Genomic DNA, 57,671 nt, shown 5'->3' with positions numbered 1-57,671 from the left:
GCGCCGAAGCCGCGCTCGTACAGGTGGATTTGCGAGCCGCCGATCGCCTTTGCCGCCGTTTCGAAGGCCAGGATGACCGCTTGCGCATAACACATGCTGGCTTTCAGCCTGGATACCGTCAGAAACCTTTCCATCTCTCCATCGTCCAGGCTTTTTAGCGCTCGTTTGATGCTCGACAGGTAGGCAAACTCTTGTGTGCAGCCAACGATATGAGTCTCGAACTGATAACCGACGGCGGTTGCCGTGGGTGGAAAGGTCGCGAACTCGAAACTGTCGAACACGCATTCCAGGATTATGTTGTATTTGCCTGTAAACGCATGGGTAAAAATCTTCGTGCAGACTTCACGGACAAATGCTTCGGTATGCTCATAGGCATGCAAAACGCCGAGTTTGTTCATTTCTTCGTATTGGGGATGTTTTTTTCGGTATTCGGGCAAATACAGACGAACATAGTTGCCATAGCGTTTTGAGGGTAAGAGGCTTTTTTCCAGCAGGTAGGTTTTGCCTGCCCCCTCTATCCCGGCAACGACCAGTATTTTGGGAATTGTTTCGGCCTTGATGCCGCTGAACAGCGTCGCTTTTATTTCGTCAAACGCTGCCGTGACCTGTTCAGGGGTGTAGGTGTAGTTCGGTGCTAGTGACATACCTTGATTTCCTTATCAAAGATTCGATTGAAGTGATGACGGGCTCCATGACTAAAGCGCACATTCCTCGCTTGATCAAATGGTTGAGTATTTCAACGTATATCAATGTTTTTAAAGCGAAAATTCCTACTCGACAACGTGAAGATTCGTTGGCGCAACCGTCCACCAACTCGGCAGCAATTGCCTGACCTTGCTCTCGCCAAACCGGTCATCGATCAGCATGACGACCCCTTGATCCTGCTGGGTGCGAATGACCCGACCCGCCGCCTGAACCACTTTCTGCACCCCGGGGAACAGGTACGTGTAGTCATACCCGGCGCCGAAAATCGCGGCCATGCGATGCTTCAATTGCTCATTGACCGGGTTGAGTTGCGCCAGCCCGAGGGTGGCGATGAATGCACCGATCAGGCGCGCGCCGGGCAAGTCGATACCTTCGCCAAACGCCCCGCCCAGCACGGCGAAACCGATGCCCTGACTGTCGGCGGTGAACTGATCGAGAAAATCCTGGCGCTGCCTTTCCGCCATGCCCCGGGACTGCACCCACAGGTTGATATGGGGATGTCTTTGCGCCAACAACTGCGCCACTTGCTGCAAATAATCGAAGCTGCTGAAAAACGCCAGGTAGTTGCCGGGGCGCTGGCTGAACTGCCCGGCAATCAGTTCGACAATCGGTGCCAGGGACGACTGGCGATGAACGAAGCGGGTGGAGATCCGGCTGACGATGTGCACTTGCAACTGGTCGGCGTGAAAAGGTGATTCAACATCGATCCACACCGTGTTCGCCGGTGTGCCCAACAAATCGGCGTAGTAGTGCCGCGGGCTCAGGGTCGCGGAAAACAACACGCTGCTGCGCGCCGCCGTCAGGCGCGGGCGGATGAAGCTGGCGGGCACCACGTTGCGCAGGCACAACTGCGAAAGATTTTTCTTGCGCTCGAGGTCGCGCTTGCTGATGTCGAACAGGAACTGCTCATCGAACAGTTCGGCGACCCGGCAAAACTGCAGCATGTCGAAGTAAAAACCTTGCAAGGCGCTGTCCACGCCTTGAGGATGATCGTTCAGGTAATCGCCGATGCTCGCACTGCAGGAGGACAGGGCCTGCAGCAATTTTTCCGGTGCCTTGTCATACGCCTGATAGGCGCCAAGTTGCAGGTCATGCAGGGCATTCCACTGCCGGTTGACCCGCTGCAAGGCGGTCTTGAGCGCTGGCGGGGCGATTTTGCGCACCGCGTTGAGGGTCGATTGGTCGAGACTGGCACTGTACATTTGCCGCCCCCGCTCCACCAGGTTATGCGCTTCGTCCACCAGCACCGCGACTTTCCAGTTGTTGGCCTGGGCCAGCCCGAACAGCAGCGCGCTAAAATCGAAATAGTAGTTGTAGTCGGCGACCACCACATCGGCCCAGCGCGCCATTTCCTGGCTCAGGTAATACGGGCAAACGTCATGTTCCAGCGCCACCTCGCGCAAGGCACTCTGGTTCAGCAGGGTCAACTCGCTGGCGGCCTGGCGCGCAGCGGGCAATCGGTCATAGAACCCTTGGGCCAACGGGCAGGATTCACCGTGACAGGCTTTGTCCGGATGCTCGCAAGCCTTGTCCCGGGCAATCATTTCCAGCACCCGCAGGGGTGGCGCTTTGGCACTGTCGAGAATGACTTGCGCGGCGTCCAGCGCCAGCTTGCGTCCCGGGGTTTTCGCGGTCAGGAAGAACACCTTGTCCAGTTGCTGCGGCGCCAGGGCCTTGAGCATCGGAAACAAGGTGCCGACGGTCTTGCCGATCCCGGTGGGCGCCTGGGCCATCAGGCAGCGACCGGTACTGACCGCCTTGAACACCGATTCAGCCAGATGACGCTGCCCCGGACGAAAGTCGGCATGGGGAAACGCCAGTTGCTGCGCCCCGCGATTACGTGCTTCGCGGTGGGCCATTTCCTGCTCGGCCCAATGCAGGAACAGCCGGCAGTGGTGTTGGAAAAACATTTCCAGCTCCGGCGCGCCGAAGACCTCCACCAGGCAGGTTTCCTTTTCGCTGACGATGTCGAAGTACACCAGCGCCAGGTTAATCCCGGTCAAGTCCAGCTTCTGGCACATCAACCAGCCGTAGATCTTTGCCTGCGCCCAGTGCAGTTGACGGTGGTTGGCGGGCTGCTTGCTCAAATCGCCGCGATAGGTCTTGACCTCTTCGAGGCAATTTTGCCCAGGGTCGTAGCCATCCGCCCTGCCCTTTACCGTCAACGTTTGATACTGGCCTTCGAGCGCGACTTCACTCTGGTAACCCTCACTGCGCCGGGACGCCACGGTACGATGCCCGACGATGCCTTCCAGTGCCGTCGGCGATGGGGTGAAGCGCAGGTCGAGGTCGCCGACCTTGGCGGTGAACTCGCACAACGCACGCACCGCGATGCTGTAGCTCACGCGCTCTGCTCCGCCCATTGCACATAGCAGACAGCAATCGGCATCTGGTGCTCATGGCAGAATTCCAGCCAGCGCAACTGGTTGTCCTGCAGGCGATCGCCGGGGCCTTTGACTTCGATCATGCGGTAGGTCTTGTCTTGCGGCCAGAACTGGATCAGGTCCGGCATGCCCGCGCGGTTGGCCTTGATGTCCAGCAGCAAACGTTGGAACCAGTGCTTGAGGTGGTCGGCGGGCAGGCAATCGAGGGCCTGGTCGAGCAACTCCTCGCTCAATACGCCCCAGAACACGAACGGCGATTGCACGCCCCACTTGGCGGCATAACGGTCCCGGATGGTCTGGCGATAACGTCCGTCCTCGAGTTCGGCCAGGCAGGCCTGGAACAGGTCGGCCCGGCGCAGATGGAAATCTTCATTGAGCAGGTCCACCGGCCCCCGCTGGAACGGGTGAAAAAATGCTCCCGGCAAGGGCGCAAAGATCGCCGGCCAGCACAGCAGCCCGAACAGCGAGTTGATCAGGCTGTTCTCCACGTAATGCACCGGTGCCGACGCCTGTGCCAGGTGTGCCTGGACGTGATACTCCACCGACAACGCCGGATCGGTCCTGGGCAGTTGCAGGTCCAGGCGCAGCATGTCCCGGCGGGACGCACGTTTGATGGGCGGCCCGCCGAGCTTGCGCCTCAGGCGGGGCAATACCCGCAGCAAGTGCTGCTGTTCGGCGGCGCTTTGCGCGGATTGCCCGGCCTGGCTGGCCAGCTCCAGCGCCAGCTGATACTCGCCGCAGCGCTCCAGTACGCGGATCAGGCGCAACCGCGCGCCGGGCCAGGCGCATTCGCGGTAGATGCTCAGGGCCGTGGCGAAATCGGCGGTGCGTTCGCAATATTGACCCATCTTGAACAACAGTTTGTCGCGACGGCGTTGCAGCCAGGGATTGCCCAGCGCCAGTCCGTTGACCTGCTCGACAATGCCCGCCAACGCTTCGCCCGCTTCGAAACGCTGCTGACAGTCATGCAGGAACACGCAGGCGTTCACGTCCTCGCGGCTGCGCAAGCCTCGGGAGTCGGCGCAGAACTCGACTTTTTCGTAGGTAAAGATGCCCAGGTCAGCCAGCACGAACTCCGACCAGTCCTGGTAAAGATTGCCGAAGAACATCAGGCGCAGGCGATCGCATAGCCCCATGATGGTCAGGCTGAACAGTCGGTCATCCAATGGCACGCACCACCGGCTGAAACACCGGGATTCGGGAAACTGTTCGCTCAATGCCGGCAGCCAATCGGATTTCTTGCCCTTGGGCTGATCGATGGCCGTGCCAAGACACTGGAGGATTTCCGCTTTGAGCAACACCTCGAACAGATCTTCAATCGACAGCGGCGCGTGCTCGTCGATCCAGCCCAGCGCCAGCAACGGGCCGGCAGCGCTCGCGGTGTTGCCGATCTCGGCGTACTGCAGCTTGCTCGCCCGGAAATGTATGCCCCTGCGCATCACCATCCGCACCAGCAGCGCCCTGGATGGCCGGGGCAGCTGGTAAAAATCGCCGATGAACCGCTGCTCCTCTACACTCAACACATCGGCATAGCGATGCTCAAGCCAATCAAGCACTTGCATAAAGTTGTTCAGGTAGTAGAACGGGTCGTCGAGGGGATTTGCGGTCACAGGTAAAAAGGGCCATGGCGAGCGGGTACTGGTTATGCGTACAGATACCAGCTACGCCCTGTGCGGTGCAAATGGAAAAGGATAGGCGGCGGCCAATCGGACTGTTTTTTATGGTCGATCGAACTTTCTGCCAATCCATCGCACCAACCGCGTTAGAGGTACAGTGCCGATCAGGCTCGATCAAGATAGCCGCATTGTTTTTAAAGGATGGGAGGTGGGTATGAAGATGAAGACTCTGGGTTTGCCCTTGGCAGTGGTGGCCTTGCTGGCCACGGCCGGTTGCTCGACGCCAACGGTGGTGACCTTGCAGAACGGCACCCAGTATTTGACCAAGGACATGCCGGACACCAAGACCAAGGACGGTTTCTACGAGTTTGAAGATATCTCCGGGGCGAAGGTGAAGGTCAGGGCAGCTGAAGTGGCTAACGTGCGCAAGGAAGACTGAAGACCGCGTCATCGTTCTTCGCGAGCAAGCCCGCTCTCACACTGGATCGGGGTGTCCTGACATTTCGACGATGTGGCCGACAGGGGGGTATACAGCCCATACAGTGAGTTGGGACTCCATTTTTATCCCGCTTCCCGTACCACCCCTCGCTCTTCCAGCAGGCGCACGAACATGGTCAGGCTTTGCGACACGGTGCCCCGGCGCCACACCAGCCAGGTGCGCAGGAACCGGAACGATTCCGACAACGGCCAGACACTCACCGTGGCGCACCCCGGCATGCTCTCGAGCATGCTGCGGGGCATCAGCGCCAGGCCGGCTCCGGCGCTGACGCAAGCCAGCATCCCGTGATAGGACTCCATCTCGAAAATCCGCCCGGGCACCGCGGCGTCCCTGGCGAACCAGCTTTCGAAGTGATGCCGATAGGAACAGTTGGAGCGGAAGGCATAAATGCTCTCGCCATTGACGTCCTGTGCACGAAGAATGGGGCCATGGTTCAGCGGCGCGATAAGCACCATCTCTTCTTCGAACGCGGGCACCCCTTCCAGGGCCGGGTGCAACACCGGACCGTCGACAAAAGCGGCGGCCAGCCGGCCCGACAGCACGCCGTCGATCATGGTCCCGGAAGGTCCCGTGGACAGATCCAGCTCAACCTTGGCGTAGCGCTGGTTATAGGCGGCCAGTAACTCGGGAATGCGTACCGCGGCGGTGCTTTCCAGCGAACCCAGAGGGAACGAGCCTTGCGGCTCCTCGCCCGCCACGGTGGCACGGGCTTCCTGGACCAAATCAAGGATGCGCCGCGCGTAGTCGAGAAAACTCCACCCGGCTGGAGACAGTCGCAGACGGCTCTTCTCGCGGATAAACAGGTCCACGCCCAGGTCCAACTCCAGCTGCTTGATCCGCGTCGTCAGATTCGAAGGCACCCGGTGAATGTGCTGGGCGGCCACGCTGATACTGCCGTGCTCGGCCACGGCTTTGAAAATCTCGAGCTGTACCAGATCCAAGTCATTCTCCAAACGTGAACGATATGCTCAGTATTATTCAGTTTCCAGAATTGCGCCGCCACCTTAATCTGAGCTTATACCCACCCAGCAGGACGGTGCCATGACCCAGGTTTCCAGCGTCACCCATGCCATTTCGATCAACCCCGCCAACGGCGAGCGGATCGGCCAGTACCCGTTCGAATCCGCATCGGACCTGGACGCCGCCCTCGCCCGCGCCGCTGCCGGATTCTCGATCTGGCGCCGTACACCGGTCGAGCAACGTGCCCAGGCGCTGGTGGTACTCGCCCGGGCACTGCGCGACAACGCCGCCTCGATGGCGAACATGATCACCATGGAGATGGGCAAGCCCGTCACCCAGGCCCGCGGCGAAATCGAAAAGTGCGCACAGCTGTGTGAATGGTATGCCGAACACGGCCCGGCCATGCTGACCGCCGAGCCGACGCTGGTCGAAGGCGCAAAGGCGCGCATCGAGTATCGACCGCTGGGTCCGATTCTCGCAGTGATGCCGTGGAACTTCCCGATCTGGCAAGTGCTGCGCGGTGCGGTGCCAGCCTTGATCGCCGGCAACACCTACGTTCTCAAGCATGCGCCAAACGTAATGGGATCGGCCTACTTGCTGCATGATGTCTTGCAGCGCGCGAACTTCCCGGAAGGTGTGTTCGAGGTGATCAATGTCACGCCGGACGGTGTCTCCACGGCCATCGCCGACCCACGCATCGCCGCGGTGACCCTCACCGGCAGCGTGCGCGCCGGCATGGCCATCGGCGCCCAGTCCGGTGCAGCCATGAAGAAGTGCGTGCTGGAACTGGGCGGCTCGGATCCGTTCATCGTGCTCAACGACGCCGACCTGGACGAAGCAGTCAAAGCCGCCGTCATTGGCCGTTACCAGAATACCGGGCAAGTCTGCGCGGCAGCCAAGCGCCTGATCGTCGAGCAGGACATCGTCGAGGAGTTCACACGCAAGTTCGTCGAAGCCACCCGTCAGCTGGTCGTCGGCGATCCACTGGCCGCCGAAACCTATATCGGTCCCATGGCCCGTTTTGATCTGCGTGATGAACTGGATCAACAAGTCCGTGACACACTGGAAGACGGCGCGACCTTGCTGCTGGGCGGCAAGAAGGCCGAAGGTCCTGGCAACTTTTACGAGCCCACGGTACTCGCTGATGTCACCGACCAGATGACCTCGTTCAAGCAGGAACTGTTCGGCCCGGTCGCTTCGATCATCACCGCACGAGACGCCGCCCATGCCCTGGCGCTGGCCAACGACAGCGAGTTCGGACTGGCTTCGACCATCTACACGCGCAATGTCGAGTTGGCCCAGCAGATGGCCGGCGAACTGGAAACCGGCGGCGTGTTCATCAATGGCTACTGTGCCAGCGATCCGCGGGTGACCTTTGGCGGCGTGAAGAAAAGCGGCTTTGGCCGGGAGCTGTCACATTTCGGCGTCCGCGAGTTCTGCAATGCCCAGACGGTGTGGCTGGATCGGCGTTGATTGGGTCCCTTTAGGAGCGAGCTTGCTCGCGAAGAACCTGAGAACACCGCGGGGTGCCAGGCATCCAGCGTTATCGTTAACGTCCATCGCGAGCAAGCTCGCTCCTACACGATCAGCTGCGTACCGATGGCTTGTGGTCAACGCTGAACCCTGTAGGAGCCGGCTTGCCGGCGAAGGCTGTGCATCAGGCGACGTGTTCGTCAGCTCCCCGACCGGATCTTGTTCCACACCCGCGTGCGAACCCGGTCGACATTCAGCGGCATCGCCTCCAGCGCAAACAATTTCCCCATCATCTCCGGGCTCGGGTAGACCTTGGTGTCATTCTTGATAACCGGGTCGATCAGGCTGTCAGCCTGTCGGTTACCGTTGGCATAACGCACATGGTTACTGATGCCGGCCATGACGTCCGGCCGCAACAGGTAGTTCATGAAGGCATAACCGGCCTTTTCATCCGGAGCATCAACAGGCATGGCGACCATGTCGAACCAGATTGCGGAGCCTTCCTTGGGAATCGTTCGACACTGGTGGTCGAGGCCACCGCCACCGGTGTGCGCAATGGCACGGCGACCGGGTTCGACTCGTCCAGCTTCAGGGTTGCGGTGTTCTTGAATTGAGTAATGCCCATGGGGGTACCTGTCGATAAAGCCTATATAGATGAAGAGCGCGCGGTTTACTGCATGAAACCTTCCATGAAACCCGCCACGCCGCTGGCGAGCTTGCGCCGCCACGGCGCGGTGGCCGGGTTGGCCAGGGTCTGGTCTTCGTGGACGAAGCTGCGGATGATCGCGTTGTAACCGAGCCAGCGGCAGGGTTCCGGCTCCCAGGCCTTGAGCGCCTCGAGACCGCCCTGGGGGATGACCCACGGCTGGCGCACCAGTTCGCTGTCCCGTTGCAGAATCAGGTCGGCCAGCGTCCGCCCGCCAAGGTTGCTGGCACCCACCCCCTCCCCGCCGTAACCACCGGACAAGGCAACGCCGCTCGTGTGGTCACAGAGCATGTGCGGCTGGAAACGCCGGGACATGCCCAGATTGCCGCCCCAGGCATGGGTGATTCGCACGCTCTTGAGTTGAGGGAAGAGTTCGCCGAACAGATAGCGCCGTAACTCGACCTCGCTGTGGGTCAGGTCAAAGTCGTGGCGCAGTTTGCCGGCGAACTGATAACCGCCGCGCGCGCCGAACACCAGGCGGTTGTCTGCCGTGCGCTGGCCATAGGTGACCTGACGGCTGCTTTCGCTGAAGGCCTGGCCGCGACTCAGGCCGATTTCATCCCAGGTCGCCGCGCACAGCGGTTCAGTGGCGACGATCAAGCTTTGCACCGGCAACTGATAGCGTCCCAACGGCGGCAGCGTGACCGCGTAGCCTTCCACCGCCGGCACGATCCAATGGCAGCGAACCCCGGCTTTCGCCGTGCGCAGGCCACCTGACTGCCAGTGGGTGACCGGGCTGTTCTCGTAGATTGCCACGCCCATGCGCTCGACTGTCCGGGCCAGCCCCCGCACCAGCCTGGCCGGGTGAAGGGTCGCGACGTGCGGTGCGTAGATCCCCCCGTAAGGTTTGGCGATCCGGACCTGTTGCGCCAACTGCTCGGGGCTGAGCCAGCGATAATCGCTTTCGGTAAGACCCTGGCGGTACAGCCCGTCCAGATAATGGCGCAGGCTGGTTTCCTGCTCCGGATAACGGGCGGCACAATACAAGGCTCCGCCTTTACGGTAATCGCAGTCGATGCCTTCGCGTTCGAGGACAATCGCCACTTCTTCCGCGATGCCGTGCAACAGATCAAACGAGGCCCGGCGCTGTTCGGACGACAGGTCGGCCAGCAAGCGATCCTCGCCCAACAGGTTCCCCATCAACCAGCCGCCATTGCGGCCCGAGGCGCCAAAGCCGGCGGTCTGCGCTTCGACGATGGCAATGTTCAGCTCGGGCGCCTGGCGCTTGAGGTAATACGCGGTCCAGAGGCCGGTGTACCCCGCGCCAATGATCGCCACGTCGACGTCCAGATCCCGTTCCAGTGCCGGACGCGCCAACAAGGGCTCGTCGAGTTGATCCATCCACAAACTGATAGTGCGCCACGCCGACATGCCAGACTCCGCCACTCAAACTTCGATGGCGTCGATCCTATTGCGTGGAGCTAGAGGATGTCTTGCGCGCGTGCACGCAAAGAAATTTGTTTGGCATAGGCCTTGGGCGAGAGGCCGGTGTGCTGACGGAAGCATTTGTAGAACGCCGACAGTGAATTGAAGCCGGCGGCAAAGGCCAGTTCGTCGATGCGCAGCGGCGGCGTGGCGCCTGAAACAGCGCCATGACACCGTCCAGATCCCGGTGTTTCCAGCGCAGGTGGTAACGCATCACCGTCTCGCCCGTAGCCTGGGTTTGCAACGGACCATCATCATCGGCATGCATAAGCGACTCGAGGAAAAAAGCCGAGCTTGCCGAAATTCCACCTCGGCGACAATGACCAATCCATAGTGACCTTGACCGAAAAAACCAGCCAAGAGTGACTTGCGTCAAAAAAAACTGAACCAATCGCTAAACGGCCTGAGAAATCCACAGTATTTTCACATGCAGATGCTACTTTTAATGGCAGTCACCGGTTGAGCCAATGAAGGCTCTTCCCTCCTAACGTGAGCTAACGGAAGCGCTCGATGAAGAAGGCGGGCTACACATGAACAAAGGGTTTTATAACAAAGTCACCTTTCCAAATGCCTGCCAGCTGATGCGCTGGCATTTTCATCCCATGGGTTTCGAGGCGAGCATGGATGCGCCGGGCAGTATGATTGCCCGTCTGTTTGACCGTGCGAGTGGCGAAACCATGATCGCCATCGCCGGTATTCCCTGCGCGACGGTCATGAATGCGGCGGATGTAGAGCGAATTATCGAAGCGGTGGAGGATGAGCTCGAGGCTTTTATTCCACCGATGGCATTAAGGAGTTATGCCTGAAAGCTGACTAATCTACAAAAGCCCACATCATCATGTGGGCTTTTTTGTGGGGCAAGATCAAAAGATCGCAGCCTGCAGCAGCTACTACAGGGAAATACGCTCAACGAACTGGCTTGTCGGATCGCCGCCCGCAGCGAAGACTTTCGCAAGGCTGGCAGCAGCAACTCCTGTAGGAGCTGGCTTGCCAGCGAAGACGCCCGCACGGCCGATGATGAAGGCGCCTGACCTGACGCTTGCGCTGGCAAGCCAGCTCCAATTACAGGGGGTGCGTACACCTGGAGCTGCCGCTTTTGAGGTTCACGCCACCGTCTTGCCCTGCCGGTGATCGACGAAGAATGCCTTGCCCTTGCCGATCCGGTCGGAGGCCTTGGGCATGTTGGCCGCCTGGGTGTCCTGACCATCGACATACCAGTAACAATGACTCACCGCCCGAGTGATGCCGACATAAGCCAGGCGCAGGATTTCGTCTTTCTGCGCATTGTCATAGGCTTCACTGTCGCCTGCCTTGCCCAGACCCGCCATGCGATAGACCTGGTTCTTGTAGGGTGAACTGGTCAGGTGCTGACAATCTCCCAACAGAAACACCGCGTCCGCCTGCAGCCCCTTGGCACTATGGTAGGTCAATTGTTTCAGCCGCCGTGCTCCATAGGGCAAGCTGGAATCTACATTAACTATTGGCTGAATATGCTGTTCTATCAACGCCTTATCGCTGCTTTTTCGATAAAGCATTAAGATTGAATCACCCTGTTTATAGTGTTCCATCAAGCGTGCGGCCATCCCTTGATCATCCCGATCCAGCACATTGACCGGCAGCAATGCCTTCGGCTCGCCACTGGCCTTGGCCTTCTTGCCCGCGATCGCCGGCGCGGCCCGCACGATATGTTCGGCGGCATCGATGATGTGCTGGTGGCTGCGGTAGTTGTCGCTGAGCATGACCCTGGTCGTGTCCGGTGACGGGAATTGCTTGCTGAACTCCATGAAATAGGTCGGCGAACTGCCGCGCCAGCCATAGATGGACTGCCAGTCATCGCCGACACAGAGCAACGACGAACGTTGCGCACCACGTCCCACATGCATGGCTGGCCCGCGACTGCGAATTTCGGCCAGGCTGGCGCGAATCCAGGAGACGATTTGCGGCGAAACATCCTGGAATTCATCGATCATCAGGTGCGACATCGGCCGCAACAGCTCATCGCTCAACAGTTTCAGATTTTCCGGCGAATGCTCGCTGAACAAGGCGAACATCCGGTTGTAAGTCATCACCGGGGGTTTCTGGTCCAGGAGATGATCTTCCAGCGCTCGCCAGTACAGGCTCAAGGCCTCGAAGAAAAACCGGTCCGGATCGTCCTTGGGAAAACTCATCTGCCCCACGGCGCCGGGAACATCCAGGCCCAGATTCTCGATAAAACCCGCCGCCGCCACGAAACAGTCCAGCAAGGGTGCCGAAGCAAGCTCGCCCTTGACCTTGTAATCGAAGCCAGGCCCGGCGCTCGCATCCCCTGCAAGCGATGCCAACACACGTTTTGAAGACTCGTAACTATCAAGCCATATCAATGGCTTACGACAGAAAGCTTGAAACAGGGTGCGCTTTACCGCCCACTCCGCGCGCACGGAAAGCTTGGCGTTCGGACGGCTGACCTGGGGGTTTTCCCGTGGATCGAATCCCAGCACCACCCAGGCGTCCAGGCTTGGAATATAGCCGTGACAATGGAAGGTGGCGCCATTGATCTCGAACGTCTGGCGATTGGGCTCGATGCCCTTGATCGGCCAGGCACCGGCGCGAAACCATAAATCTTCGATCACGTCGCACAGCTCTTCATCACGCTTGGCCGCCAGTTCGGTCACGGCCATGCGTTTTTGCACGTCCGGGTGATCCCGTTCAAGTTCCTTGAGTTGCAAGGCGTGACGCGACAAAGGCTTGATCAGTTCACGAAAACGTTCATCGCGGGTATGCAGGCTGTGATAGCAGGCGTTGAGTTGCTGGCGCTGGGCGTCGTTGATGCGCAGGTCGAAAGGATTGCTGTCGACCTCCTCATCGCCCGTTTGTAAGCGGTGGCTGAGGTTTTCAAAGGCTTGCAGGCGCTCGAAACCCGGCAGGCTGCGAACCATTGGCAGGATGCGGGAGTGAAAAGTGCGCACCAGATCCCGCGCCTCCTTGAGACTCAGCGCCCGCCCCCAGAGCGCAAACAGTTCCACCAGCTTGTTGATGAAGTCCTTGCGCGACTCACGGGTAAAGGTCACCACCGTCATCGAGCTCAACTCGAAGCCCAGATAGTGGCTCAAAAGCAAAATCCGCAACACCAGCGTAGTCGACTTGCCCGCGCCCGCCCCGGCAACCACCGAGGTCGAGGGGGTGTCGCTGAAAATCATCTTCCACTGTGCGGTGCTGGGCTGGGCGTAAGGCGGCAACAGTCGGGCGACGTCAGCCTTCATGCGCTTCTTTAACTCGACACTCAACGGCAGGCGCCAGTCGTCGAACAGATTGTCATCGACAGCAGGTGGACGGTGCTCGGTGGAGCGTGAATCGCGGATCAGCAATACCTGGCGGCCCTCCTCGAGCCCTTCCAGCTTGCCTTCCTTATAGCCGTAATCGACGCCGGCGCTATGCCCGCTGCGAAAGCCGTCCGCCTGGCCATGCAGCCAGGAAGCGCGATGTTGCGCGCGCAGCCGGGTCAGGCCATGGCCGAAAAACCGCGCTGCCAGACGCTTGAGCAATGGCATCTCGGCCAGGGGAAGAAGTTCAGGAGGAAGATCGGGGGTGTGTTGCGGCACGCGGACTGACTCCAGGGTGTGAGGCTGTTGAGGACTATGGTGTCCGTATTTGCCCTTCAGTTCTAGTGAAATGCTTACAGGTCATCGGCTTATGCGCATAAGTGAAGGCTGGGTGAGAACGGGTAGACGCTTTTAATCATCGGCTAATTCGATTGTATTGAGGCAATTTTTACGCTTTTTATCGATCAGTCGCTGTCAGATGATGCTCGTCATCAACCACCCGTTACGGAGACGATCATGCTTGAACTCAGACCCTTCAACGCCCTGGGCGGCGCCCACCACGGCTGGTTGGATGCCCACCACCACTTTTCGTTCGCCGAGTACCACGATTCGAACCGCATGAACTGGGGCAACCTGCGGGTATGGAACGATGACGTGATTGCACCCGGTACGGGTTTCCCGCAACACCCGCACCGGGACATGGAGATCATCACCTATGTCCGTGAAGGTGCAATTACCCACCAGGACAATCTGGGCAACCAGGGTCGTACCGAAGCGGGCGACGTTCAGGTCATGAGCGCCGGTACCGGAATCGCCCACAGCGAGTACAACCTGGAAGCGAACGAGACCAGGATCTTCCAGATCTGGATCATTCCGAATGAGTCCGGACTGGCGCCTTCCTGGGGCGCCAAGCCGTTCCCGAAAGCTCAGCGCGAAGGTTTCGTGACCCTGGCCAGCGGCAAGTCCGGCGATGATCAGAGCCTGCGGATTCGAGCCGATGCCCGACTGGTGGCCGCCAACCTGAAGGCTGGCGAGTCCGCGGAATATCGTCTGGACAATGGCCGGCGCGCCTATCTGGTACCGGCGACTGGTGTCATTGAAATCAATGGTTTGCGTGCACAAGCTCGAGACGGGGTGGCGGTGAGTGATGAGCAGGTGTTGCGGGTGACAGCGATCGAGGACAGTGAAATCGTGTTGGTGGATCTGGCTTGATCGTGTAAATGCGGGGCAAGAAAAAGGGCGATCGTATTGGGTAATGCCAGTCAGTTAAGGAAACTGTAGGAGCAGCCGGTCGACGCTCGATTGCTCGCGATGGACGTTAACGATGACGCGTTTATTCTGGATAAACGTGTTGCCTTTGAGACCATCGCGAGCGAGCTCGCTCCTACAGGGAGCGAGCCCGGCTTGCCGGCGAAAGGCCTTCAATCACTTTGTGGAAATGGCGCCATCCACGAGGGTTTGGGCTTCGGCAACCAACTGCTTGAGGTGCTCGTCACTGACAAAGCTCTCGGCGTAAATCTTGTAGATGTCTTCCGTACCGGACGGCCGCGCCGCGAACCAGCCATTCTCGGTCATGACTTTCAAGCCACCGATGGCCTGGTCGTTGCCTGGCGCATGGCTGAGAATGCTCTGAATGGCTTCGCCCGCCAGCTGGGTCGAGGTGACCTGATCCGGCGACAACTTGCTCAGCAAGGCTTTCTGTTCCGGATTAGCCTTGGCATCGACCCGCACCGAGAACGGTTCGCCCAGTTCGTCGGTCAGGGCGCGATAGGCCTGGCTTGGGTCGCGACCGGTGCGGGCGGTCATTTCCGCCGCCAGCAAGGCCGGGATCAAACCGTCCTTGTCGGTACACCAGACGCTGCCATCCTTGCGCAGGAACGAAGCGCCGGCGCTTTCTTCGCCACCAAAGCCCAGTGAACCGTCGAACAGACCGTCGGCAAACCACTTGAAGCCGACCGGTACTTCATACAGGCGGCGGCCCAGGCGCCTGGCAACGCGGTCGATCAGGCCACTGCTGACCACGGTTTTGCCCACGGCGGCATCGGCGCGCCATTGCGGGCGATTCTGGAACAGGTAATCAATGGTGACGGCCAGGTAGTTGTTCGGCGCCAACAAACCACCGGACGGGGTCACGATGCCATGGCGGTCGTGATCCGGATCGCAGGCAAACGCCACGTCGAAGCGTTCTTTCAGGCCAATCAGGCCTTGCATCGCATAGGGGGACGATGGGTCCATGCGGATCTGGCCATCCCAATCGACCGTCATGAAACGGAAGGTAGGATCGACCTGTTTGTTCACCACTTCCAGATCCAGCTTGTAATGCTCCGCAATCGCCGACCAGTAGCGCACCCCTGCTCCGCCGAGCGGATCGACGCCCAAATGCAGCTTGGCATCGCGAATGGCATCGAAGTCGATCACGTTGATCAGGTCGGCGACATAGGTGTTGAGGTAATCGTGACGATGGGTGGTGCCCGCCTTCAGCGCCTGCTCGTAGCTGATGCGCTTGACGCCGGCCAGCTTGTTGCCGAGCAGTTCGTTGGCCTTGGCTTCGATCCACTTGGTGACGTGGGTATCGGCCGGGCCACCGTTGGTGGGGTTGTATTTGTAGCCACCGCTTTGCGGCGGGTTGTGGGACGGCGTGATCACGATGCCATCCGCCAGGCCCGAGGTGCGCCCGCGGTTGTAGCAGAGGATGGCATGGGAAATGGCCGGCGTCGGGGTGTATTCGTCACCTTCGGCGATCATCACCGTCACGCCGTTGGCCGCCAGCACTTCAAGGGCGCTGGCCCCCGCCGGCGTGGACAGCGCGTGGGTGTCGATGCCGACGAACAGCGGGCCATCGATACCCTGGGCTTCGCGGTACAGGCAAATGGCCTGGCTGATCGCCAGCACGTGCCATTCGTTGAAACTCAAGTCGAACGAGCTGCCTCGGTGCCCGGACGTGCCGAAGGCTACCCGCTGGGTGGAGATGGCGGCATCAGGCTGGCCGGTGTAATAGGCCGTTACCAGTCGCGGGATATCGACCAACAGTTCTGCCGGTGCCGGTTTGCCCGCAAAAGGACTGAGTGTCATTGCAAAACCTCGGGAATAGAGTGGCTCAGGAATAGGGACGCAGTTTACTGGCAGTTTGACCGCAGCGCGATATGAACGATCCCCGGAGCGACGCTATAAAACGCCACGGCTTCGCACAACGGATCAGTCGATCGCTTCCAGACGCAACGCATCCCCCAGCAGACCCAGTACGGCGGCGAGATCAGGGTCACCGCCGAACGTGTGACTCAAGCGCAGATGTTGCGAGTGCAAACCCTGAAGACTGAACAGCTCACCCGGTGCGATCACCACCTGGTGCTTGAGCAGACGCTGAAACACTCGATGCACATCGACCTGGCGCAGCGAACGGGCCCAGATCGTCGCACCGCCCTGGGGATCGACGAAGTGCAAGGCATCGCCCAGACGTTCCTGCAGCAACTGGGTCATCTGCACTTTGCGGTCCTTGAGCAACCGACGCAATACCTGGAGATGGTGGTCGATCCGGCCATTGCCGTACAAGCGGGCGATGGCTTTCTGACGAATCGGTGACAGGCGAAACGAGCGCAGCAAAAACTGTCGTTGCAGTTCAACCCTCAAATGGCGCGAAAGCAGGTAGCCATAGGGTGCCTCGGGCCCGATGACCTTTTCGAACGTGGAAAACACGATCAGCCGGTCAGGGTCCAGCAGGTCGCGAAACCGCAGGCCGTCCGGTTCGAATCCAAGTTCACCGTAGCAGTCGTTTTCCAGGACCCAACTCCCATGCTGCGCCAGCAACTGCGCGACGAGATGCCGGTTATCGTCGGGCGCCAGGCTGCCCCGTGGCATATTCACCGTGGACGACAGCATCACCAGACGTACCGGCCTGGTTTCCAGCAACTCCCTGAGCCGCTCGACGTCCAGACCGCCGCAGGCTTGCAGCGGCAACTCGATCACTTCCACGTCCGCAGCCTGCAGCAGGCGCAGAATCACCCAGTCGCAGGGCGACTCGACAACCACCGTGGCGTCCTTGAGGCCCAGCACGGCGATCAATATTTCCAACACCCCGCGCAGGTCCGCACCGATGTACACGTCTTCGGCGTGCCAGCAGCGCAGTGGCGACGAGGTATAGCGCGCGGCCAGCGCCGCACGCAGTTCCAGCTCGCCGCAAGGTTGCGAGGACGATTGCGGCTGGCGCGGATACTGGCGCAGCAGTTCCCTCTCCAGCAGCAGCAACGGCCGGTCCAGGGGTTGCAACAATGCCGGCTCATCGGCGCTCAAGACCAGCATGCCGGGACGCCTGGCATTGACGTAGACCGTTTCGAGCAGGTCATGACCACTGCCGGGCACCGTGATGGAAGACACGGGCAAGGCGTAATAACCTGACTTGGCAACCGAATAGACGCGCCCTTCTTTCTCCAGCAGCGAGTAAGCGTACTGGATCGTCGAGATCGACACACTCAGACGGTCCGCCAACTGGCGCAACGATGGCAGGCGTACCCGCGAATCGCTGGCCGGCTCTTCGATCAGGCTGGTCAGGTAACGGTACACCGCCTGATACGCGAAGTCGGTTTCTCTTGGTCCTTTCACTGTCCCGCCGACCATTCGCCCCCCACGGCGCAGTCGTCGTCATACAGGGTGGTCTGCATCGGCAGCGCCGGGTCAGGGACCGGGCCCATGCGATAAAGCGTGCCGATCAGACTGACAGGCAACCCGCTGACGTCGACCATCCATTGCGCGATCTGCTCCGGCACCGGATTGCCTTGCATGGCCCGGTGCAAGTCAGGCAACGCCACGAGCATGCCGGGATGGCACTGGCGCAAAAAGCGCTCAAGGGCTGCGCCGTGGTCGCCAAAAGGCGCGAACAGCAGACACACCAGTTGCGCCTCGCTCAAACCAAGGCTCTTCTGTACCTCGGCCCCTGCCCGTGTACGCTGCTCGGCCGAGGTCGCCGGGTTGCCAAACGCTGCCACCGCCTGCTCGCCCAATCGCTGGGGAAGTTGCTTGCGGCGCATCATCACCAAGGCCCATTGCAGGTAGTCGGCAACGCCTGCCTCGTAACTGTGACCGTGCACGTAACACGCTTGCAATCCCTGCAGGTGTGCGCAGATAGACAGGCTGACGTAATCGTTGTCACGCAGCTGAGCGGACAGCTCGTCCGGTTGAAATCCGAGAAATTCGGTCAATAGCGGCCAGCGCTCTTCCAGATTGCTGACCAGCAGGTCGTAAACGTCGATGTACGTCGTGCGCCGGCAGGCTTCAAAACGCTCGGCGGGACGCCATGCAGCACGGTCGTCTTCGGGAAACAACCGGCGATAGCTGTCGCTGCCCAGTTCATCGAGCAGTGTGAACAGCCCTTCGTAGCCGGGTTCATGATGATTGGAGTGTCTGAGCCCGGCCTTCGCCGCCGCACGCCTCAATCCCTGGATAAAGCGCTTTTGCTGGAGTGGGCTGTCGCTGCTGATCAACGCATCGACACCATTGTCCCACCGGGCGATCTGCCCATGGAACTCGCCGGTGGCCAGATACCCGTCGTCCCACAGATCGAGCGGCCCGTTCCAGCTTCTACGGTGCCCGACCATCAGCAGATTGAGCCGGTTGAATTCCTGGCCGGCCTCCGAGATCGGCGCCTGGTGATTGAACGGCAGGACCTCCCGATTATCGACCATCAGGACTTCGACCCGGGGATCGTCATAGAGGAACAATGCACTCTGGCTGCGGTGGATGTTTTCCAAAGCCACAGCGCTGGCGCCGTTCAAGCGCAGGGTGGCGACACGTAACCGGAAGGTCGCGGGCGACCGGCCGGCGATGCTCAATTGAGCAGCCCGCAGCAGCGCCAGGGTATAACAACTGTCCCGCGATCCGGACTGGATCGCCAGCACCTTGTAATCGCCAATTCGTTCCACCCCCCCCGCCGCCACCACCAGGCGCTGAATCAGCAGCTGCAATGCGGTGCGTTCGGCGCGAGAGAAGAAACTCAGCAATCGTTGCAGTACTTGTTGATAGACATAGGTCATCGCTTGATCATGGATATTGGTCATCTTCATTTACCTGGTACGCGTAGTTTCAACAGTGCACAAACACACATGGGCACCGTGCAATGGATCGCCAGCCCGTGCCTGAAGGGCCGGGCTTTATTGCAAAATGCTAACACTTAAATTTTTGGCAATTATTTGGATGGGGTCACGGCGGTCTGAGTATTGACCAAGGACTGGCTGCCGCGAAGCCCGCTAAACACGGTGCCATGCGGCGAAGCTGGAGGTCCTAGGAAATGTCCGACAGCGTCCCACAGACATTTAGTACAAGAAATAAAGAAGGAAGTTACCCATGATTTTTTGGCAACTGCGTTACGAGCCGTTAATGCTCGAACATACATCAATGAGGCGTATTGAAAAGTATAAGCCTGAGACCCGGCCATGACTCATTCCTTGAGATGAAAGTAATCATTCAATTATCAGGGCTTATAAGCTGATTAGAAGATACAGATTGAGAGCAAAAACCAGCTCAGTTGCTGAACTGACCCATCGACAGGGCAATGGGAGGTCTCATTCATGAGGGGTGTGGCAGAAACGACAAAGTCCGTGAGGGCACGGACTCTGTCAGGGGCGTTACGCAGGTTCGACCTGGAGGGCGACCCGTTCGCGGCATGGGCATTCGTCCATGTAACGGTGTGCTTCGACAAACTCGGCAAACGGGAAGACCCGGGTCTTGAGCGGCAGCAGCACACGGTCCGCGGTCAGCTGGTTGATATCGCGCAAGGCCCGTTGCAACGCAGCCTGGTCCTGGACGATGCCCAACTCCGGCTTGCCGGTGAAGTTGCCGATACAGTGCACAAAGAACTGGATGTTCTTCTGGAACGCTGCGCAGGCCGGGAACGGCGTCTGGTTACCGCCTTGCAGGCCGTATAGCACCAGGCTGCCACGAGGAGCGAGTACATCGCCCAGCAGCGACATCTGTGGGCCGCCGAGTCCGTCGAACACCACGTCCACGCCACGGTTATCGGTGATCTTGTTGATTTGCATCAGCAGATCCTGTTCCTCGGTGACGATGACTTTCTCGGCGCCGAGGGACAGCAGGTACTCACGTTCATCCGCCGTCTTGGTCGCGGCAATCACCCGCACACCCAGGGCTTTGCCCAACTGGACGAACGAAGGTCCGGCGCAGTGACTGGCGTCGGTGACCAGGGCGAATTGCCCGGGCTTGACCCGTGCCAGATCGGCGTAGGCGAAATAGGCGATCAACAGCGGCGTGTAATGCACACTGGCTTCGATCGGACTCAGGACGTCCGGGTAACGGGTCAGCGCCGAGCGCGGCAGCACGATCTGTTCACCGTAGACCGGATAGTCGTTGGGGCTCTCGGCCGGGAAGCTGGCGACCTTGTCACCGACTTCCAGATCATCGACACCCTCGCCGAGCGCCGTGACGACACCGGCCATTTCATGGCCAAGCCCTGAAGGCAGGCGAGCATGGGACGACGCCAGGTTCTGGCGCCAGAGAATGTCGTACCAACTGATGCCAATCGCCTCGACGCGCACCTGCACTTCGCCCGGAGCAGGCAGAGCGGCCGCATGCTCTTCGCATTTGAGCACCTCGGCCGGACCAAACTTGTGAAAACGGATCGTGCGTGACATCGCAAACCTCGTCAAAGAAACCTCTAATGCCCTGAACTCTATCCGGGCTTTGGACCCAAGACCATCAGTGGCTATTAATAGTCGACATGCCTGTCATTGATTCCGCACCATCGAAAGGATCAACGGTTGCCGGCTCCGTTCCAGCGAAACTGAATTATTCGGTGCAGAGTAGCAGTCTTTCCCCGTAATATTCATGCCGGTCATTGTTCTTAAATGGCCGCTCCCGTCAAGCCCGGACTCTGCCAGGACTCCAGATGAATCGTAATGACCTGCGTCGTGTCGACCTGAACCTGTTGATCGTATTCGAAACATTGATGCACGAACGCAGTGTGACCCGCGCTGCGGAGAAACTGTTCCTCGGCCAGCCGGCCATCAGTGCGGCGCTCTCGCGCCTGCGCGGACTGTTCGATGATCCATTGTTCGTGCGCACGGGCCGCAGCATGGAGCCCTCCGCTCGCGCCGTGGAAATCTTCGCCCTGCTCTCTCCGGCACTCGATTCGATATCCACTGCGGTCAGCCGTGCGGCGGAATTCGACCCGGCGACCAGCACGGCGGTGTTCCGCATCGGCCTGTCGGATGACGTTGAATTCGCCTTGCTGCCGATGCTGCTCAAGCGCCTGCGCGCCGAATCGCCGGGGATCGTGCTGGTGGTGCGGCGGGCCAATTACATCCTGATGCCGAGCCTGCTGGCCTCGGGCGAGATTTCAATCGGCGTCAGCTACACCGCGGACCTGCCGGCCAACGCCAAACGCAAGGTACTGCGCCGCAGCATGCCCAAGCTGCTGCGCGCCGACACCGTGCCGGGGCCGTTGAGCCTGGACGATTTCTGCGCTCGGCCCCATGCGCTGGTGTCGTTCGCCGGCGACCTGAGCGGCTTTATCGATGAGGAACTGGAAAAGCTCGGGCGCAAACGTCATGTGGTGCTCGCGGTACCGCAGTTCAACGGGCTGAGCACCTTGCTCAGCGGCACCGATATTGTCGCCACCGTGCCGGATTACACGGCTGAAGCACTGACGGCGGCGGGCGGTGTGCGGGCTGAAGACCCACCGTTACCAGTGCGCAGCTTTGAGTTGCATATGGCCTGGCGCGGGTCCCAGGACAATGATCCGGGGGAGCGGTGGTTGAGGTCGAGGATTCAGATGTTTTTCGGGGATCCGGATAGCCTCGAGCAACCGGGGCAGTAAGACCGGCACCACTACCCTGACATCGGGCGGGCCTATACTTCAAGAGTCGGGACACTCGATGTGACACGCAATTGTGTTTGATGCATGGGGTGACGCTTCGAGCGATCGTTCACGCAGGCCACGGCCTGCCTTCGTCGTAGGGAGGAACATATCATGGCGCGTAAATACATCGACTGCCGCGAGTTTCCGAGCGATTCCCAATGCTCAGTCGCACTGTCCGCAGACTCTGAAAGCGAACTGCTCGAGGCCGCCGCACAGCATGCAGTCAGTGTTCACAAGCACACCGACTCACCGCAACTGCGTGCTCAACTGAAGACGATGTTTCACGACGGTACCCCGCCTGTTGAAGCACCGCGTCCCGCTTAGTATTCAGGGGCACCTGGGGATCGGGTTGACATCCATGAGCCTCTGCGGAGCCCATTTCGATGAGCTCCGCGGGCTTGGCCATCGGCTACAGGATTGCAATCAACGAAGTACATGCCCGCGCTAAAAGGAATAACGCACAGCATTGACCCACCGGCTTTGCTCGTCAAAATAACCGAAGCTGCGCTGACTTCCCTCGAATACGTCTACACCCGTACGTAATTGCCAGTGAGCATCAACGTCGTACCTCATTTCCAGCGAAGCATATTGCGCATCCAGACGCAGGTCCTGCGCAACGTAAGCGGTGAGGTAAAGCCGGCCCTGCCAAAGCTCGCGGCGCACCGCCAAACTGATCATTTGCGTGCGATCTTGATCGACAGCGCGCGCCACGGCGTCCTTCCAGACATTGTAATACTGCATGCCGAAGAACCAGTCCCCGCTCAAGTAATCCACGCCCAGCAGCAATTGCTTTTGACGGATCTTCTCAAGTTCAACGATGCCCGTTTGTGCCTGGGAGTAGCGATAGGCATCAGGTACGAAGGCCGCTTCACCTTTGAATACCACCGGACCTATCGGCATCGCGAATGAGCCGCCAAACAGTGTGCGACGCTTCAGTGCTTCTCGATAGCTCAAACCAGCCTGTGTGAGCCTGGGGGAGTAAGTTTCTTCAGTCTGCCAGCCATGCCAGGCATTCAGGGAGTAGTCCACTCCTTGGACATTGCCGCTCCAACGCAAAGCGGGTGTCCAGTCGGCAGGTTTACGCCAATCCGGGCCATCCGCCTCGGACTGAGGGATATTTCCCAAATAATCGCTGACGCTGGTTTCAGCAAAACGGGCACCGCTATCGGGAAGAAGGTCCTTACGTGTCTGTGGGATTAACAGCATCTGTAAGGATTGATCCTGAAATACCGAGCATTCACTGTTCAGCATGGCCAATGGGCGGCGTTGCTGGACGTAGTCGCCGAAATAGCCTTCGCGACGATCAAACGGATGGATCACGTCCAGGACCCTGAGCCGGTCAGCGCTGCCCCAGACAACTTGTTGTATCCCCAGCGTTGAGGTACACCGCTCGCCTTGGTACTCAGCGAAGAATTCACGGGGCTCAACTTCCCGATAGTCGCCGTCGAGTTTATTTTCCTGCACCGCCCTGACTTCCAACTTGTAGCGCCAGCCCGATGCATCCTGCCAGCCACCACCCAACAATGCAGAATACTCGTTGAGTCCCCACTCGCCTTCACGGGTCAACGCTTGTCGTGTTTCCAGTCGACCGTTGAAATCGAGTGCGTCGAGAGCGTCGCCGTAACAGACATTACTCAGTATCGCCAATGCCAGGCCAGCCTTCACTGCAGGCACATTCATGCGCTCACCTGTGAGGCAAGCAAAGGGTCGATCTTGCGTTCTTCACCGGGCTGGGCGCAATCATGAATACCTGTGTCAATCGTTGCCCAGTCGCTTGAATAATTCATTTTCCTGACAGGTAAACGGGTTCTTTCCCACGCGTGCAACGCTCTCTCCAACCGATAGTCCACCCAACGACGACAGAATTCATCCAGCGGCTGCGACGAGAGCATCAACCAGGCAACACACTCCCCCAACCTGAGCGTACCCGCCGATAAACGGGGGACGGACACCTCTTCGGCGGTCCACTCCAGAATACGCGCTCGAATGATTTCGCCGTGGACTGTCTGGTCAAGGTAGGCGATGACAGTGCCGGGTTGTTCCAGCACCCTCTGGCCGATGAAGGCCGCCAGCGTTTCCGAAGGCCCTTCGAATAAACGCGTGATACGTGCATCGCGCCAGAGTTGTCCAATGGGATTGTTATCGCAATAGCCGCGGGCCCCCAGCATCTGCAGCGCGCTATCGCTGACCTCCCCAAGCACCTCGCTGGCCAACCATTTCGTCGCTGCCAGGACCTCGGGGGGAGCGTCAGGTAAGCCCTGATCCAGTCGTAGCGCCAGGTGGTCGACCCAACCGCCGATTGCAGTCGCCGCACAGAGCGCGTCGTCAACCACACGTTGGGTATGCTCATGATCCCAAAGATGGTGACCGCCCAGGCTACGTCGGGTGCTATAGCGGATCATCAATTGAACACACCGCCATAACCCGCCGACACAGGTAGCAGCAATTCCCAGCCGCCCGAAACCCATCGTGTCGCTGGCCACAGCCAGGCCCGCAAAGGCACTCCCGAGAACTCGGTCCTGGCTGACCAGGGCAGCGTCAAAATGCAGTTGGTTCTGCACCATGCCTTTGAGGCCAAGCGTCATCGCTTCGCTGCCCTGGTGCATGCCTTGTTGCTCTGCATCTACGCAAAGGCCCAAATAGCCCAGGTCGCGCCCTTGATCATCAATATGACGGGCGAATACCGAAATGACTCCCGCCCATGCAGCCGAACCTGACCAGGACTTAGTCCCATCAAGCCTGAACAAATCGCCTTCACGTTGCGCGCAGGCCGCCATACCCAACGGGTTGGAGCCCGCGGCCCGCTCAGTCAACGCAAACGCCGCGAGCATCCGGCCGCTCGCCAGTTGCGGCAGGTACCGCTCTTTGATGGCTGGCGCTGCGAAGCGTTGAATAGGACGTATGCCCAACCCATTGTTGAGACCGACAAAAAAAGCCAAGGTCAGGTCAATCGCGCCCAACTGACGCTGTACTCTCAACAATTCAAAGTTAGACAAGCACAACCGCCCGCCATAGGCCTCGGGCACTTGCATTCCCAGCAAGCCTCGGTTCCCGACTGCCAGCACCAAGTGCGGCGGCAGGCAACGGCGCTCATCCATGAGGCGAAAGTCCAGGCGTTTCGCCCAGTCCTGCAACCACGCATTCAACTCAGTCACAGCAGGTGTGTCCTCCCGTGCTTGAGGATCAAACATCATCCATGCATTCAACGACCAATCTCCTATCGACTCGTCAACCAGCTTGCGGCCTCATGGACCATATGCTCCAGTGATTGTGCAGGCGCGAAGCCTACGTGCTCGCGAGCTTTGTCACTTCGGTAATGAACCTGCCTGCCCAACAACGCAACGACATCGGCCGAGAGCCGAACGGGTATCTTTGCGAGCAATACATCCAACGGCCGCAACAGGGCGACGATCCACCCCAATGTGCGAGGCTGCCAACGCGGAGAGTCGACAGCCAGGGCAGCAGCCATGCAGGTGAATAATTCGAGATAGCTGACATTATGGGCATTGAGGATGTACCGCTCCCCGCTCTTGCCTCTGGCCATGACGGCCAGCAGCCCCCTCACCAGATCTTGCGCGCCGATGACCGCAATGCCCCCTGGCGGGATAAACGGCAGGCGTCGATTCTGCAGATCAAGCATGACCTTGCCCCATCCATGCAGCACATCACAGTTGGAGGCAATGACCGCAGAGGGACACGCAATAACAATATTCATGCCTGACTCACAGAAACGACGAACCTGGTCTTCTGCATCACGCTTGCTGTGCATATAAGCCAGGCGAAATGCATCGCCGTTATAGATCATCGACTCGTCCGCTTCCTGAGTCGGATAGCCAACGGCAGCGATGGACGATACGTGCAAGATACGCTCGACCCCGGCGTCACGAGCGGCACACAGCAAATTCACCGTACCCTGGACGTTGACCGCAAACATACGTTTGCGCTCGGATTCATAAGGCAGCGCCAAACCGGCGGCATGGTAGATCTGTGTGACGCCTTCAAGCGCATGCACCAGGCTTGCGGAATCAAGCAAATCGCCTTCGCGCCAGACCAAACGTTCTCGCAGGCTCTGCAGCGTTGAGGCGGGATCGTTTGGCAAGACCAGCACCGCCACGGTCTCACTCTGCTCCAGCAGCCCCCGCACAATATGGCTGCCCAGGCATCCACTGGCGCCGGTGACCAGAATCATTGAGCGCCCTGCGCAGACAGGGCCAAGGAAACATTAAGGCCACCAAACGCGAAGGAGTTTTTCAGCCACGCTTTCACATCTGCCTCTCGCGGACCTTCAGTCACGTAGTCCAAGTCGCACTCGGCGTCTTGCCCCAGGTAGTTGAGGGTTCCGGGAATCTGCTTGTGTATCGAGCTCATAAGACCAGCGATCAACTCGACCACTCCCGCAGCGCCCATCAAGTGACCTATCGACGACTTGACGGATGACACGCCAAGCGAAGGAGCATGAGCGCCGAATACTTGTTTGATAGCGGCCGTTTCACACCGGTCATTGAGCAAAGTGCCGGTGCCATGGGCGTTGATGTAACTGAATGCCTCGACGGGCAAGCGGCTGTCGGCAATGGCCTGGCGCATGGCCTGGGCAGGGCCTTCCACGGACGGCTTGAGCAAGTCGCCCGCGTCACTGTTGACCCCATACCCCAATACGCGAGCCAGTATCGGTGCGCCGCGAGCTTGGGCATGCGCCAGGGTCTCCATGACCAATACACCGCCCCCCTCGCCCAGCACCATGCCGCGACGGCCAGTGGAAAATGGCCGGCAGGTATCGGGCGCCATGGCTCGCAACGCCTCCCACGCCTTCCAGACCAGTGCGTTAAGACACGCGTCAGTACCGCCCGCCATCACCAGGTCTGCGTCACCGAATCGCAAGAGCCGATAAGCCTCGCCAATCGCCTGAGTGGAAGAGGCGCACGCTGTGCTGACGGTGAGCGCCGGGCCCTTGAAACCGTATTTCAAGCTTATGTGACTGGCTGCGGCATTCGCCATGACACGTGGCACCGTCCACGGTGCGAGCGTGGCGCTGCCGACCTGATAGAGGTCCAGATAGGCGCTGTGCAGCGACTCGCTGCCACCCGCGGCGGTCCCCATGTAGACCGCGCACCTGTAGGGGTCAACCGATGCCAGGTTTACACCGGCCATATCCAGCGCCTCTGCTGCCGACAGCAGTGCAAACTGACTCGCGCGGTCTAACAGTAACAACTCATTGGCCGTGAACACGCCATCAAGTGCATCCTCCGGCAACGCCCCCGCGTTACATGTCCCGCCGACAACGTCGATCAAACGAGGCACCGGTGCGATGGCACATTGTCCTTTAGCCAACCCCTCCCAAAGACGCTCTCGACCCACACCAAACGGTGACACACACCCCGCCCCGGTGATTACAACAGTGTTCATGAAACCGCTCGCTTGGAGGCCAGGCGTTCAGCGAGTATCTCCACCAAGCGAGACACAGAACTGATATCGGTATGACTGTAGGCTGATAAATTGACAGAAAATCGCTTTTCAATCGCGTAGGTGAGCTTCAGTACGTCCAGCGAGTCGAGACCCAGCTCTTCGATGCTCAGTTGCGCATCCAACTCAGCTATATCCAGTTCAAGGGTGCTGGCGAGCAGCTCCAGCACCAGGGTTTGCAGCGATTCAGTCGACATATGGGACTCTCGGGATCAGTGTTCGGTGCGCAGGGCACGTTGAGTGAATTCAGCATCCGAGATGCCAGGATTGATGTTCACTTTCTCGACAATCATCCGCGTACTCTTATTGGCCGCCAGATTGTGCATTGTCTGGGCCGTAGGCCTGCTGAATCCGCCAACCACTTGCAGGCCTTCGGTTTTAAGCTGTTTGACCAGCACCCCCTGGCGATCAAAGTAATCCACCTGCACCGGGTAACGGCTCTTCTCTTCCAGGTAGTAGACCTTGCGTGAATAGCCGGAAATATCCGCCTCTTCGCTACGCGCCTTCGCTTCAATCTGCCGGCACGCTGGCCAACTGAGGCAAGGCTGAGAGGCCGCGAGGCTGGTGAACGTATAGTTCAGCAGCTTGTAGTCCTCAAAGTCTTCATAGGTGAAGTCCGTACCCATAAACCAGTTCTGCTTTTGAGAACCAGCCAGTCGTCTCAGGCTTTTGGTCGAAGGGGTATAAGACCAGATATCGTTTGCGGCTTTGCCGCTGTCCTCGATTAACAGCGCAACATTCTTGACGGCAGCGGGTGCGGTGAACCGCACTAAGGTGCCCATGCGGTTGGCAATACGCTTATCCAAGCGACTCAGTTGGCGTGTAAAGGTCAACCGCTCGCCGTCAAACAGCTCCATGCGATAGTCGACTTTTTCGTCCTGTGCCTTCATACGTCGATCAGAATCCTGCATAACCGCCAGCGCATCGTCAGCGAAGGCTGGCCAGGTACAAAGCATCAACAGAGGCAGGGCAGTAAGCAGTTTGCTGTTCATCCAAAATTCCTGAGCTTGAGCGTGTCTACCGCGGGAATGCGGAATACGTGACGAATCGCAGGCATTGCTGCGAATGGAATAATCACCAAGGCTGGCAGGATGACTCTCCAGAAATCACTGAAGGCGGGATCGGTATTGATCTTGAACCAGACGTCCGTCAGGCGATGGTTGAGGACGGCGCCGAGAACATAGCCCAGCGGGATGGCCACCACGCCCGCAAGCAACGCAACGCTGAAGGTTTCGCAAAGCATAATGAGCGACACACTTCGATCGCTGAAACCCAGGATTCTCAAAACCCCATATTCGCCACGGCGCCCCACGATGCTAAAGTTCATGCTGGTCACCGCAAACAGCAGGGCAATAGCAATACTCATCAGCGCAGAGATGTGAATGATTACCCAGATATGCGAACTGATTTCCAGAATGGAGGCGACTATGTTCTGCTTGGACGTAACCCGTACCACGCCTGCCAACTCATAGATCCTCGCATCGTCCAGGCCACTGTTCCCCGCATCCACCAGGTACGCGCCGGTAAATTGCTCATCAAGTGACAGCATTTGCTGGGCGAAGCGTCGCGTGGTAATGACTTCACCCGGCAGCGCCCCGGAAAACACCCCGACGACCTTGGCCGGATAGATGTTTCCTCGCACTTTGAGATTCAATCGGTCACCCGGATGGACGTCATGGGCGATGGCGATGCGGCGTTCAATAACCAGGGCGTCAAGATCGCCGTCAAACAACATCCGGCCTTCCATCAGATTTACGTGTCGCACACTGTCTGCCGGCTCGATGCCCAGAAGGCTGGCGTTATCCAGATGCCCCTCGCCGACTACCTGTGCACCGCCCTTGACGAACGTCGACCAGCGACTGCCCGAGGCAAGGCCTTCGAGGCGGCCGATGTCTTCGTCCCACCAGGGCACATCCAGATCGACCACCCGGCTCCAGTTGTCGCGCTCCACGTTGCTGATAGCGGTTCGCTCCATGGACGTCAGGGAAATATAGAAGGCAATTGTGATTGCGACACTCGCCGCCATTGCCAGCACCGTGACCAGGCTGATGCGCCAACTGCGCAGCAAATTGCGCAGCGAATAACGAAACCAGAACGGACCGCCGATATGACGCAGGCATGCGACCATACGCAGCGCAAACGCTTGCTCCTGACCTGCGCCAACGTCGCGCAGGGCATCCATCGGAGTGATACGAACGATCGAGCGCATCGGCAAGTACATGCCCAGTGCGACGGTGCAGCACAGCAATAAACCGGCTCGCCATAGATAAGGCGGCTTGAACATCAATTGTGGCTCGGGCATGCCGATGGCGCGTGCATAGTTCCAGCCAAATGCATACATATCAAACAGCGCCAGGCCGCAACCCAGCACCAGAGCGAGCGCAATCAACATCAACGCAGGCAGGCTGTAAGCGCAGGCGACCTGTCGGCGCGTGTAGCCCAGCGTGAGAAACATCGCGATCAATGGGCGCTCTTCCTTGGCCCATTGGTACATGAGGAAAAACACCACCAGGGTAGATGACAGCGCAAAAACAAGAACGACCGTCGGCAGGAAAACCTTGAAGGTATTGAGGTCCAATTCGAGGAACTTTTGGCTGAACTGCTCCTGGCGCGGCAGCACGTAATCGACGGCCAGACGCGATTGCGCTCGCTCGGTAATACGCTGCTTGACCTCACTAATCGACGCCTGCGGCGATACGCTGAACAATAAGCTGTTGATGGCTGAAAACCCTAACTGCTGGTGCATGAGCCCCTGGTCAGCAAACAACACACACAGAGAGCCGTTGCTGGGCACATACACACTGGGGTTCAGCGGCGCAACCAGATACTCCGGACTTTCAACGATGCCGATAACCTCTACCGGATACCTGGCAGCGCCCGCAATAAAATCAAAACGGTCACCCACACCTTTCGCATGGAATTTCGCACAGTTACGCTCAAGGGCAATCCCTCTGACATCCGATGCATTCGGCAGGCGACCTTGCAAGACCTTCAGCCTGTTGACCGCTGAGAAATCCGCTGCGTCGGCACTCACCATCAATCCTGCGACCGGCTGAATACCACCCAACGGTGCCAATCCGGGCATCAGTAATCGGTGATGGGTCGCGGTTACGCCGGTAATGTCATCGAATGCCGGGAGGTTGATCAGATCGTCCGGCGCAAAGATGACCTCCAGGTCGGCCATCGATGCGTGGGACTGAATGTCCTCTACCGTATCGAACAGACTGTCAATCGCCGAGTAGGCACCTACCAGCACACCGAAGGTCGAGGCACAGATCAGTGCGATAGTCAGCAAGCGATAGCGAATGACCAGAACCGAACGAAGCACATGCCGCATCAGCATGTTCATGGTTCAGCCCTGTGCAGGTTGCCGGAACGCATCTCGTAGACGTCGTCAGCATGCTGTCCCAATGCGGGGTTATGCGTGACGATGACCACGGTGACCTGCTTCTCTTCCTGCATCTGACGCAGCAGTTCGAAAACAAGCATGCCAGTCTCTTCATCAAGACTGCCTGTGGGCTCGTCCGCGAGAATCAACTGAGGCTCCTTGATGAGCGCTCGCGCAATGGCTACCCGCTGCTGCTGGCCACCGGAAAGTTTTGAGGGGAATTTTTCGGCGTGCTCATGCAGTCCGACCTTGCGCAGGTACTCCTGCGCTCGTAAATGGTCTTGTGAAGTGACTGAGCGGATCGGCTCAAGCCCTGTCAGCACGTTTTCCTTCACAGTCAACGTCGGAATCAAATTGTGAAACTGGAATATGAACCCTACCCGCTGCGCCCTGAAACGCGTCAATGCCTTGAAGTCCATGGCGCTCAGGAGCGCGTCTCCCACCTGAACCTGCCCCTCATCCACACGATCCAATCCGCCCAGTACGTTGAGCAGCGTCGTTTTGCCCGAGCCTGACACACCTCTGATCACCGTCATGCTGGCGCGAGGTATCGTCAAGTTGATGTCATTGAGCACTAAACTGCGACCTTCGCCGCTGGGATAGAATTTCTTCAGCCCCACAAGAGAAATCAAGGGATTATCCATTTCGATTACAGCTCCTGGTCAAACCGGGGTTTGGTCTAAATTGAGTCCGAAAACACCGTAGCGCTTGGTCCGACGCATCCCGACATTGCGCGCCAGTACGTAGCTGGAAGGATTGCGGTCGTCGATCCACATTGTGTCGACACGCTGAAAGCGCGGTTCGGCGTAACGCACGATCTCATCGCCGATCAACCGGCCCAGACCACTTCCCTGGACAGATGGATCGGCGCCGATAAGTGCGATGACGCCACCGGTGACGCCGCGCTTGTAACGATTGAGCTTGAGCAGGTCGAACAGACCGAAATGCCCCTTGAGCCGACTCAATATCTGGTTGAGATCCGGCAAAATCAGGAAAAATGCTACGGCCCGACCGTCCAGTTCAATCAGCTTGATGCCTTCAAGATCGATAAACGTCTTCACACTATCAATCTGAAATTTGAAGCTGGCCTTGGAGATCGGCGCGACCTCGTAGTTCTCGGCAAACGCACTGTTGAACAAGCAGCGGATCTCCTCCAGATTCGACCGCAAGTCAGACCGCGTAGCACTGCGAACACTGAACCGGCTACCAGGCATCACTTTTTCACTGCGACTGGCCTTGCGCCGCGCGTGGTACTGCTCCACGTCCACTCCATACGTGCTGAAAGTGAAAGCCAGATGGAAACCCGCCTGTTTGAGAGCGTCGGCGTACCAAAGCGGATTATAAGTTTGCAGCAGCGTGGGAGGCCGGCCGTCTATGTTCTCGAGTAACAACGCGGCGTCCTGTGTCGATGTATAACTGTAAGGCCCCAGTAATCTCGACTTCCCACGCGCTCTCGCCCATTTGCTTACCGCATCGAATAATGCTCGCGTGACAGCGGGGTCTGGGGCGACTTCAAAGAAACCAAAAAAAACGTGTTCATCACCAAAACGCAGGTTGTATGCCGCGTGAATACACACACTGACACGGCCCTGAGCCTGACCTTGATCATCCAGCGCCAGAAAATGCTCGATCTGCGCTTCGCGAAAAAACGGGTTATGCTGCGGTGACAATATCCGTTTCATGTCGCTGCGTAATGGCGCAACCCACTGAGGGTCGTCGGCGTATAAACGAAAAGGCAGGTCGATAAACTGCTTTAATCGCTTCGCTGTATCCACTTTTTCGATAGCGATCATGAGAGGTCCAGAAGCTGTTGCATGTTGCGGTGACGTGCTTCAAATATCCGATCCATATAGGCGTCGACAAATAGCCACTCAAACAGCGCACCGCCTATTGCGTGATAAATCACTCGATCCGTATACAGCGTCCCCCCGGCTACGGATTCAACGCGATGCTCATGCCGGAACGCACTCAAGGGGCCCTTGATCATTTCATCGATGAAATACTCGTTGTCTTTGACTTCACGGATGCCAACGGTCCAATTGGCAGGGATAAATCCGAACATCCAATGCCGGAAGCGGAACTGACGCCCTTGCTCGATGCGAAGATCAGCAATATCTATGTTTCCAAGTGGGGTAACGCGTTCCGGGAAGATCTTGGGGAAGTTCACACCTTCCATGCAGAAGTCGAATACCTCGGCACAGCTACGTCCCTTGATGAGGGTGGTTTTTTCCAATATTGGCATGCGCGGCTCCTCTTTTAGATGGTTTCGACAGTGGTAGCGCTGCTGAAGCGTTCGGCATATCTGCGCCACTGAGCGGGATCGAGGGCTTTATCAAAACTGCGAAATCCGGCCAGCATGAAACCGTGGCGGACGGACAGCGCCTGAACCAATTCGAGATCATCATTGCTGAGATCCAGACCCAGACTCGTGTGACAGGAGATACCTTCGAGTGCGAGCATCATGGTCTCGGCCATACAGGCGTACGCCAGCTCGTCCGGGATACCGTAACGTGAACCCAAGCGTGCTTCCCCTGGCATTTCGACAATGCCACCGTCAAGCACCAGCACGTCCGGCCGGCGACTGGATATGTCCTGGCTGACATTGGCGGGTCGGGAGATATCACACAGGATGGCGCCTTCGGCGATGTCATCGGCGCTGATAAAACGTTTGGCGCTGTTAGTCGCGATCAGTACCAAGTCAGCGTCGGCCAACGAAAGTTTGATGTCGTTACTCCAGCGCAGCGCAATACGCTCACCGTTTTCAGCCAATAACAATGCTGCTAAATCCGCGCTTTCGTGTTCGTTCAAACGCTCAGCGATTCTGGCTAGCACGCTGCCGGGTGCCGGGACGGTCTGCGTGCTGAAGTTCACCAAATGGGTAATGACAGAAGCAAAGCGCGGCGTGTTGAACCGTGCGCTCATCGGGTTACCCACCAGGGTGACCTGTCCGGCCTGCATCGCAATCAACCGCGCGATGGCCGAGCCTATGCTTCCGGTGGCACCAATAACAGCAACGCGCATGTCTTGCATACGGCGTCCCGTCATTTCAACCGCGCGGCACGATGCCTCAACCGCTGTAAGCAGGGTGTAACTGTTACCCGTGGTCAGTGCCACGCCTTTATCCAACAGACGCAGGCCACCACCCGTCACGATTGAGGTATGCCCTCCAAGTCCTACCAACGTAGCACCGCGTTGCTTGGCCATGTCGATGGCTTGGCCGATCAGTTCACAGGACTCCTCCACGGGCATCGCAGCAAACTGCGCCGCGGAGCGTGGCACCATGATCAGATCACCGGTCACCCTGCGGCCCGTGGCAGGCGATGTAAGCTCGACCGTAGAAACGAAGAACGGCTCCATCAAGGGGTTCAAACGTTCTTCAAGCATGAGCAACGAATGTTGGGAATAATGACTCAGGCTTTCATCGAATTCGGCATAGTTCGAGAGTTCCAGAGGGTGCAGGACAAATGCAAAATGGTTATCAGGCACTGCCTCGGCAAAGCTCACCTGATGCAACGGCGCTTGCGATGGGCCCGACGAGCAGGGCTGAGCATCAAGCAGATGCGCAAGTAATGTGCCCGTGCGCCCCTCCTCCACCAATTGCAAGGTGCGAGCAAGCGCCTGGATGAACACCTCGCACTCGGCTCGCCCGGCAACAAGAGGAGGTTCGACACGCATCACATTCGCGCCGTTGAGGGTCGGTGCAACTCGTACGCCTTCGACATTGAGCAAGTAGCTGGCGAGAATGGGAACAAGGCTCTCCTGCTCCCCCATGATGCCGGTAAAGCCGCCGTAAAATTGAGAATAGTGACTACGGTCAAGATGAAACTCGATGCCGATCAGGTAGCCCGCGCCGCGTACTTCCTTGATGAACGAGGCGTGTCTTGCGGCCAGCCCATTTAGCTGTTCCAGCAGGTAGCGTCCGTTATCTCGCACACCGTCCAGAAGGTCTTGACGCTCGTGTAGAAGATCCAGCACTTTCAGCCCGATGCGGCAGGCCAGTGTATTCCCGCCGAAAGTGGACGAATGCTTGTTCTGGAAGTCCTCGCTGTACGCGTTCTCGCTGAGCAGGCAGGCACCGATCGGCATGACCCCGCCGCCAAGGGCTTTAGCCAGCAGCAAGCAGTCCGCTTGCACGCCAGCACTGGCAAACATCTTCCCTGTGCGACCCAGTCCGGTTTGAACCTCATCGATAATCAAGAGGGTGGCGCTGCGATCACAGGCAGCCCTGACTTGCTGCAGATAATCGGCAGGCGGCAGATTGATTCCGCCCTCCCCCTGTATCGGCTCGATGATCACCGCAGCATAGGCACCAGGGTGCCGCTGCAATTGATCTTCAAGGGCTTGAATGTCGCCATAGTCAACAAAATCAAAACCAGGCAACGGTGCCTGGAAACCATCCTGATATTTATCCGAGCCTGTAGCGGAGAGCGCCCCCAGAGTCTTGCCATGGAAGCTGTGATGGGTCGATAAAATGCGCTTGCGACCTGTCTTGATAAGGCAGGCTTTAAGTGCAGCCTCTACCGTTTCTGCGCCACTGTTTTGAAAGGTCACGCTTCGATAATCGCCAGGCGCGATTGCCAATAGACGTTGTGCCAGCAAACCACTTGCAGCCAGGGAGGATGGCTGAACAAAGATCGGTTCCCGACTCAGTTGAAAGCTGGCCAGCTCGGCTAGCAACTCGTCCGGGCTATGGCCGAATGGCAGTGCACCGTACGCGCCGAGAAAATCCAGGTAAGCCTGTCCTTCTGCGTCATAGAGGTAGCAGCCCTCGCCGCGAACAAAAGTTTTGTCGAGCCCTGCCCGACGAATCAGTTCGCCGATAGCAGGGTTCACATGTTGCTCAAATGGACTGACTTGCTGCCAACGGCTCATGAAAGGTTCTCTGTGATGTAGGGCGACGAAACGGGCGATAGCCGACCCGCTGTCTGTCGATAAAGATCCGCCGCCACACCCTCTGCCACCATGATTCGTTCATGGGCTGGCCGCAGAGAGTGATAGGGCAATGCCGGAAAAAGATGGTGCATGGCGTGATAGCGTTGACTCAGCGGCTCGAACAGTTCCAGCCAACTTCCTTGGCGATCATGGGTCGACGAATCGCCCAACTGCCATTGAAGTGATACCGGTTGACCGCTGGAGGCATATCGATGCGCCAGGCATGTGCGGAACATGTTGATGAACAACACACCATAAATGACGGCAAGGAACAGGCCGATCCGCGACCACGGCAACATCTCCGAGCCTGCCACAGCGATCAGCCCCCACGCGTACAGGCTGGTCACCACCTCCAGCAGGTGGTTATAGCCCCGTGCGCTGCGAAAACGCGTCGCAGTGTTTCGGTAGGCGGCATGTAAGGTGACAGCACTGTATCGCTCGATGACCAGCCGACGCAGCGGCGCAATGCACCAGGACATAGGGCCGAGCACTGCAAAACGCACCAGCAGCAATATCGGCGTGAAAAGCGTGCCGACCAATAAGGTGAGCACGCTGCGGCGAAACTGCTGCTCAAAGGGCAGGTACTCCGGATCTTGGCGAGTGCCGTATCGCGCCAGGGTATGGTGGTCGATATGACTCAAGTACAAAAACGATGGCAACAGCATCGGGATACCACACGCTAAGTTCCACATCAGATTGAACCCGGGGACAGCGCGGCGTGGCATATGGCTCAGTTCATGAATAAACATGGCCGACCGGTAAAGCGTGAACACTGCCGTGCCATACCATAACGGCCATGTCACGGAACTGGCGCTTTGCAGCATTGACAGTGCGACCCAGAAAAATCCGATGCTCAACCCGAAGTCCAGGCGATAGCGCCATGCGTGATGACGTCGTAAGTCCTCAATCAAGGGGCGCAACTCATCCACGAAGGTGCGCCCGTCCAGGTTTGCGACAGGCTTCACCGACGTTTCCAAATGACACCATCCAGGTAGAAGTGATGCAGAACGATGATCAGCGGTACCAGCCCTACGGATGGCATCTCCAGGCTGAGTACCAATAAGCTGGCCAGCCCCAAGGTACTGAACCATATCCACGGTTTAGCCCCCATCCGCTTGACCCAACCGTGCGCAACACCCAAGGCGCCTGTGACGGCTGGCTGGGTTGCAGATCGGCGCAGTCCAGCCATTACAGTAGAGGTGCACACCAGGTGGTATTGCAGCGCGTGAATACTGGTACCGATCAAAATCAACGCATACAGGTCGCTCACCAGCAGGTAAGCGGCGTTATAAAGGCTCAATGTAACCGCTAACATAATGAGCACGAACCGCGGCAAGCCTTCTTGATTACGCTGATGTCGCCACTCGGCAACCAGGAATTGAAGAGTCATGGCTGCGAATACAGCGTATGCCAACCAAGCCCAGAACGGCTCGAGTGCCAGCGTTGGAATTGAGATGTTCGCAAACGGAAGCGTCTGCCCAAACATTTCATAGTGCCCAAAATGAAAACCACCGTGAGTGATGCGATAACTCAACGGTGCAGCAAACCCGGCCAGTACCATGTTGCGAATAGGCAAGGTTGAATGTTTATACCCAGCCTTCTTTGCATAAATTGCCGCCACACCGAAATGCTGTTTACAGACATGATAGGGCTGCCAGTAAACCCAGATAGCCACAAGCCAAGGTAAAGCATTCATGCTGTAGAGGGCGACGCACAATACGCTAATAACAACCAATCCAGCCCAGAATTGCACTTTGTGCCGCTGGTACTCCAGCGGCTCAGCAAATAATCGAACATGCGTTTGAAGAACGTGGGGAATATCCAGGAACAGCGCAAATAACAACGCCCCCAAGAGAAATGCTGGCCCCTGCATAATAGCCAGTAACAGCGCGACCGAAATCAATGGTCCTCCGACCAAAATAGCCAGCGTGTCGATCCTGGCACTGACGAACCACGGCATTTTTACAGACGTATTAGTGGACATTGACCACCCCCTTTATACCGCCGTGGAGAACTCGAGCGTGTTCGCGCGCTCAAGTATCAGCGCCAACTCATGAAGCGTAGTCATCGCATCAACCTGGTCGGCAGGCAGGTTCACGGATAGACGACCTTTCAACTCGGAAAGCAGCGTCAACTGCCCCATTGAGTCCAGGCCCAAGTCCAACAGGGTATCGTTTGCCTTTATTACGGAACTGTTCAAATGAGCAGGTAGAATCCCCTGTATTGAAAGGCTTTTTATCGTCTGGCAAATAACATCAAACACAAGTGCTCCTTGCACGTATGCAATCCGTGCTGTTGTAAAAGAGGATTAAGCGGAAACGGGATCGGTATCGGCGGCCGCCGGACTCAAACGGTTACTCAAATACAGTCGACTTAATGCTTGTCGCTGGATTTTCCCACTCGTGGTTTTGGGGAAATCTGCGCGGCGGATCAGCACCAGATCATCAACCTGGACGCCCGCTTGGCGCGCAACGATCTGTGCAACTTCACGACGCAATTCCGGTAGTTCCCGAGTGCCCAGAGCATTGCTCGCCATCACCACTACGACGCGTTCCTTTGAACGGTGACTGTCGATACAGGAGAAGGCAGCGACAGAACCGGCCGCTAGATTGAATGCACTTTCCAGCGACCATTCAATGATGTGCGGATTGACGTTAACGCCTGCACGAGTAATCAAGTCCTTACTCCGCCCGGTAATGAACACTTCGTCGTCCAGAAGAAAGCCCAGATCGCCGGTGTCATACCAATCTTTTGCCTTTGGTCGCACCGGATCCATTTTCAAGTAACGACGAATGATACTGTCGCCCCTGATCTGAAGCCGGCCAAGCTGCCCCTCCGCCAAACGAATCTCTTGTTCATCTACGACTCGAAACTCGGTGTCACCGACCGCCGTGCCATTTCCTAGATAAGGTGCAGTGCCGGGAGTGCCTGGCGGTTGCTCTCTGACCAGCATTGAGCTATGCAGGCTCTGAGTATCCAACCAGCGAACGCGCAGACCTTGCCCCGGCGCGTTGAGTGAAACCGCAACCACGGCTTCCGCCATACCGTATGCGGGTTGCAGCACACCGACTTGCAGGCCATGAACTGCAAAAGCAATTTCAAATTGACGGAGGTGGTCATAGAACACTGGCTCGGCACCCACCCAGGCATAGCGCCAACGGGACAAGTCCAGGTCACCTTCGCGCACACGCCCTGCCAGACGGCTGAGCAAGGCAAACGCAGAGGTCGGCGCTGGCGACAAGGTACCTTTGAAACGAGAAAGCGCCTGCAGCCAAGCCATGGGCTGTCGAGAAAACTCGTGAGTCGGCATCAGCACCAGATCGATCGAACACCACCAGGCCAACGTCAACGCAGAAAGCCCCATATCGTGATGAAGCGGCAACCAACTGACCATTCGGTCCGTCGTGTCGACGTTCACACGCTCGGCGATCGCCTGACAATTTGAACTGAGCATCGACTGACTAATGCATACCGCTTTAGGCATTCCGGTACTGCCGGACGTGAATTGTAAAATCGCCAAGTCTTCCGGGCGGCTCAAAGCTGGCTCATCGACATAATCTACTACCGCATTCGTCAACTTGAGCAACTCGTCATCCGTCAGGGCGACGTCTGACCATGAGTCCGGCAACTGCGTCGCTATCCCCCCAGAAGCCAGTATCAACGCTGGATCAATCAATTCCAGCATTGCGGCCAACCCGCTGCTATCACGCATTGTCGTATGGTTTAAATCGTGCGGCAGGAGAGCGATTGCCAATCTTTCGGCCCACGCGGCGAGCACGACGACTAGCACCTCAATGCTGGAAGGCATGCAGACTGCCAAGACCTGACCCGGTTCGAGAGCGCGTTTGCGGAGTACTTGCCGCGCCTGATAAACCTTCGACTTGAGCTCCAGCTGCGTCAGGCAAACGGCAGAATCATGCCCAAGAACCGTAGTCAGGCGGTCCGGTGGGCACAACAAGAATTTTTCAATGAGGCACGGGCGGGCAGGTGCAACTAATCCATTAGTCATCGCGTTCAGTCCTTGAAACATTCAGCAAAGACTAAATATTGTCGAACAATCTGTCAATACAGAGAAATCAGTCCACGACCGTCCGTCCAGCTCAACTGGTTCCAGAGCTCAGGGGCATAATTGGCCGAGCAGAGCCACCAGCGCCCATGGCCATTGCCCGGCGCGTGCGCACCATCATCCGTGTCATCCCGGGCTTCCGAAGGGTGCGGCCGAGTGGAACGTAACGTGGGGCTCAGCACTATTCAGAAACAAACGAAAAGCCACGCCCAGTGGCAAATCGTTCGTACTTACGAAGGACTTCATAATCCTCATCGCTCGCCGGCAGCACTTCTTTGATAGCCAAATCTTCAGCAACCTCAGGAAGCTGCCTTAATGCCTCATTCAACGCAGACCTTATCTTGCTTGCCTCATCCTCCGAACGCAGAATTGAAGTGATATAGGGCAAACACGGGCTCACAGCACTGCGCGCAATTATTTTTAGCCCCTTGATCTCCTCACTTTGGTATCTATCAAGATAGTCATAGGTAACGCTATCGATGGACGCTAAATCACCCTCATGATTTTTTAGCCTCCGGATACTCTCTCGATGCGCCCCCGTAAAAGAGACTTTCGAAAAGAAAGCACCCTCCTTCACCATTGAAAGCGCATGACGAAACAGGTTCATCCCCGAATTGGAGTCCTCTGCGTTAATAAGACCATGACTGCCAGCAAATCCGGCCAAATGAGTGACAGGAGAGTCCGCTCTACAAAGTATCAAGCTGCAATGGTTTCCCCCTGAGCTATGAGGAAGCTCATAGCTCGGACGACCGACCAGTCTCACCTTGCCACGCAGTGAGGTGACCAAGGGGTAGCCGCAGGTTTGCGACAGCAGCAGCTCGGGCGAAAGCCAACGAGACGGCGAGTCTGTAATCGGTTCCTGCCCTCGACGCTCACCAATAAGTTGCAGAGTTCGCTGAAGCCAGTCTTCCTGTGCTTGTCGGACCCTGTCCGGAGCCAGGTACATTGATAGATCGCTAATCATATTAAAGGCATTCCAAAGTCGAGATGGTGTCTCGGCGTCATCACAGCAGGAAACTGTTACCAGGTCTTTTTAAACCCAAACGGTCCCTTAATGTGCCAGGTTCATACTCGTTGCGAAATACGCCTCGGGCTTGCAGCAAGGGCACGACACCATTAACAAAGTTTTCAAAGTCAGTCGGCAAAAAGGGAAACATGAGATTGTAGCCATCGACTGCGTTGGACTCATACAACTCTGCGAGCTGCCGGGCTACCTGATCCGCCGTTCCAATCAGCAGCCAGGTACTGGAGCTTTTGACTAACCGGCGTCCAATTTCGCGGATCGACAAGGATGGGTCGTATTTTTTGAGCAGGGCCAATTCAGTACGAATACCATCAAACTCGGATTCATCCGGCAGCGCTGGTAATGGACCGTCAGGCGAGAGGCCTGTCAAATCAAGACGGGTGTAGCTGGAGACGAGATCAATCGCAACCGCATCAATCGTGAGGCTGTCCTCCAACTGCTCTCGTCGCTCTTGTTCTGTCTCATTGCCCAAGACGACGGGCAGAACGCCGGTGATAATTTTCAGATCCCCAGGTTCTCTGCCTTTGGATACTAGCCGGCGATTCAAATCTGCCCTGTAGGCCAACCCCTCTTCTACTGCGCTGATAAAGCAAAAATGCACATCCGCATGGGCGGCGGCCAGGTTTTTACCTGCTTCAGAAGACCCTGCCTGGGCCAGGACAGGATAGCCTTGTGGTGGACGCGGCACATTCAGCGGTCCGCGCACGCGAAAATGCTCCCCGGTGTGATGGATGGGATGAATTTTCGAGGGGTCGGCAAAGTCTCCCCCGGGCTTATCGAAGCTGAGTGCATCATCCTCCCAAGAGTCCCACAGCCGCTTGACGACATGGATGAATTCATCAGCCCGCAGGTAACGATCACCGTGCCTGGCGACTCCGGACAGTCCAAAGTTGGAAGCCTCCTCTTCCAGCCAGGAAGTCACGATATTCCAACTGGCGCGCCCTGAACTGATGTAGTCCAACGACGCAAAATATCGAGAGATGTTGAACGGGTCGTTGTAAGAGGTTGAAGCGGTCCCCATCAGCCCGATGTGATCCGTCACAGCAGACAGTGCTGAAAGGAGAGTAATAGGCTCAAGGCGCGCATTGGCATAATGTCTCAATCCGCTGGCTACGGAATCCCATACCGCCACGTGATCAGCGATAAAAACAGCGTCGAACTTCGCCGCCTCCGCCGCCTGGACAAGTTTGGCATAGTAACCAAACGTCAAAATTTCCTTGGTTGGCGACAAAGGGTGGCGCCATGAGAATCGGTGGTCACCCTGAGGATTAAAGAAAAACAAATTCAGAATCATACTTCTGTCAGACATGGTAACTCCGAGACATTATCCAGATCGCATTAATGCTCAGTGAGCCGACTTGAGCGTATTTTTGGCTACCCACTGTTCTGCGACTTTCGCAGGGTCCTTGTGGTCGATATCAACCAGGCGATTGAGTTGCACCAACTCATCCCCCGTCAGTTTCTCCGAAACGGCATTCAGTGCCTTTTCCACTTCAGGGGTGAGCACGGGCTTACGAACAAGTGGAGTAATGTTCTGCGGAGGCTGCTGGTGCCGATCATCCTCAAGGACGACCCAGGGTTCTTTTGCCAGAATGCCTTGAGTTGAAACTACCGTAGCGACATCGATAGCGCCTGAGTTCAAGGCCAGCCTCGACAAGGGCCCGCCCATGTCCAGCGTCTTGACGCGTTTGAAATTGATCCCGTAAACAGCTTTCAGCCCAGGCAGGCCCAGCGCAGCTGTGGTGACTTCGGGGGGGCCGCCGAGCGTAAGTTCACCAGAAACCGGCGCAAGATCCGACAGTTTGAACAGCTTGTATTTGTCTGCGGTCTTCTGTGTGACGGCCCACGCCGTGATGGAGCCCGCCGCAGACGGTTGAAGTAACTGGAGATCCGCGGGTAACTTTGTTTCCAAGGAGGAAATAATGTCGCTCTGGGTCGTCAAGGTGGATTTGTCGTCGTAAAAACTCAACAATGATCCGATGTATTCCGGCACAACGTCCACATCGCCATTTTGCAACGCATTGGAGATAATTTGCCGATTCCCCAGGTTCAGCCTCGTTTTCACTTCTATGCCCTGATTTTTAAGGGCGGCCGCATAGATATTGGCAAGGATAGTTTGCTCGGAAAAATTAGCGCCCCCTACAGTGATGGTTTGAGCATTGGCAAGCGTACTGGCCGTTAGCATGCCCAGCCCCAAAAGCAAGGAAACTGAATAAGTTGATTGACTCGAAGGGCTTCGTTTCTTTTTCATTTCTGTTCGCCTTTTCAAAAATAAATCGCACTATCGGAAGAGTGAAACTAGTTAACGCCCGGCTCAATTGCACCCGTTCGCCATTTTTGTGTCATCCATTTTTCTATCGTTGAACACGCCGCCTCGCTCGCAATCGCCAGTGCGGACACTACCAGTGCACCGCCAATTATTTGGGGCGTATCATTGCGACCCAGCCCGTCGATCAGAAACCGGCCCAACCCCCCGAATCCCGCATAGGCAGCGATGGTTGCGGTAGCGATGAGTTGCACCAGTGCAGAGCGGATTCCAGAAAAAATCAACGGAAAAGCCAACGGTAATTCGAGCTGGGTAAACGTTTGCCATCTGCGCATTCCAATGCTCTTGGCGGAGCTTTTCAAAGAGGCATCAACCTGGGCAATTCCAACATAAGTATTGGTCAATATCGGAGGAATACTCATGACAACCAACGCGATAATGACGGTACCTGTCTCATAACCAATAACCATGATTGCAAGTATCACTATCCCCAATGAAGGCAATGCCCGACCGAGATTAAACAGCGCCATTACCCATTGAGCGCCTTTCCTGTAATTGGCCATGAGCACGCCCAACGGCAGCGCAATTGCGCACGCCATTGTGATACTCAAGGACACGTAATAAATATGTTCACCCATCCGACTCAATAAGCCGTCTTCACCCAGCCAGTGCTCAGGACTTAAAAACCAAAGGTAGACGCCTGAAATCATGTCCATTAGCGCACCCAACGAATAAGAAATTTGTCTATTGAATAAAATAGGTAGTCAAAACAAAACGCCAATAACACCGTGAGAATCAAGCTCACGACTACCGGTGTCGTAAAACTCTGGGCGAGCCCTGTGATGAATAACTGCCCCAACCCTCCTTGACCAATTAACGCTGTCACCGTCACCAACCCTACTAATGTAACTGACGTTGTACGCAACCCCGCCAACAGCGCAGGCAGCGCCAATGGAAGTTCAACACCCAGGAAACATTGTATGCGCGTGTATCCTAGCGCCCGGGCTTCCTCCAGGATATGCGCGGGGTTACTGGCAAGACCTGCCAACGTGTTCTGCAAAATGATCAGCAATGCATAAAGACTGAGCCCTATCACCGATGTCGTCTTCGATAATCCCGTAAATGGCATTATTAAAATAAATAGCGCCAATGAAGGGATGGTAAACAGTATGCCGCTGAGGTAGATCATTGGCCGCGCCAGTGCCGGCTTCCACAGTGTCAAGAGCACCATGAGACCCGCTACCAGCATCCCCGAGCAAAGACCCAGGGTTACCAGTTGGACGTGATCCGCTAACAGCAAGCCGATCGGCAGCCAGTTTTCCAGAATCCAAGACCAGTCAATCATAATTGAGCAACGCCTGGGCGGCGCTCGTTCAGCGCTTTGTAGAGTGAGCCGAGCGACACGCACCCCTCATAGCGTCCGTTTTCCCCAACGCGGACCACCACACCGTTTTGCACGCTCAGAATATTCATCAGGGCGTGGTGCAACGACTGCGAGCTCGATACGGTTACCAATTCGGGAGCCGGCACGGTTGAGTCGCTCAACCATTTTGAGGGGATACGTTGTTCGTCAAGCAGAAGTTCAAACTCGCAGTTGATTTCATCCGCTGGAAGATCAGAAATCCTCATCAACGACAGTCTTTTCAACAACGGATCCTTGCCGATGAAATTCTTGACGAACTCGCTGGCCGGATGGGCAAGGATATTGTGGGGGGTATCAAACTGAACCAGTTTTCCTTCGCCTTCAAAAATTGCAATTCGGTCGCCAATTTTAATGGCCTCCTCCATATCATGGGTCACCAAAATAATGGTTTTGTGCAACCGTCTTTGCAGCGCCACCAGTTCATCCTGCAAGCGTTCGCGTATCACCGGGTCCAGCGCTGCGAAGGGTTCATCCATCAACACCACGGGGGGATCGGATGCCAACGCCCGCGCCAGGGCCACACGACTCTGCTGCCCCCCGGAAAGCTGATTGGGGTAGCGATCAAGAAACTCCGGCTGCAGGCCCACAAGTGAAATGAGCTCGCTTACGCGCTGTGCAATTTTGTCCCGTCCCCACCCCAGAAGCCGGGGCACAGCGCCAATATTCTGCGCCACAGTCTGGTGCGGAAATAACGCTGAACTCTGCATCATGAAACCGATCCCGCGGCGCAACGTCACAACGTCAAGCTCATCCGTCGCTACGCCATCGACCCTGATCTGGCCACTGTCCTGGCGATCCAGACGGTTGATCATTCGCAAGATAGTGGTTTTGCCACAACCACTAGGGCCGACAAACACACAGATTTCGCCCTTCGGGATATGCAGCGTTAAACCGCTCACAGCCAGTCGCGCATTGCCTCTATGAGTTTTCATGACTGATTCAAAACGTATCATTACCGGCACCTGGATTAACGTAGATAATTTTTACTGCTTAGCGGGGTGGACAGGGCAATCCACGGGCTCGGCCAAATGCTGACGCACCAGTTCGGAATACCCTTGAAAATAAAACCCATTGTTTCGCGTAATCCACTGCTCACGTCTCGCCTTGTAAACACGCGGTAAATAAAACCAGGGCAGCCCCGGAAGATCATGGTGGACCAAGTGCAGATTGAGGTTTAGAAAAAGCCAGCTTAGAGGGCCCGATGACTCAGTGATAACAGTTCGATGCTCCGGGCGCTCCGAGGGTCGGTGTTCGTAAAAGGACCTGATCATTGCGACAGATAAGGCGGGAATTGAAACCAGGAACACGTACTGCGCGGCACTGATGGCGCTGAAGTGCTCAACGAATACCAGCAGCGCAACGACGCTGAATAAATGGCCCGACCACATTTTAATATTGCTCGGCCCACTGCGAAAAAGGCTGCGCAATTCAGTCGCTACCAGTATCAGGAGGGCCAATGGAGCCCCCATCATCAAGCGCCCGCCGACTGTCTTATTGATCCACAGCAGCGCCCTCATATAAGCAGGTGACTGCTTCCAAAAGTCGTTTGTGACATAGCGGCTTTCTGGATCCTGACCCGGAACAGTTAATACTTCATCGTTGTGATGCGCTAGATGAGTGTCTTTGTAAATTTCGTAGGGATACCAGACGGCGAAAGGCAAATAACCCAATGCTTTATTCACCGAGGGCCACCGGGTTGGGTGACCGTGAATCAACTCGTGTTGAATTGACATCCAGAGCACGACCAAGGGGATCAATAGAACGACCGTAAACACTTCGCCAAGTGCGTCTTTAGCCAATACAACCGTGACCCAGGCAGAATAGAAGCCAACCAGCAACAGCCAGGTCGGCCATTCAGTTCTGCCGGTTTTCGTACGGCTCAGGCTTAGTACTTCAGCTCGATGAGCGTCATCCAAGTAGTTTGGCATAGTTGCAAATCATATGAATGGTTCTGGGATTCGAGCAGTTTGCCGCTCTTAACGGAGCCCATTGAGTGGACAGCGTTTATGAACATTCACGCAGCCCTGGAGCAACGTGTGACTTGAAAAGCCAGGCAACTGATTCAATAGATACGCCAACAGGTGTCACTTCACATGGCGTAGAGAAGAAACGCTAAACCTTCACTGATTGCGCTGCAGGCTTCGCTATTGGCTTGACACGGGAGAGGTTTGCCAGCCACTCGTGGGGTGACAAGCAAGGTGCGGGGAAGAACTCGGGAATTACTGGCCCGAAAAATCGCCACATGGGATTCGTCGGAGGACAAAACCTCAGGGCTGATTTGCAAGAGTCGGGCGCCGGACATAGTCGTACCATAAGATAGGGTTGAGTATATCCGGTTGTCCGGTAAGCAGAATTTAGCACGTTTTCTAATTCGAACAAGGAGCATATTCGGCTATGGTTATTCCTTGATCGAATAAGCGATGGGTTGAAAGGATTTATTTCAGTGCGCACTATTTCGATCGACGGAGCAAGACGATGTGGGTTCCACCAATGCCTGCCGGGTGACGTATTTGGCCGATCGCCTACCCATCGCAGAATGTACGGGCATAGGACCCCTTATAAAAAAGATATGGGGTAGTTAATGTAGAGTCGGTTCTCATCAAACTCATTTGTACTGAAACTGCGGCGAATGCTAGCGTTTCGCCACTTAACACTCAGGTTCTTTAAAGCCCCGGACTGCACCACGTAGGCCAATTCCGATTCGCGGCCCCATTCCTCACCATCGGTGATTGCCCCGGTGTGCACATTACTGCCGCTGATATAGCGGTTCATCATGGTCAGCCCCGGAATGCCGAGCACCACGAAGTTGAAGTCATGGCGCACCTGCCAGGACTTTTCCTTGGCGTTGTCATAACTGGCGTTGTAGCTGTCGTTGGCCAGGGTGCCGCCACTGCTGCCGTTAACGCGCATCCACGCGCTGTCGCCGGTGAGTTTTTGCAGGCCGACATAGAAGGTGTTGCCGCCATACTTGGCGGAAAGCAAGGCGAAGGCGGTTTTGTTGTCCAAGTCGCCGGCCAGGGCACTGCCGTCTTCCTTGCCGTTGAAGAAACCGAGGTTGGCACCCAGGGTCCAGTCGCCAACGGGCTGGCTATGGGTCAGGTTGATGTACTGCTGCTGGTAGATATCGGTCAATTCGGCGTACCACACGCCGACTTGGGTGCGCTTATCGTTGAAGGTGTATTCGCCGCCGCCAAAGTTGAAACGGTCCGAGGTGAACGCGGCTCTGCCGTTCATGAACATGTCTTCCATGCTCGCATCGTTGCGCGGGCTGTTGCTACGGAACTGCCCGCCATAGAGGGTCAGGCCGGCGATCTCGTTGGAGGTCACCTGGCCACCACGAAAGGTCTGCGGCAAAGAACGGCCATCGTCAGAGCGCAGGATCGGCAATACGGGCATCCATTCACCCACCTTCAATTCGGTTTTTGACAGTTTGGTTTTCAGAGCCACCCCGAGGCGGCCGAAATTATCGGCTGGTCGGCCGTCGTCGTGGATCGGCAACAGTTGGGTACCGCCGGTGCCTTTACCCCCATCCAGCTTTTGAGAATAAAGACCCAATAGATCAACACCGAATCCTATCGGCCCAGCGGTATAACCAGAGCGAGCGTCAAGGATGAAGCTCTGGGTCCACTCCTCGGCTTTGTTCTGTGGTGCAGCGCTGTTGGGATAGGCTGGATTGATGAAGTTACGATTGATGTAAGCGTTGCGCAAATTGAGGGTGGCCTTAGCGCCATCGACAAAGCCGCTGGTTTGATCGGCTTGAACAGCCGCTGACGACCCCGCGCAGAACGCAAGCGTCAGACTGATCAGCGATTGATTTGCAGGCACGCTGCGGAAAATAACAGGGTAGCGCATGATGTTTTCTCACAATGAGTTATTATTGTTTTGTTGCGATTTTTTAGCTCGTATTAACCTATGCACAGGCAGTTCGAAGCGCTAACTACCGAGCGACTGCGGGGAGTATTTAACTTATGTGTCTTGTAATAGCCCTTTATTGAGCAACTTGGTAATTGGTTGGTTCACCTTAGGCAAAACCCGAGCGTGCGCAGACGCGAGCCTGACTCAATGCCTGTAATGGCACGCTCGTGGGGAACTGCATGAGAACAACGACTGGAAGTTAAAACGTGCTCGAACGCCCGGCGATCAACCCGCACTTCCCGGCGTTTTGCAACGTGTGTATTCCAATTGATAAAGCGTGGTTTCTGGCCCCATCGATTGCCCCTCCAACAGCCGCTGCAAATCAGCCACAAAAGACTCGCCGGCGACACGAACGTAGTCGGGCGCACAGCCTTCGATCATGACGATCCAGGCCGGTATCTGGGTGCCTTCGGCGCGGGCTTTTTTCTCTGCGGTTTCAACCTTGCTCACGGCCTCATCAGCCACACACAAATGCACGCCGGTAATACCCTGTTTATCAGTAACGGGAGGAAGCACGCGTTGGCGCAATGCGTCTGACACTGATTTGTGCTGCCCTTCGCCAACATCGAAACGGACCGTTAACAGATACGCGCCCTGCCCCACACCACTTGTGTAAGTGACCTCGCAAATGGATCGCGCGACGTTGCGGTAGGACTGCACCGACTGCTGGGTCCATGCCGTCGGACTGTTGAGACGAGATAAATAATCCTGCCCTCCCAACACCTGCACAGTGTCAGCCTCATAGAGGTTGAAATAGGTCGGCCCTGCATCCAAAGCGATGTATCGGCGCCCCCGCAAAAAGCCCGGTATTGCGGCCCGCTCTGGCATGTGCTCACGGTTATGCCACTCATAGAATTCGTCCCGCGCTTCGGGCAAAAGATCATGCCAGATCGCGACTACACCTGTTCCTGCAAAGCTCATAGCGTTTTCCTCCAGCGATAGTCAGTCAACATTGGGATGGCGACCGGCGACCCATGCAGCCCCCATTTCAGCAACGTAAGGAATCACGGTCTGAAATTGTTCACCCAGCCCTTGGCCACCGACACGCATGGTGTCACCCGCCTTGAGAAATACCGGTGGTTTCTGCCCGAGCCCCACACCTGGAGGCGTACCGGTAATGATGACGTCACCCGGCATCAGCGGCATGAAGCGACTGAGGTACGCGACAATATGTGCAACGCTGAAAATCATCGTACGGGTATTGCCGGTCTGGAGACGGTTGCCGTTCACGTCGAGCCAGAGGTCAATTGCCTGCGGGTCGGCAATTTCGTCACGGGTGACCAGCCAGGGTCCCAGTGGTGCGAAAGAAAAACCGCTTTTGCCCTTGGTCCACTGGCCTTCGTATTCAAGCTGATAAGCCCGCTCGGAAACATCATTGGCCAGGCAATAACCGGCGATGTGATCCAAGGCCTGCGACTCATCAATCTGCCAGGCAGGCGTACCGATGACGATGGCTAGTTCGACTTCCCAATCAAGCTTCTGGGCCCCCGTTGGTAGAATGACCGGATCATTGGGCCCGCTGATGGACGCGGTGTGTTTGTTGAAGACCACCGGCTGGCTCGGGATAGGTGTATTTGTTTCAGCCGCGTGATCGGAGTAGTTCAGGCCGATACAAATCAGGTTCGGTACGCTGCCTACGCATGGACCAAGACGTGTGCCAGGCGCCACCACCGGGAGTTTTTCAACGTCAACAGCACGCAGCTTTTCCAGCACTGTCGGGCTCAGGGCCGACGCATCGATGTCGTCGACAATGCCCGAAAGGTCTCGCACGATCCCCTTCGAATCCAAAACTCCCGGCTGTTCCTGCCCCGGCAAACCAAAACGAACTAAGCGCATTTGTTACTCCTCCAGCGTTGAGAAATGGACAGACAATGAGCCTGCTTCGCCGAACTGAATATGCAGTGGCTGATTAACGGGCACATCGAGAACACCTGCATAGGAGCCGGTGATAACCACCTGCCCTGCTTGCAGCCCTATCCCTTGTGTAGACAGAAAATTGGCCAGCCATACGATCGGCAACAACGGATCTCCGTCCGGATGGCGGCCCTTGATATTTAGAAGCTCTGCCGTTGCATCGCTCAGGGTGATATCCAGTTCAGAGGGCATGCTCGCAGCGTTCGACTGCGTGATTGGCGCCCCAAGTACCAGACCGTGATTGAATAGACCGTCCGCGAGCAATTGCTCGAACGGCAGCGTGTGTGGATCGGTGTAACGGCAGTCGATCACTTCCAGTGCCAAGTGCACGTCGCTGATCGCAGCAATGATCTGTTCTGCTGTATAGGGCTCGACACGTGCCGGCAAATCATGGGCCAGGACGCACGCCAGTTCGGGCTCGATGCGCGCCTTATCGGCGTCGGCGGCCAGTTGGTAACGTTCGCCTTTTACAATACTGTCGCTGTAGATGGGGGCGACGATCCACTTGCCAGCCGGGGGTAACGCACACTTCCACCCCCCACGGTTTTTCCAGCCAATAGCCCCACGTGCTGCTGGATGGCAAAACCTTGTGCAAGGCTGCCTGGCAGGTTCGGGCCTGGCAAGGATGCCAGCCGAACACCCTCCAGCCGTGCACGGACCAGCGCGGCAGCGGCCACTTCCAGCCCTGACCCTGCCTCGGTCCATGCAGGTGCGAGGTGGCTCATACGCTCTCCGAATGCACGTTGTTCTGGCGCGGCCAAACCGTCCCCAGCTTGTTGGCGGCCTCTTCCAGCAGAGCATGCAATTCCTCATAACGTTCGGGCTGCATGCGCAAGACCGGGCCGGCAATGCTCATGGTGCCGACCACAGTGCCGGACGGAACCAGCTTGACCGGTACGGCAATTGCCCAAACACCCGCCTCAGCTTCTTCAATGACCAGGCCATACCCGCGCTTTCGGGTCAGCGCCAGTTCGGGCAGCAAGCGTTCGATGCTGTTGATGGCTTTCGGCCCCTGCCCCATCCCGGCGTCAGCTTTCCCCAACCCGCTACGTAGCGCATGTTCAATGGCCAGTTCATCAGGCATTGAGGCCAGCCAGGCTTTGCCATTGGCGGTGGCATACAGATTGATCGGTTGATCCATGGCCGGTGAATACATGAGCCCCGGCGCGGCGCCCTGGGCCGAAGACAGCCAGGACAAGGTGCCCTCGTTGACCACCGTCAACCGCACCAACTCATGACATTGGACAGCCACTTGCTCAATGATTGGCTGGACCAATTCAGGCAAGCCTATTCCATGCAAATAGCGCTGCCCCAACAGTGCCAGCTTCAGCGTCAAGCGGTATTGCGAGGTGGCTTCATCCTGCTCTGCCCACCCCTGCTCGACTAACTGAGCAAGCACTCGATGAGCGGGCCCCTTTTCCAAGCCCAGCTCGGCTGCGATATCGGACATCCGCATCCAGCGAGCTTCTCGTGCCAGCAGCTCAATAGCTTCCAGGCAACGGTCAACAGCACCTTTTACGACTCTCATATTTTTCTCGACCTATCTATGGCAATGAGGTGAACGCGAGCAACACTGTTCGTACTGGAACGATGTTCCAATAGTATGCAGGGGCCACCAAATAAGTCAAACCCCCTTGTATCTGGCTGACTTTATCTACACAGAACTGGACGCGCAGGCGCTCTCCAGAACGTGGGATGCCCCTTGACAAGGCTGCGATACTGGTAACAGAATTACTGATGGAACAGAGTTACAATAACAACAATTGAGAAACCGGAGACACGTTATGAATCAGAGCATACCGATCGACGCCCACTCCAAAAGCCAGTCAAAGAAGGCCGCAGCAAGCGGCTGGATCGGCTCGGCACTGGAGTATTACGACTTCTTTATCTATGCGACCGCGGCGGCCTTGCTGTTTCCACAGCTCTTTTTTCCGTCTGATAACCCAGCGGTCGGCATCATTGCCTCTCTGGCCAGCTTTGGTGTGGGCTATATCGCCCGGCCGATAGGCGCTGTCGTCCTGGGGCATTTGGGTGATCGCCACGGCCGTAAAACGGTTCTGGTTTACTGCATGTTCCTGATGGGCTTCTCGACGATGTGCATCGGTCTTCTGCCAACGTACCAGCAGATCGGGATCTGGGCGCCGGTGCTGCTGGTGACGATGCGCCTGATTCAGGGGTTTGCGGTGGCCGGGGAGATCTCCTGCGCCAGTTCGATGATTCTCGAACACGCTCCGTCCGGTCGCCGTGGTTACTTCGCGAGCTTTACCCTACAAGGTGTTCAGGCCGGGCAGTTGCTCGCGGCAGCAGTTTTCTTGCCTCTCGCTCACTTCATGCCTGCGGATCAGTTCGCGTCCTGGGGCTGGCGGATCCCGTTCCTGCTCAGCGTGGTCGTCGTCATCATGGGCTATATCATTCGCCGCCAGGTCGATGAGACACCTGCATTTGCCGAGCAAAAAAAGCAAGGCGAAAAAGCTACTGTCCTGCCAGTCGTCGAAGTCATCCGGCAGAGCTGGGGTGATCTCTTGCGTGTGATCTGCATGGCACTTGCCGCGGTGATCGCCATTGTCGCCTCGGTCTTCGGCGCGACCTATGCGGTTCAACCGGCCTATGGAATCGGTTTCCCTGCCGGCATCTATTTGTGGATTCCACTGCTGGGTAACCTGTGTGCAGTGATCCTGATCCCCTTCGTTGGTAACCTTTCAGACAAGATCGGCCGCCGGCCACCAGTCATTATTGGCGTTCTCTGCGCAGGACTGCTCTCGTACGCCTACCTGTACGCTATCAGCGTCCACAACCTGTGGCTTTCGCTGGTACTCTCCGTACTCATGTGGGGCGTCGCTTATCAGGGTTTCAACGGTGTATTCCCAAGCCTCTTTCCCGAGTTGTTCCGTACGCGGGTGCGTGTGACCGGCATGGCCATCGGACAGAACATAGGGACCGCGATGACTGCGTTTCTCCCGGCAATCTTCGTCACTGTTGCGCCCCCCGGCTCCGAGAATATCCCTCTGAAAATCGGCACTCTTACATTAGGTATCTGTGTTATCGCTGCGATCGCGGCGTTCACTACACGTGAAACGTACCGGATTCGCCTTGAAGATCTCGGCAAGCGCAATGCAGTGCCTATTGCCAAAGAAGAATACGATCGTATGCGGGCCGAAGCGATGCAGGGCACAGCTCAGGCAGACGCACCGAAGGATCTGGCTGGCCAACTGCGCTCGTAACGACTTTCGACGATCACCCTGGTGCGACCATCAGGTTTTCGAGACCCACACAGGCCCCGACGGGCAGAACAGCATCATGCGGTCGGCACTTGCCCATGCATAGCCATCGACGCTGTGCATGAACCAAGAAGCCGCCAGGACGCCTCTTCCCGTCAACATCAAATATCAGGCAACCATGGCCTCACATATCACAGGAACAACCCGGCTTTATGGATTGGTTGGCCATCCGCTGACGGCTGCCAAGTCTCCGCAATTATTCAACCGACTCTTTATGGAACAGCAGGCAGACGCGGTTTGTGTTCCATTGGAGGTCAAGGCCGATGATCTGTCCGCGTTCGTGAAGGGTGCCAGAGCGCTGAACAATCTCGCTGGCATCCTGGTCACCATGCCGCACAAGCAAAGGATGCTGGATCATGTCGACGAACTTCATCCGACTGCGCGTCAAGTCGGTGCAATCAACGTCATTCGTTGCGAGACAGACGGACGCTGGGTCGGCGCCATATTCGATGGCCTCGGCTGTGTTCTGGGCATGCAATGGGAAGGCTATTATCCAGCGAACAAAAGCGTTCTTCTGGTCGGTGCTGGAGGCGCAGGCAGAGCGATCGCATTTGCCGTCGCATCGGCGGGCGCCCGATCCCTCACTATCTCCGATGTCGACGAACACCGAGCCGAGGAGCTGGCGAAAACCGTTGCTGCCGAAACAGGTTGCATCACGCATTCCGGTCCCCCCGACCCACATGGCTATGAAATCGTGATCAATGCCACGCCACTTGGCATGAGCGAGGATGATCCTATGCCTGTGGACCCCGAGCGGCTGGAGCCTGGCACTTTCGTTGTAGATATCATCAACTCGCCGGACTCGACACCGCTTTGCGATGCTGCACGTAAACGAGGTTGTCATACCCAGGACGGGGGCCCCATGCATAAAGGTCAGGCGTTGCTTGCACTGCGCTTCCTTGGGTTCGATTACCACCCTGATAACGTAACAGCCGATGCTGAATTATCGTTGCCGCCGGTGAGGGAAGTCGGCCGTTGACGTAGCAGCGTTTCAGAGAAAACGGAAAAAACGACCGTTTTCATCGAATCGAATAAAGGGAAAGACCATGAATGATTCCCTGGAACTTATAGGGCGATCATGTTCAACCCGAACATTCCATATGTTTACTTGTACCGCGCCAGGAGTGAGTCAGTATGAAAGTTGCGTTGCTGGAGGTCAGCCATTGGCACGTCCCGTTGTATTTGAATGCGCTTGAGACCAATGGAGTCCAAGTGGTGGCCGTTTCGGATTCGGAGCACCTGAAGGGCGAGGCCATCGCCGAGCGATTTAGATGCCCGCTGTATAGCTCATCCTATGAGCTGCTTGAGCGCGAGCAGGTCGATTTTGCTTTCGTGTTCGGTCGTCATTCGCAAATGCCGTCGCTGGCAGAAGCCGTGATCGCACGAAACATCCCCTTTGCCCTGGAAAAGCCCTGCGGCATCAACATGGCGCAGGTCACACGGCTGCGTGAGCTGGCCGAGCAAGCCAATCTCTACTGTGCTGTACCGCTGATCTTCCGCATGAGTGAACTGCTGAGTGCTCTGCAAGATGCTGAGGGACACTTGGCCACGGACTTCAACTACATGTCTTTCCGTTTCATCGTAGGTCCGCCCGCTCGTTATGAAACGGCAGGCTCAGGCTGGGCCATCGATCCCGTTTTTTCAGGCGGCGGATCGACGATCAACGTGGCTACGCATTTCATAGATCTCTTCAGACTATTGACCGGTAAAGAGGTCTCGCGAGTCTCAGCCGTCATGAATTCACTAACGCATCGGGGTGCCGTCGAAGACTATTCGTTACTGACCCTGCAGACCGAGGACGGCGTGATCGGTGTTGTGGAAACGGGATACAGTTTCCCCAGTACCGCCGACGAACAGCGCGAGTTCTCCTTCACCCTTTCGTCCGATCGCATGTACGCCAAATCTGGTCCCGACCGCATCGAAATAAGGGATAGACAGAACCTTGCCGCCGGTACTCGAAGCCGCCGACTACAACTGGACACTGACGTCTATTACCCACTGTTCGTCAAGCAAGTGCTTGCTGAATGCCGTAACGGGGCCAAGCCCATTGCATCATTACGCGACGCCGAGGCAATCATGCAGGTCATGGACGCGGCCTACGCTTCAGCTCGGCAAGGAGGTACGCTTTTGACGCTCAATCCGTTCCAGGGCACCCATGGCGAGTAAGCGGAGCTGCTTGGACTGGACGTATTTGGCAAGCTCTTCATAGCCCCCGTAATCACCGTGATATGACCACCTGGCGTCGCGGCAACGACTTCACCGCCACCTGCACAGGCTACTAATTCACTTGTTGGGAGACGATGTCTCCCCGACATTACATCCACTCAAACATTGCCCGAGGAGTTTCACACCGAAGGCGTAGCTGACGGCGAAACGCCGCCAACACAACGTTTGCGTGTGTCGATATCAGACATGGAGGTGGCGTGAACAGGAACTGGATTGTCGGACAATCCGGATAAGGTAGCGTTCCTTTTCATCGAAATAAACCAGCGTTCCGGTTCTGAAAGGAGTCGCAAACCGGCAACTCTTGCGACTACCCGGCAGTCGTCGATTAAACCCTGGACAGCGCTCGACAAAGCACGAAACGAATCGACTTTTGCCAGTGTTCGAATGTTTGATCGTGCCGATTTGGCGGAATCCTGCTGATCGTCCGCCCCCGCCGCACCTTCCGAAGTGCCTGGGTTTACTCATTAAAGATCACGCAGGAGATTTGACGTGCACATTGGTGTTCCTCTCGAAACCCAGACGGGTGAAACACGGGTTGCTGCAACCCCGGAAACCATCAAGAAGCTGATTGGCCAGGGTCATAAGGTCACTGTGCAAAGCGGCGCCGGCATTAACGCCAGCGTTGTCGACAGTGCCTATCAAGCGGCAGGCGCGACCATTGGCAGCGCCAGCGATGCGTTTGGGGCTGAGCTGATTCTCAAGGTGGTTGCCCCCAGCAACAGCGAGCTCGCTCTGATCAAGAGCGGCACCGTGGTGGTGGGCATGCTCAACCCGTTCAGCAATGAAACCATTGCCAAGCTGGCCGAGTGCGGCATTACCGCGTTCGCGCTGGAAGCCGCGCCGCGCACCTCCCGCGCCCAGAGCCTGGACGTGTTGTCGTCCCAGGCCAACATTGCCGGGTACAAGGCTGTGCTGCTGGCGGCGCACCACTATCCGCGCTTCATGCCGATGCTGATGACCGCTGCGGGCACCGTGAAAGCGGCGCGCGTGCTGATTCTCGGCGCAGGTGTAGCCGGTTTGCAGGCGATCGCCACGGCGAAACGTCTGGGTGCAGTGATCGAAGCGTCGGACGTGCGTCCTGCGGTAAAAGAGCAGATCGAATCCCTCGGCGCCAAGTTCGTCGACGTGCCTTACGAGACCGATGAAGAGCGCGAATGCGCCGTCGGTGTCGGCGGCTACGCCCGGCCCATGCCTGCCAGCTGGATGCAGCGCCAGGCGCTGGCCGTGCACGAACGCGCCAAGCAGGCGGACATTGTCATCACCACCGCACTGATCCCGGGCCGCAAGGCGCCGACGCTGCTCAGCGCGGACACCGTGGCGCAGATGAAACCCGGCTCGGTGGTCATCGACCTCGCCGCGGCCCAGGGCGGCAACTGCCCGCTGACCGTGGCCGATCAGGTGGTGGTCGAAAATGGCGTGACCATTTGCGGCCCGACCAACCTGGCCGGTGCGGTCGCGGCCGATGCGTCGGCCCTGTACGCGCGCAACCTGCTGGACTTCCTGAAGCTGGTCTTCAACAAGGAAGGCCAGTTCGAGATCAACCTCGAAGACGACATCGTCGCCGCGTGCCTGATGTGCCGCGACGGCCAAGTCATTCGCAAAAACGCCTAAGCAGGATTCAGACGATGGAAGAGTTTATCTCCCCCGGTATCTACAACCTGATCATCTTCGTGCTGGCAATTTATGTCGGTTATCACGTGGTCTGGAACGTTACACCTGCACTGCACACGCCGCTGATGGCGGTGACCAACGCGATCTCGGCGATCGTGATCGTCGGCGCCATGCTGGCGGCGGCGCTGACCGTGACGCCGCTGGGCAAGACCATGGGCACCCTGGCCGTGGCCCTGGC

Annotated in this window: 48 protein-coding genes and 3 pseudogenes (1 of these 51 running past the window's edge); 11 read left to right on the top strand and 40 right to left on the bottom strand. The window is 57.3% G+C overall.

The genetic code is table 11. The features are described from left to right. From J2W17_RS04135 to J2W17_RS04125, 3 genes are all read right to left on the bottom strand, one after another. On the bottom strand, positions 1-644 hold the 5' portion of the coding sequence (locus J2W17_RS04135; protein ID WP_307329669.1) for a zeta toxin family protein. Its footprint begins 265 nt before the window's first position; the window shows 644 of its 909 coding nt (coding positions 1-644); its start codon is at positions 642-644; its stop codon lies off the left edge, out of view. Positions 645-770: 126 nt separating this feature from the next. Further along, the gene (locus J2W17_RS04130; RefSeq protein ID WP_307329666.1) at positions 771-3,050 is read right to left on the bottom strand and encodes an ATP-dependent DNA helicase; all 2,280 of its coding nucleotides are present in this window, start codon (positions 3,048-3,050) and stop codon (positions 771-773) included. Next, positions 3,047-4,699 carry a VRR-NUC domain-containing protein gene (locus J2W17_RS04125; RefSeq protein WP_373459955.1) on the bottom strand — a complete coding sequence of 551 codons (1,653 nt, stop codon included), beginning with the start codon at positions 4,697-4,699 and terminating at the stop codon, positions 3,047-3,049. The genes J2W17_RS04130 and J2W17_RS04125 overlap by 4 nt, the downstream gene beginning before the upstream one ends. A 220-nt stretch (positions 4,700-4,919) precedes the next feature. On the opposite strand from J2W17_RS04125, the gene J2W17_RS04120 reads away from it, so the two are divergent. Beyond that, on the top strand, positions 4,920-5,144 hold the full coding sequence (locus tag J2W17_RS04120; RefSeq protein ID WP_307329663.1) for a YgdI/YgdR family lipoprotein: 225 nt from the start codon (positions 4,920-4,922) through the stop codon (positions 5,142-5,144). A gap of 122 nt (positions 5,145-5,266) precedes the next feature. On the opposite strand, the gene ptrR is transcribed toward J2W17_RS04120, so the two are convergent. Then, positions 5,267-6,145, bottom strand: coding sequence for a putrescine utilization regulator PtrR (ptrR, locus tag J2W17_RS04115; protein ID WP_307329660.1), 879 nt, complete (start codon positions 6,143-6,145; stop codon positions 5,267-5,269). 100 nt (positions 6,146-6,245) lie between these two features. On the opposite strand from ptrR, the gene J2W17_RS04110 reads away from it, so the two are divergent. After that, positions 6,246-7,637, top strand: a complete 1,392-nt coding sequence (locus J2W17_RS04110; protein ID WP_307329657.1) for an aldehyde dehydrogenase family protein — start codon at positions 6,246-6,248, stop codon at positions 7,635-7,637. A 200-nt stretch (positions 7,638-7,837) separates the two neighbouring features. Here J2W17_RS04110 and J2W17_RS04105 read toward each other — a convergent pair. From J2W17_RS04105 to J2W17_RS31050, 4 genes and pseudogenes are all read right to left on the bottom strand, one after another. Next, a pseudogene (locus J2W17_RS04105) lies at positions 7,838-8,149 on the bottom strand (spermidine/putrescine ABC transporter substrate-binding protein PotF); the annotation flags it as partial. Then, a pseudogene (locus tag J2W17_RS04100) lies at positions 8,149-8,262 on the bottom strand (cupin domain-containing protein); the annotation flags it as partial. The pseudogenes J2W17_RS04100 and J2W17_RS04105, both read right to left, overlap by 1 nt. Before the next feature lie 45 nt (positions 8,263-8,307). Further along, positions 8,308-9,714 carry an NAD(P)/FAD-dependent oxidoreductase gene (locus J2W17_RS04095; RefSeq protein ID WP_307329654.1) on the bottom strand — a complete coding sequence of 469 codons (1,407 nt, stop codon included), beginning with the start codon at positions 9,712-9,714 and terminating at the stop codon, positions 8,308-8,310. Between the two features lie 50 nt (positions 9,715-9,764). Continuing rightward, a pseudogene (locus J2W17_RS31050) lies at positions 9,765-9,932 on the bottom strand (helix-turn-helix domain-containing protein); the annotation flags it as partial. Between the two features lie 366 nt (positions 9,933-10,298). Between J2W17_RS31050 and J2W17_RS04085 the strand changes: the two are divergent. Next, positions 10,299-10,574 (top strand): DUF1652 domain-containing protein, encoded by a 276-nt coding sequence (locus J2W17_RS04085; protein WP_064677649.1) that lies wholly within the window; start codon positions 10,299-10,301, stop codon positions 10,572-10,574. Positions 10,575-10,871: 297 nt separating this feature from the next. On the opposite strand, the gene J2W17_RS04080 is transcribed toward J2W17_RS04085, so the two are convergent. Next, on the bottom strand, positions 10,872-13,346 hold the full coding sequence (locus tag J2W17_RS04080) for a UvrD-helicase domain-containing protein (protein ID WP_307329644.1): 2,475 nt from the start codon (positions 13,344-13,346) through the stop codon (positions 10,872-10,874). 237 nt (positions 13,347-13,583) lie between these two features. On the opposite strand from J2W17_RS04080, the gene J2W17_RS04075 reads away from it, so the two are divergent. Continuing rightward, positions 13,584-14,279, top strand: a complete 696-nt coding sequence (locus J2W17_RS04075) for a pirin family protein (RefSeq protein WP_307329640.1) — start codon at positions 13,584-13,586, stop codon at positions 14,277-14,279. A 213-nt stretch (positions 14,280-14,492) separates the two neighbouring features. Here the strand turns inward: J2W17_RS04075 and pgm are convergent, their stop codons facing one another. The 4 genes from pgm to J2W17_RS04055 all read right to left on the bottom strand — a co-directional run bounded on the left by pgm (position 14,493) and on the right by J2W17_RS04055 (position 20,704). Then, entirely contained in the window at positions 14,493-16,139 is a 1,647-nt protein-coding gene (pgm, locus tag J2W17_RS04070; RefSeq protein WP_307329638.1) for a phosphoglucomutase (alpha-D-glucose-1,6-bisphosphate-dependent), read from the bottom strand. 123 nt (positions 16,140-16,262) lie between these two features. Beyond that, positions 16,263-17,663: an aminotransferase-like domain-containing protein gene (locus J2W17_RS04065; RefSeq protein ID WP_307329634.1), complete on the bottom strand. Its 1,401-nt coding sequence runs from the start codon at positions 17,661-17,663 to the stop codon at positions 16,263-16,265. Beyond that, on the bottom strand, positions 17,660-19,114 hold the full coding sequence (locus J2W17_RS04060; RefSeq protein ID WP_307329631.1) for a hypothetical protein: 1,455 nt from the start codon (positions 19,112-19,114) through the stop codon (positions 17,660-17,662). Before J2W17_RS04060 ends, J2W17_RS04065 begins: the two co-directional genes overlap by 4 nt. A gap of 567 nt (positions 19,115-19,681) precedes the next feature. Further along, positions 19,682-20,704 (bottom strand): zinc-dependent alcohol dehydrogenase family protein, encoded by a 1,023-nt coding sequence (locus tag J2W17_RS04055; RefSeq protein ID WP_307329628.1) that lies wholly within the window; start codon positions 20,702-20,704, stop codon positions 19,682-19,684. A gap of 254 nt (positions 20,705-20,958) precedes the next feature. Here J2W17_RS04055 and J2W17_RS04050 point away from each other — a divergent pair, with 254 nt between their 5' ends. Both J2W17_RS04050 and J2W17_RS04045 read left to right on the top strand, forming a co-directional pair. Continuing rightward, entirely contained in the window at positions 20,959-21,888 is a 930-nt protein-coding gene (locus tag J2W17_RS04050) for a LysR family transcriptional regulator (protein WP_307329625.1), read from the top strand. Positions 21,889-22,041: 153 nt separating this feature from the next. After that, positions 22,042-22,254 carry a DUF1059 domain-containing protein gene (locus J2W17_RS04045; protein WP_307329622.1) on the top strand — a complete coding sequence of 71 codons (213 nt, stop codon included), beginning with the start codon at positions 22,042-22,044 and terminating at the stop codon, positions 22,252-22,254. Between the two features lie 120 nt (positions 22,255-22,374). Here J2W17_RS04045 and J2W17_RS04040 read toward each other — a convergent pair whose 3' ends face one another. The 27 genes from J2W17_RS04040 to J2W17_RS03910 form a co-directional block, all read right to left on the bottom strand. After that, positions 22,375-23,610, bottom strand: coding sequence for a DUF1302 family protein (locus J2W17_RS04040; protein ID WP_307329620.1), 1,236 nt, complete (start codon positions 23,608-23,610; stop codon positions 22,375-22,377). Then, the gene (locus J2W17_RS04035; protein WP_307329617.1) at positions 23,607-25,136 is read right to left on the bottom strand and encodes an acyl-CoA dehydrogenase family protein; all 1,530 of its coding nucleotides are present in this window, start codon (positions 25,134-25,136) and stop codon (positions 23,607-23,609) included. The genes J2W17_RS04040 and J2W17_RS04035 overlap by 4 nt, the downstream gene beginning before the upstream one ends. Before the next feature lie 11 nt (positions 25,137-25,147). Next, positions 25,148-26,119 (bottom strand): NAD-dependent epimerase/dehydratase family protein, encoded by a 972-nt coding sequence (locus J2W17_RS04030; protein ID WP_307329615.1) that lies wholly within the window; start codon positions 26,117-26,119, stop codon positions 25,148-25,150. After that, positions 26,116-27,333 (bottom strand): beta-ketoacyl-[acyl-carrier-protein] synthase family protein, encoded by a 1,218-nt coding sequence (locus tag J2W17_RS04025; protein WP_307329612.1) that lies wholly within the window; start codon positions 27,331-27,333, stop codon positions 26,116-26,118. Before J2W17_RS04025 ends, J2W17_RS04030 begins: the two co-directional genes overlap by 4 nt. Further along, positions 27,330-27,587, bottom strand: coding sequence for an acyl carrier protein (locus tag J2W17_RS04020; RefSeq protein ID WP_307329609.1), 258 nt, complete (start codon positions 27,585-27,587; stop codon positions 27,330-27,332). The genes J2W17_RS04025 and J2W17_RS04020 overlap by 4 nt, the downstream gene beginning before the upstream one ends. 15 nt (positions 27,588-27,602) lie before the next feature. Continuing rightward, positions 27,603-28,382, bottom strand: coding sequence for an outer membrane lipoprotein-sorting protein (locus J2W17_RS04015; RefSeq protein WP_307329606.1), 780 nt, complete (start codon positions 28,380-28,382; stop codon positions 27,603-27,605). Continuing rightward, on the bottom strand, positions 28,379-30,739 hold the full coding sequence (locus J2W17_RS04010; protein WP_307329603.1) for an ABC transporter permease: 2,361 nt from the start codon (positions 30,737-30,739) through the stop codon (positions 28,379-28,381). The genes J2W17_RS04015 and J2W17_RS04010 overlap by 4 nt, the downstream gene beginning before the upstream one ends. Beyond that, positions 30,736-31,422, bottom strand: coding sequence for an ABC transporter ATP-binding protein (locus tag J2W17_RS04005; RefSeq protein ID WP_307329598.1), 687 nt, complete (start codon positions 31,420-31,422; stop codon positions 30,736-30,738). Before J2W17_RS04005 ends, J2W17_RS04010 begins: the two co-directional genes overlap by 4 nt. Before the next feature lie 18 nt (positions 31,423-31,440). Continuing rightward, positions 31,441-32,571: a hypothetical protein gene (locus J2W17_RS04000; RefSeq protein ID WP_307329594.1), complete on the bottom strand. Its 1,131-nt coding sequence runs from the start codon at positions 32,569-32,571 to the stop codon at positions 31,441-31,443. After that, entirely contained in the window at positions 32,568-33,020 is a 453-nt protein-coding gene (locus tag J2W17_RS03995; RefSeq protein ID WP_307329592.1) for an SRPBCC family protein, read from the bottom strand. The genes J2W17_RS04000 and J2W17_RS03995 overlap by 4 nt, the downstream gene beginning before the upstream one ends. Positions 33,021-33,034: 14 nt before the next feature. Then, complete coding sequence (locus tag J2W17_RS03990; RefSeq protein ID WP_307329590.1) at positions 33,035-35,650, bottom strand: aminotransferase class III-fold pyridoxal phosphate-dependent enzyme; 2,616 nt, start codon at positions 35,648-35,650, stop codon at positions 33,035-33,037. Next, a complete protein-coding gene (locus tag J2W17_RS03985) occupies positions 35,647-36,687 on the bottom strand; it encodes a fatty acid desaturase family protein (RefSeq protein ID WP_307329587.1) in 1,041 nt (346 codons plus the stop codon). Before J2W17_RS03985 ends, J2W17_RS03990 begins: the two co-directional genes overlap by 4 nt. Beyond that, the gene (locus J2W17_RS03980; RefSeq protein ID WP_307329584.1) at positions 36,672-37,694 is read right to left on the bottom strand and encodes a hypothetical protein; all 1,023 of its coding nucleotides are present in this window, start codon (positions 37,692-37,694) and stop codon (positions 36,672-36,674) included. The genes J2W17_RS03985 and J2W17_RS03980 overlap by 16 nt, the downstream gene beginning before the upstream one ends. Positions 37,695-37,706: 12 nt before the next feature. After that, a complete protein-coding gene (locus tag J2W17_RS03975; RefSeq protein WP_307329581.1) occupies positions 37,707-37,973 on the bottom strand; it encodes an acyl carrier protein in 267 nt (88 codons plus the stop codon). Between the two features lie 45 nt (positions 37,974-38,018). Beyond that, complete coding sequence (locus J2W17_RS03970; RefSeq protein ID WP_307329579.1) at positions 38,019-39,719, bottom strand: AMP-binding protein; 1,701 nt, start codon at positions 39,717-39,719, stop codon at positions 38,019-38,021. 238 nt (positions 39,720-39,957) lie between these two features. Further along, positions 39,958-40,722 carry a phosphate/phosphite/phosphonate ABC transporter substrate-binding protein gene (locus tag J2W17_RS03965; RefSeq protein WP_373459954.1) on the bottom strand — a complete coding sequence of 255 codons (765 nt, stop codon included), beginning with the start codon at positions 40,720-40,722 and terminating at the stop codon, positions 39,958-39,960. 58 nt (positions 40,723-40,780) lie between these two features. Continuing rightward, positions 40,781-42,109 carry an LLM class flavin-dependent oxidoreductase gene (locus J2W17_RS03960; protein WP_307329574.1) on the bottom strand — a complete coding sequence of 443 codons (1,329 nt, stop codon included), beginning with the start codon at positions 42,107-42,109 and terminating at the stop codon, positions 40,781-40,783. A gap of 36 nt (positions 42,110-42,145) precedes the next feature. Continuing rightward, positions 42,146-43,051, bottom strand: a complete 906-nt coding sequence (locus tag J2W17_RS03955) for an ABC transporter substrate-binding protein (protein WP_307329571.1) — start codon at positions 43,049-43,051, stop codon at positions 42,146-42,148. Between the two features lie 47 nt (positions 43,052-43,098). Continuing rightward, positions 43,099-43,782: an ABC transporter permease gene (locus tag J2W17_RS03950; RefSeq protein ID WP_307329568.1), complete on the bottom strand. Its 684-nt coding sequence runs from the start codon at positions 43,780-43,782 to the stop codon at positions 43,099-43,101. Then, positions 43,782-44,411, bottom strand: coding sequence for an ABC transporter permease (locus tag J2W17_RS03945; protein WP_307329565.1), 630 nt, complete (start codon positions 44,409-44,411; stop codon positions 43,782-43,784). Before J2W17_RS03945 ends, J2W17_RS03950 begins: the two co-directional genes overlap by 1 nt. Then, on the bottom strand, positions 44,408-45,442 hold the full coding sequence (locus tag J2W17_RS03940) for an ABC transporter ATP-binding protein (RefSeq protein ID WP_307329561.1): 1,035 nt from the start codon (positions 45,440-45,442) through the stop codon (positions 44,408-44,410). Before J2W17_RS03940 ends, J2W17_RS03945 begins: the two co-directional genes overlap by 4 nt. 30 nt (positions 45,443-45,472) lie before the next feature. Next, the gene (locus J2W17_RS03935; protein WP_307329557.1) at positions 45,473-46,417 is read right to left on the bottom strand and encodes a fatty acid desaturase; all 945 of its coding nucleotides are present in this window, start codon (positions 46,415-46,417) and stop codon (positions 45,473-45,475) included. Positions 46,418-47,045: 628 nt separating this feature from the next. Further along, entirely contained in the window at positions 47,046-48,341 is a 1,296-nt protein-coding gene (locus J2W17_RS03930; RefSeq protein WP_307329554.1) for an OprD family porin, read from the bottom strand. Positions 48,342-48,629: 288 nt separating this feature from the next. Further along, positions 48,630-49,325: a DUF4286 family protein gene (locus J2W17_RS03925; protein ID WP_307329550.1), complete on the bottom strand. Its 696-nt coding sequence runs from the start codon at positions 49,323-49,325 to the stop codon at positions 48,630-48,632. Positions 49,326-49,346: 21 nt separating this feature from the next. Continuing rightward, positions 49,347-50,240 carry a fumarylacetoacetate hydrolase family protein gene (locus J2W17_RS03920; protein ID WP_307329547.1) on the bottom strand — a complete coding sequence of 298 codons (894 nt, stop codon included), beginning with the start codon at positions 50,238-50,240 and terminating at the stop codon, positions 49,347-49,349. Between the two features lie 3 nt (positions 50,241-50,243). Beyond that, entirely contained in the window at positions 50,244-51,023 is a 780-nt protein-coding gene (locus J2W17_RS03915) for a fumarylacetoacetate hydrolase family protein (RefSeq protein WP_307329543.1), read from the bottom strand. Between the two features lie 16 nt (positions 51,024-51,039). Then, a complete protein-coding gene (locus tag J2W17_RS03910; protein ID WP_307329538.1) occupies positions 51,040-51,846 on the bottom strand; it encodes an IclR family transcriptional regulator in 807 nt (268 codons plus the stop codon). Positions 51,847-52,102: 256 nt separating this feature from the next. Here J2W17_RS03910 and J2W17_RS03905 point away from each other — a divergent pair, with 256 nt between their 5' ends. From J2W17_RS03905 to J2W17_RS03885, 5 genes are all read left to right on the top strand, one after another. Further along, positions 52,103-53,539: an MFS transporter gene (locus J2W17_RS03905; protein WP_307329535.1), complete on the top strand. Its 1,437-nt coding sequence runs from the start codon at positions 52,103-52,105 to the stop codon at positions 53,537-53,539. A 118-nt stretch (positions 53,540-53,657) separates the two neighbouring features. Beyond that, on the top strand, positions 53,658-54,575 hold the full coding sequence (locus tag J2W17_RS03900; protein WP_307329532.1) for a shikimate dehydrogenase family protein: 918 nt from the start codon (positions 53,658-53,660) through the stop codon (positions 54,573-54,575). A 155-nt stretch (positions 54,576-54,730) separates the two neighbouring features. After that, positions 54,731-55,762 carry a Gfo/Idh/MocA family protein gene (locus J2W17_RS03895; RefSeq protein ID WP_307329529.1) on the top strand — a complete coding sequence of 344 codons (1,032 nt, stop codon included), beginning with the start codon at positions 54,731-54,733 and terminating at the stop codon, positions 55,760-55,762. A 549-nt stretch (positions 55,763-56,311) separates the two neighbouring features. After that, the gene (locus J2W17_RS03890) at positions 56,312-57,433 is read left to right on the top strand and encodes a Re/Si-specific NAD(P)(+) transhydrogenase subunit alpha (RefSeq protein ID WP_307329525.1); all 1,122 of its coding nucleotides are present in this window, start codon (positions 56,312-56,314) and stop codon (positions 57,431-57,433) included. Positions 57,434-57,447: 14 nt separating this feature from the next. Next, the coding region (locus J2W17_RS03885; RefSeq protein WP_307329522.1) for an NAD(P) transhydrogenase subunit alpha at positions 57,448-57,671 on the top strand (224 nt) is incomplete at its 3' end.

The organism is Pseudomonas lini, from assembly GCF_030812475.1.
Classification (GTDB): domain Bacteria; phylum Pseudomonadota; class Gammaproteobacteria; order Pseudomonadales; family Pseudomonadaceae; genus Aquipseudomonas; species Aquipseudomonas lini_A.
Note: the sequence above shows the minus strand (reverse complement) of the source record. Positions and strands in the feature narration are given on the sequence as shown.

Coding starts and splice junctions, on each gene's coding strand:
- J2W17_RS04120 (WP_307329663.1), top strand. CDS start 4,920: ATGAAGATGAAGACTCTGGGTTTGCCCTTGGCAGTGGTGGCCTTGCTG.
- J2W17_RS04110 (WP_307329657.1), top strand. CDS start 6,246: ATGACCCAGGTTTCCAGCGTCACCCATGCCATTTCGATCAACCCCGCC.
- J2W17_RS04095 (WP_307329654.1), bottom strand. CDS start 9,714: ATGTCGGCGTGGCGCACTATCAGTTTGTGGATGGATCAACTCGACGAG.
- J2W17_RS04085 (WP_064677649.1), top strand. CDS start 10,299: ATGAACAAAGGGTTTTATAACAAAGTCACCTTTCCAAATGCCTGCCAG.
- J2W17_RS04075 (WP_307329640.1), top strand. CDS start 13,584: ATGCTTGAACTCAGACCCTTCAACGCCCTGGGCGGCGCCCACCACGGC.
- pgm (WP_307329638.1), bottom strand. CDS start 16,139: ATGACACTCAGTCCTTTTGCGGGCAAACCGGCACCGGCAGAACTGTTG.
- J2W17_RS04060 (WP_307329631.1), bottom strand. CDS start 19,114: ATGACCAATATCCATGATCAAGCGATGACCTATGTCTATCAACAAGTA.
- J2W17_RS04055 (WP_307329628.1), bottom strand. CDS start 20,704: ATGTCACGCACGATCCGTTTTCACAAGTTTGGTCCGGCCGAGGTGCTC.
- J2W17_RS04050 (WP_307329625.1), top strand. CDS start 20,959: ATGAATCGTAATGACCTGCGTCGTGTCGACCTGAACCTGTTGATCGTA.
- J2W17_RS04045 (WP_307329622.1), top strand. CDS start 22,042: ATGGCGCGTAAATACATCGACTGCCGCGAGTTTCCGAGCGATTCCCAA.
- J2W17_RS04040 (WP_307329620.1), bottom strand. CDS start 23,610: ATGAATGTGCCTGCAGTGAAGGCTGGCCTGGCATTGGCGATACTGAGT.
- J2W17_RS04030 (WP_307329615.1), bottom strand. CDS start 26,119: ATGATTCTGGTCACCGGCGCCAGTGGATGCCTGGGCAGCCATATTGTG.
- J2W17_RS04025 (WP_307329612.1), bottom strand. CDS start 27,333: ATGAACACTGTTGTAATCACCGGGGCGGGGTGTGTGTCACCGTTTGGT.
- J2W17_RS04020 (WP_307329609.1), bottom strand. CDS start 27,587: ATGTCGACTGAATCGCTGCAAACCCTGGTGCTGGAGCTGCTCGCCAGC.
- J2W17_RS04015 (WP_307329606.1), bottom strand. CDS start 28,382: ATGAACAGCAAACTGCTTACTGCCCTGCCTCTGTTGATGCTTTGTACC.
- J2W17_RS04010 (WP_307329603.1), bottom strand. CDS start 30,739: ATGAACATGCTGATGCGGCATGTGCTTCGTTCGGTTCTGGTCATTCGC.
- J2W17_RS04005 (WP_307329598.1), bottom strand. CDS start 31,422: ATGGATAATCCCTTGATTTCTCTTGTGGGGCTGAAGAAATTCTATCCC.
- J2W17_RS04000 (WP_307329594.1), bottom strand. CDS start 32,571: ATGATCGCTATCGAAAAAGTGGATACAGCGAAGCGATTAAAGCAGTTT.
- J2W17_RS03995 (WP_307329592.1), bottom strand. CDS start 33,020: ATGCCAATATTGGAAAAAACCACCCTCATCAAGGGACGTAGCTGTGCC.
- J2W17_RS03990 (WP_307329590.1), bottom strand. CDS start 35,650: ATGAGCCGTTGGCAGCAAGTCAGTCCATTTGAGCAACATGTGAACCCT.
- J2W17_RS03980 (WP_307329584.1), bottom strand. CDS start 37,694: ATGTCCACTAATACGTCTGTAAAAATGCCGTGGTTCGTCAGTGCCAGG.
- J2W17_RS03970 (WP_307329579.1), bottom strand. CDS start 39,719: ATGACTAATGGATTAGTTGCACCTGCCCGCCCGTGCCTCATTGAAAAA.
- J2W17_RS03965 (WP_373459954.1), bottom strand. CDS start 40,722: ATGTACCTGGCTCCGGACAGGGTCCGACAAGCACAGGAAGACTGGCTT.
- J2W17_RS03960 (WP_307329574.1), bottom strand. CDS start 42,109: ATGTCTGACAGAAGTATGATTCTGAATTTGTTTTTCTTTAATCCTCAG.
- J2W17_RS03955 (WP_307329571.1), bottom strand. CDS start 43,051: ATGAAAAAGAAACGAAGCCCTTCGAGTCAATCAACTTATTCAGTTTCC.
- J2W17_RS03950 (WP_307329568.1), bottom strand. CDS start 43,782: ATGGACATGATTTCAGGCGTCTACCTTTGGTTTTTAAGTCCTGAGCAC.
- J2W17_RS03945 (WP_307329565.1), bottom strand. CDS start 44,411: ATGATTGACTGGTCTTGGATTCTGGAAAACTGGCTGCCGATCGGCTTG.
- J2W17_RS03940 (WP_307329561.1), bottom strand. CDS start 45,442: ATGATACGTTTTGAATCAGTCATGAAAACTCATAGAGGCAATGCGCGA.
- J2W17_RS03935 (WP_307329557.1), bottom strand. CDS start 46,417: ATGCCAAACTACTTGGATGACGCTCATCGAGCTGAAGTACTAAGCCTG.
- J2W17_RS03930 (WP_307329554.1), bottom strand. CDS start 48,341: ATGCGCTACCCTGTTATTTTCCGCAGCGTGCCTGCAAATCAATCGCTG.
- J2W17_RS03925 (WP_307329550.1), bottom strand. CDS start 49,325: ATGAGCTTTGCAGGAACAGGTGTAGTCGCGATCTGGCATGATCTTTTG.
- J2W17_RS03920 (WP_307329547.1), bottom strand. CDS start 50,240: ATGCGCTTAGTTCGTTTTGGTTTGCCGGGGCAGGAACAGCCGGGAGTT.
- J2W17_RS03915 (WP_307329543.1), bottom strand. CDS start 51,023: ATGGACCGAGGCAGGGTCAGGGCTGGAAGTGGCCGCTGCCGCGCTGGT.
- J2W17_RS03910 (WP_307329538.1), bottom strand. CDS start 51,846: ATGAGAGTCGTAAAAGGTGCTGTTGACCGTTGCCTGGAAGCTATTGAG.
- J2W17_RS03905 (WP_307329535.1), top strand. CDS start 52,103: ATGAATCAGAGCATACCGATCGACGCCCACTCCAAAAGCCAGTCAAAG.
- J2W17_RS03900 (WP_307329532.1), top strand. CDS start 53,658: ATGAACCAAGAAGCCGCCAGGACGCCTCTTCCCGTCAACATCAAATAT.
- J2W17_RS03895 (WP_307329529.1), top strand. CDS start 54,731: ATGAAAGTTGCGTTGCTGGAGGTCAGCCATTGGCACGTCCCGTTGTAT.